Below are 56,541 nucleotides of genomic sequence, written 5' to 3'. Positions count from 1 at the left end.
AAGCTGTCCGCCGTCGATCTCGTCGTCGTCGAAGGTTTCAAGCGCGAGCCGCATCGCAAGATCGAGGTCCATCGCGCCGCCAATGCCAAGCCGCTGCTGTTTCCCGACGATCCCGGAATTGTGGGAATTGCGACCGACGTCGCGGTTGAAACCCGGCTGCCGACCGTCCATCTCGACGATATTGCGGCCGCCGCAGCATTGCTGCTGCGTTCGGCGATGCCGATCGAGGAAGCGGTCGCGAAAAGCGCCGCGATGCGCTGACGAGGCACCATGGCGCAACTGTCGGACGATTGCTTTGCTTTTGGTGGACCGATGATGTCGGTCGACGAGGCCGTCGGCCTGATCACGGCGCGCGTCAATGCGATTGCCGATCTCGAGACAGTGCCGTTGGTCGACGCCGACGGGCGCGTGCTGGCGCGCGATATTGCCGCGCCCCTGCCGCTGCCGCCGTTCACCAATTCCGCCGTCGACGGTTATGCCATACGCAATGCTGACCTTCCGCAAGAAGTGGAACAGGCGTTCCCGCTTGATGGCCGCATCCAGGCCGGCGGCCTCGTACACGCCGGGATCAAGCCCGGCCACACTGCGCGCATCTTTACGGGCGCGCCAATGCCGCCGGGTGCCGAAACCGTCTTCATGCAGGAAGATGTCCGCATCGATGAGGCCGGCAATATCGTGTTGCCGCCGGGGCTGAAGCCGGGCGCCAATGTCCGCCCTGCGGGCGAGGACATTCCCGAAGGGCACATCGCGCTGCGCGCCGGCCAGCGGCTGCGGCCGCAGCACGTTGCGCTTGCTGCGGCGTTCGGCCTGAGCCGGCTCGATGTCATGAGACGCATCCGCGTCGCGGTGTTCTCGACCGGCGACGAGCTGGCTTCGCCCGGCGAGCCGCGCGCGGCCTCCCAGCTGTTCGATTCGAACCGCTTCATGCTGATGGCGATGCTGCGCCGGCTCGGCTGCGAGGTCAGCGATCTCGGTATCTTGCGCGACGAGCGCAACTCGCTTGCGGACGGATTGAAGCAGGTCGCGGGCTCACATGACCTGATCCTCACCACTGGCGGTGTCTCGACCGGCGAGGAGGATCACGTCAAGGCGGCGGTGGAGAGTATTGGTTCGCTGGTGCTGTGGCGGATGGCGATCAAGCCCGGCCGGCCCGTGGCGATGGGCATCATCGACGGCACGCCGCTGATCGGATTGCCCGGCAATCCCGTCGCGAGTTTTGTCACCTTCGTCCATGTGGTGCGGCCGACCGTGCTGGCGCTCGCCGGCAGTCGGCCCGAGCCGCTGTTGCCGATCCCCGTCCGCGCGGCGTTCACCTACAAGAAGAAGATCGCCCGGCGCGAATATGTTCGCGCTTCGTTGCGGCGCGGAGAGGACGGCACGCTGGAGGCGGTCAAGTTTCCGCGCGAGGGCGCCGGGCTGTTGTCATCTTTGGTGGAGACTGACGGCTTGATTGAACTGGGCGAAGACATCACGCGTGTCCAGCCGGGGCAGTACGTAGGTTTCCTGTCCTATGCCGATCTGATCTGAGGCGACGCGTTGACGTTATCGACCCCTCCCGCCATGTTGCGCCCATGACAAGAACAACGACCAGAACGATGCTTGATCTCAAAGGGCTGAAATGCCCGCTGCCCGCCTTGAAGACGCGCAAGGCGTTGAAACCATTGCAGCTGGGCGATCAGCTCGAAGTGCACTGTACCGATCCACTGTCGGTGATTGACATTCCGAACCTGATCCGCGAGACCGGCGACAAGGTGGAGATCACCGAGCGCAACGATGCGCGCATCGTGTTCTTGATAGAAAAAACAAATGGTTCGATAGACACTGCCAATGCTGCGCTGCGTTCTTAGGCGCGTTACCGCGCGGATACCGACCTTTTGTCTATCGACATCGATCATGGCTTCTGTCCAAATTGACTTTCTCCGTGCGGGCGCGGAGGTTGAGTCTTGTCTGCGATACGCGGATCAATGGGCCACACACGAAGCCTCCAAATCGTATCGGGCATAGGACCCCGCTCGAGGGGTTAACTTTTCAGACGCGCGTGACGATCCTGGCGCGCGTCGGATGATTGTGCGGAGCAGCAGGGACAAAAGCTGCACCGCACCGGGCTGAGGACAGGATGTTAGCGGCAGGCTTGCTCAGAAGGGCGGCTGGCAGGGGAGGAATGCATGACGACAATTGAGAGCGCTGGAAGGATTTCGGGCGCTGGCGCGGGTTTGCTTGACCGCGAGCGGACCATCGCGACCGCCGGGTTCAATCGATGGCTGGTGCCGCCGGCGGCGCTGTGCATCCACCTCTGCATCGGCATGGCCTACGGCTTCTCGGTGTTCTGGCTGCCGCTGTCGCGCGCGATCGGATTGACCGCGCCAAAAGCCTGCCCGGACATCTCGCTGTGGCAGGAGCTTTTCTCCACGAGCTGCGACTGGAAGGTCGCGAGCTTGGGCTGGATGTACACCCTGTTCTTCGTCGTGCTCGGCGTCTCCGCCGCGCTGTGGGGCGGCTGGCTCGAGCGCGCCGGGCCGCGCAAGGCGGGCTTCGTCGCGGCCTGCTGCTGGTGCGGCGGCCTCCTGCTCGGCGCCGTCGGCATCTATGTCCACCAGCTCTGGGTCATGTGGCTCGGCTCCGGCGTGATCGGCGGCATCGGTCTTGGCCTCGGTTACATCTCCCCCGTGTCGACGCTGGTGAAATGGTTTCCGGACCGGCGCGGCATGGCGACCGGTATGGCCATCATGGGCTTTGGCGGCGGCGCCATGATCGGAGCGCCGCTGGCGAACTGGCTGATGGACCAGTTCAAGACCCCGACCTCGGTCGGAGTCTGGGAAACCTTCCTCACCATGGGCATCATCTATTTTGTCTTCATGATAATCGGCGCCTTCCGCTATCGCCTGCCGCCGACCGGCTGGAAGCCGGAGGGTTGGACGGCGCCGAGCGAGAAGAAGACGATGATCTCCGAGCATCACGTCCATCTCGACAACGCGCACAAGACGCCGCAATTCTGGCTGATCTGGTGGGTGCTGTGCTTGAACGTGTCGGCCGGCATCGGCGTGATCGGCATGGCTTCGCCGATGCTTCAGGAAATCTTCGCCGGCAAGCTGATCGGGCTTCCGGACGTCGGCTTCAACGCCTTGAACGCCGCGCAGAAGGGGCAGATCGCGGCGATCGCCGCCGGCTTTGCCGGCCTGCTGTCGCTGTTCAACATCGGCGGCCGTTTCTTCTGGGCGTCGCTGTCGGACTATATCGGCCGCAAGAACACGTATTACACGTTCTTCATCCTCGGGATCGTGCTGTACGCGCTGGCGCCGACCTTTGCGGCGATGGGCTCGAAGCTGCTGTTCGTGCTCGGCTTCGGCATCATCCTGTCGATGTATGGCGGCGGCTTCGCGACCGTGCCGGCCTATCTCGCCGACATGTTCGGAACCCAGTTCGTCGGCGCCATCCACGGCCGGCTGCTGACGGCGTGGTCCACCGCGGGCATCATCGGCCCCGTCGTGGTCAACTACATCCGCGAGTTCCAGCTCGCGGCCGGTGTGCCGCGCGACCAGCTCTACAACACCACAATGTACATTCTGTGCGCGATGCTGGTCGCGGGCCTGATCTGCAACTATTTGATCAAGCCGGTCGATTCGAAGTGGTACATGAGCGAAGCCGAGGTGACGAAGCTGCAGGCCTCGACTGCCGGCGCAAGCGCCGCGCAGCAGACCGGCTCGTTCGGAATCGGCACGGGCGGGCTCGACGGCAAGGCCGCACTGTTCTGGGCCTTCGTCGCTATTCCACTGGCCTATGGCGTGTACATGACGCTGCTCAGCGCCGTGAAGATCTTCTGATCGCAAACCCACATCGCCGCGGGAGGCTGCAAGCCGGCGTCCCGCGGTGCACGTCTGCCAAAACATTGAGAATGGGATCTAGGGGGATTCTTATGCTTCGTACTCGTATCTGCCTCGCCGCCATGCTGCTGGCCGCGAGCCTTCACACCGCGTCTGCGCAGACCGCGACGGCGCCCGCGACACCGGCACTTGCCGCGACGACCGACGCCAAGCCGCCGGGCAAGATCAAGCTCACCATGCAGAAGTTGAAGGACATGAAAGCGAAGTGGTCGGCCAACAGGCCGAAGCTGAAGGCCTGTCGCGCCGACGTGAAGGCCAAGGGCCTGGCTGGCGACGACCGCTGGTTCTACATCGAAGAGTGCATGAGCAAGACCTGAGGTCAGAGTTCCGCGACCGGTTTGCGTAAGGGGCATGGCAGGGCGGCTGCCTGCCCCTAAATCATTATAGAGACGTTCTAAATTTCCTTGCCTCTGGCATACCAGAGACTAGAGTTGCCGTGATCGATACGCTTTTGAGGAGAACGCGGCGTTTCCATGAGCAGCAACGACGACGTTCATAAGGTTCGTGAATTCGAGCATCCGGGCGAGGGGCGCAAGCGCGCCAAGTCCACGCCCAAGGGGCGGCAGGTCGATCCCACCGCCGCGCATGAGATCGAGCAATTGCTCGCCGACAGGCCGCGGCGGCGCGATCTCCTGATCGAATATCTGCACCTGATCCAGGACACATATCACCAGATCTCGGCCGCGCACCTCGCGGCGCTCGCCGACGAGATGAAGCTCGCCTTCGCCGAGGTGTTCGAGACCGCGACCTTCTACGCGCATTTCGACATCGTGAAGGAAGGCGAGCCGGAGATTGCGCCGTTGACGATCCGGGTCTGCGACTCGCTGACCTGCGCGATGCTCGGCGGTGAGAAGTTGCTCGAGGATTTGCAAAGTGCGTCCGGCCCGAGCATCCGCGTGGTGCGCGCGCCCTGCGTCGGCCGCTGCGACACCGCGCCTGCCGCGGAAGTCGGACACAACTTCGTCGACCATGCCACCGTCGGCAACGTGCTAGCGGCGGCGAAGGCCGGCGACACCCACGCCCATCTGCCCAAATATATCGACTACGACGCCTATGTCGCCGGCGGCGGCTATAAGCTGCTCAATCGCCTGCGCTCCGGCGAATTGCCGAAGGACGATCTGCTGAAGGCGCTCGACGACGCTTCGCTGCGCGGCCTCGGCGGCGCCGGCTTCCCAACGGGACGCAAATGGCGTGCGGTGCTCGGGGAGCCCGGCCCGCGGTTGATGGCGATCAACGGCGATGAGGGCGAGCCCGGCACGTTCAAGGATCGCGTCTATCTCGAAAGCGACCCGCACCGTTTCATCGAGGGCATGCTGATTGGCGCGCATGTGGTGCAGGCCCCCGACGTCTACATCTATCTGCGCGACGAATATCCGGCGGCGCGCGAAATCCTCGAACGCGAGCTTGCAAAGCTGCCCGCGGGCGGTCCGACACTGCACATGCGGCGCGGCGCCGGGGCTTACATCTGCGGCGAGGAATCCTCGCTGCTCGAAAGCATCGAGGGCAAGCGCGGCCTGCCCAGGCACAAGCCGCCCTATCCGTTCCAGGTCGGCCTGTTCGGCCTGCCGACGCTGATCAACAACATCGAGACGTTGTGGTGGGTGCGCGACATCGTCGAGAAGGGCGCCGACTGGTGGAAGGGCCATGGCCGCCACGAGCGTCACGGCCTGCGCAGCTTCTCGGTCTCCGGCCGCGTGAAAAACCCCGGCATGAAGCTCGCGCCCGCGGGCATCACCGTGCGCGAGCTGATCGACGAATATTGCGGCGGCATGGCCGACGGCCATCAGTTCTATGCGTACCTGCCGGGCGGCGCGTCCGGCGGCATCTTGCCGGCGGCGATGGACGACATCCCGCTCGACTTCGGCACGCTGGAGAAATACGGCTGCTTCATTGGCTCGGCCGCGATCGTGATCCTGTCGCAAAAGGACAGCGTGCGCGCGGCGGCGCTGAACCTGATGAAGTTCTTCGAGGACGAGAGCTGCGGCCAGTGCACGCCGTGCCGCGTCGGAACCCAGAAGGCGGCGCTCCTGATGCAGAAGCCGGTCTGGAACCGCGCATTGCTGGAAGAATTGAGCCAGGCGATGCGGGATGCCTCGATCTGCGGGCTCGGACAGGCGGCATCGAATCCGCTGTCCTCCGTGATCAAATATTTCCCTGACGAGTTCAAGGAAGCGGCCGAATGACCCAAATTACCTTCGAACTCGACGGCAAGCAGGTCGAGGCCACTCCCGGTGAGACGATCTGGCAGGTCGCAAAACGCCAGGGCCGCGAGATTCCGCACCTCTGTTACTCGCCGGCGCCTGACTATCGCCCCGACGGCAATTGCCGCGCCTGCATGGTCGAGATCGAGGGCGAGCGCGTGCTGGCGGCGTCCTGCAAGCGCACACCGTCGGTCGGCATGAAGGTGAAGACCGAATCCGCGCGGGCGGTGTCGGCGCAAAAAATGGTGATGGAGTTGCTCGTCGCCGACCAGCCGGCGCGCGCGACCTCGCACGATCCGGAGTCCAAATTCTGGCACTGGGCCGAGACCACCGGCGTTACCGAGAGCCGTTTCCCCGCCGCCGAGCGCTGGGAGACCGACGCCAGCCATCCTGCGATGCGCGTCAATCTCGATGCCTGCATCCAGTGCGGCCTGTGCGTGCGCGCCTGCCGCGAGGTCCAGGTCAACGACGTCATCGGCATGGCGTATCGTAACCATGGCTCAAAGATCGTATTCGACTTTGACGATCCCATGGGCGAGTCGACCTGTGTCGCCTGCGGCGAATGCGTGCAGGCCTGTCCAACCGGCGCCTTGATGCCGGCCGTGATGCTCGACGACAAGCAGACGCGCGTTACCTACGCAGACAAAAAGGTGGATTCGCTCTGCCCGTTCTGCGGCGTCGGTTGTCAGGTGACCTATGAGGTCAAGGACGACAAGGTGATCTACGCCGAAGGCCGTGACGGCCCCGCCAATCACAACCGTCTCTGCGTCAAGGGCCGCTTCGGCTTCGATTACATCCACCATCCGCATCGCCTGACCAAGCCGCTGGTGCGGTTTCCGAATGCGAAGAAGGATTCCAACGACCAGGTCGATCCCGCCAATCCCTTCACGCATTTCCGCGAAGCGAGTTGGGAGGAAGCGCTCGACATCGCCGCCAACGGTCTGGTCAAGATCCGCGACACCAACGGCGTGAAGGCGCTGGCCGGTTTCGGCTCGGCCAAGGGCTCGAACGAAGAGGCCTATCTGTTCCAGAAGCTGGTGCGCACCGGCTTCGGCTCCAACAATGTCGATCACTGCACGCGTCTGTGCCATGCCTCGTCGGTGGCGGCGCTGTTCGAGGGCCTGAGCTCGGGGGCGGTGTCGGCGCCGTTTGCGGCGGCGATGGACGCCGAGGTCATCATCGTGATCGGGGCCAATCCGACCGTGAACCACCCGGTCGCCGCGACCTTCATCAAGAACGCGGTCAAGCAGAACGGCGCGAAGCTGTTCGTGATGGATCCGCGCCGGCAGTCGCTGTCGCGTCATGCGACCAAGCATTTGCAGTTCAAGCCCGGCTCCGACGTCGCCATGCTGAACGCGATGATCAACACGATCATCACCGAAGGCCTGACCGACGACCAGTACATCGCCGGCTACACCGAGGGCTTTGACGACCTCAAGGAGAAGATCAAGGAGTTCACGCCGGAGAAGATGGAGCCGATCTGTGGCGTCCCGGCGCAAACCCTGCGCGAGGTGGCGCGAACCTATGCGCGGGCAAAGTCGTCGATCATCTTCTGGGGCATGGGCATCAGCCAGCATGTCCACGGCACCGACAATGCGCGTTGCCTGATTGCGCTGGCGCTGATCACCGGCCAGGTCGGCCGTCCCGGCACCGGCCTGCATCCGCTACGCGGCCAGAACAACGTGCAGGGCGCCTCCGACGCCGGCCTGATCCCGATGTTCCTGCCGGACTATCAGCCAGTCGGCCGCGACGATTTGCGCGGGGCTTTCGAGAAGCTGTGGGGGCAGGAGCTCGATCCCGTCCGCGGCCTGACTGTGGTCGAGATCATGAACGCGATCCATGCCGGCGAGATCAAGGGCATGTATATCGAGGGCGAGAACCCCGCGATGTCCGATCCCGATCTCCAACACGCGCGCCAGGCGCTCGCCATGCTCGATCATCTCGTGGTGCAGGATCTCTTCGTCACCGAGACCGCGTTCCACGCCGACGTCATCCTGCCGGCCTCGGCGTTCGCCGAGAAGGAAGGCTCGTTCACCAACACCGATCGCCGCGTGCAGCTCGCGCGCCAGGTGATCAAGCCGCCGGGCGATGCGCGGCAAGATCTCTGGATCATCCAGGAGATCGGCAAGCGCATGGGCTTGCCCTGGAACTATGCTGGTCCCGGTGAGGTCTTCACCGAGATGGCGCAGCTGATGCCGTCACTGAAGAACATCACATGGGAGCGGCTGGTGCGCGAGGGCGCTGTGACCTATCCGGTCGACGGTCCCGACGTGCCCGGCAACGAGATCATCTTCACCACGGGATTCCCGACCGCGAGCGGGCGGGGCAAGATCGTGCCGGCCCACGTCATCCCGCCGGATGAACTGCCCGACGCCGAATATCCGATGGTGCTGTCGACTGGCCGCGTGCTCGAGCACTGGCATACCGGCTCGATGACGCGCCGGGCCCAGGTGCTCGACCAGATCGAGCCGGAAGCTGTCGCCTTCATGTCGCCGAAGGACATGCACAGGAAGAAGCTCGCGCCCGGCGACTTCATTCGCCTCGAAACCCGCCGTGGCGCCGTCGAGGTCAAGGTCCGCTCCGACCGCGACGTCCCGGAAAACATGGTGTTCATGCCGTTCTGCTACGCAGAAGCGGCCGCGAACCTCCTGACCAACCCTGCGCTGGATCCGTTCGGCAAGATCCCGGAGTTCAAATTCTGCGCAGCCAGGGCAGAACGTGCGGAGATGCGGGACGCGGCGGAGTAGGGCGACGGTCTTTTGGCGGCGCGGCGCCGCCAATTCCTCGCCGTCGTCCCGGCGAAGGCCGGGACCCATACCGCGTGATTTATCGGTAGACGAAGGTGCAAGTACCGCAGGAAGGCTCTTCACCGCGAGTCTTCGCCAAACCGCTTCCTGGGATTATGGGTCCCGGCCTTCGCCGGGACGACGGTTGAGTGTGTGGTGCGCAGGCGTACCCGCACCGTCATTGCGAGCGAAGCGAAGCAATCCAGATTGTCTCCATGGAAAGACTCTGGATTGCTTCGTCGCTTCGCTCCTCGCAATGACGATGATAGACGTAGCCACATGTCCAGAGTCACCCCCGCCACCCGCGCGCTGACAGCGGCCGGTGTTGCCTTCACCGTCCACACCTACGACTACGATCCCGACGCCGAGAGCATCGGCCTTCAGGCAGCCTCTGCGCTAGGCGAAGACCCGGCGCGGGTGCTGAAGACGCTGATGACGCTGGTCGATGGCAAGCCGGTCTGCGTGATCGTTCCGTCCGACCAGGAGGTCTCGATGAAGAAGCTCGCCGCTGCTGTAAGCGGCAAGGCGGCGCAGATGATGAAGCAGCTAGAGGCCGAGCGTCTCACCGGCTTCAAGGTCGGGGGCATCAGCCCGTTCGGACAGCGCAAATCCGTGCGCGCCGTGATCGAGCAGAGCGCGCTCGCGCACGATCAGGTCTATATCAATGGCGGTCAGCGCGGCTTGCAGGTGCGGCTCAAGCCGGCTGATGCGCGGGATGTGTTGAAGGCGGTCGTCGCGGATGTGCTTGCGTGAACCTCTCGCCCTACTGCTTCTGCAACAGTTTCAGCCGGCAGCGCAGCGCCTCGCGGATATGTGCGCGCGCAAGCTGCTCGGCCTTGTCGCCGTCGCGGGCGGCGATGGCGTCGATGATGGCCTGGTGCTCGCTGTGGCTCGTCGTCGGGCGGCCCGACACCGTAAACGTGGTGGGGCCGAGCAGGGCGATCCAGTCCTGCAATTCGCCTGACGCGTTGTCGAGATAGCGATTGCGCGCGGCGCGGCAGATGGCTTCATGGAAGGCGCGGTTGAGCCTTGCCATCTCGGCTGCGTCGGTCTCGGCGGCCTCGACAAAAGCTTGCTCGATATCGTTGAGCGCATCGATCTCGGGCGCAGAGGCATGCTCGGCGGCAAGGCGAGCGGATGCGCCTTCCATGATCTCGCGCATGGCATAGAGCTCGAGCACCTCGGAAATATCGAGGTTGCGGACGATCAGTCCGCGGCCACCGGCGGGCTCGACGAACCCGCGCGCCGCGAGCCGGCCGAAGGCCTCTCGAACCGGCGTGCGGCTGACCTTCAGCCTCTGGGCGACTTCCTCCTCCCGCAGGCGATCACCGGCACGGTAGCTGCCGGCCTGGAGCGCCTCGCAAAGCGAGCGGAACACGGCTTCGCCGAGCGCAACCCCGGCGCCGCGGTCGATCGATCCGCCTGTCTTTACCGGGCGTCTGGCCATGTGTCCTCGGAACGCAAAACGCATCCTGCCCATGCAGAGATGCGGCTTGCGCCAAATCTGTATATCTTTGTATACAAAAGTACGCAATGACCTTGGATTGACCAGGGGCGCCGGCGGGCAGAATGTCTCTAACTTCGTCGCATCGGGCAGACGGCATGAGCAGCAAATACGATGTGCTGGTGGTCGGCGGCGGCAACGCGGCGCTGTGCGCGGCGATCGCGGCGCGGCGCGGCGGCGCGTCCGTGCTGGTGCTCGAAGGTGCGCCAAAGTTCTATCGCGGCGGCAACACCCGTCACACCCGCAACATGCGCTGCGCCCATGACGCCGCCACCGAAATCCTGACCGGCCCTTACACCGAGGAGGAGTTTTGGGAGGATCTGCTGCGCGTGACCGGCGGTCAGACCGACGAGGTGCTTGCGCGCCACATGATCCGCGAGTCCAAGGACATCCTGAACTGGATCGTGGAGCAAGGCGTGCGCTGGCAGCCCTCGCTCGGCGGCACGTTGAGCCTCGGCCGCACCAACTCCTTCTTCCTCGGCGGGGGCCGCGCAATGCTGAACGCGCTGTATCTGACCGCCGAGCGGCTCGGCGTCGACGTCGAATATGACGCCGAGGTCACCGATCTCGTGATCGAGGACGGCATGTTCCTCGCCGCCCGCCTCAAGCGGCCGATCAAGGGCGAGACCGAAATCCGCGCAACATCGCTGGTTGCCGCGGCTGGCGGGTTCGAAGCCAACATCGAATGGCTGAAGCAATATTGGGGCGAAGCCGCCGACAATTTCCTGATCCGCGGCACGCCCTATAACCGCGGCTCGATCCTGAAGATGCTGCTTGCCAAGGGCGTGCAGGAGGTCGGCGATCCCACCCAATGTCACGCGGTCGCGATCGACGCCCGTGCGCCGAAATTCGACGGCGGCATCATCACGCGTCATGACTCCGTCGTGTTCGGCATCGTCGTCAACAAGCATTCGCAGCGCTTCTACGACGAGGGCGAGGACCTCTGGCCGAAACGCTACGCGATCTGGGGCCGGCTGGTCGCCGCGCAGCCCGACCAAATCGCCTACATCATCTTCGATTCGACCGTCGTGACCTCGTTCATGCCAACGTTATTTCCGCCGATTGCCGGGCAGACGGTGGCTGAGCTCGCCGGCAAGCTGACGCTCGATCCGGCCGCACTGGAAAAGACCATCACCGAATTCAACGCCGCAGTGCAGCCCGGCACCTTCGACCACACCATTCTCGACGACTGCCGCACTGAGGGCATCACGCCGCAGAAGACCCATTGGGCGCGACGGATCGAGACGCCGCCTTATCTCGCTTATCCGGTGCGGCCCGGCATCACCTTCACCTATCTCGGCACGCGCGTAACCAAGGAGGCGCGCATGCTGATGGCGGACGGCAAGCCATCGGCCAACATGTTCGCGGCCGGCGAGATCATGGCGGGCAACGTGCTCGGCAAAGGCTATGCCGCCGGCATGGGCATGACCATCGGCAGCGTGTTCGGGCGGATCGCAGGACAGGAAGCGGCACGCCACGCGAAGAACTAGGATCAAGAAAAGACACAGGGAAGAGCCATGTTGCGCATTGCCATCGCTTCGATCACGGCGCTGCTGATCGTCGGCCACGCCAACGCTGCCGAGCCGATCGCCTTGCGCGATATGGGTTCGTTCCATGTCGGCGGGCGGCTGGTGGAGATTTCCGGCAAGCCGGTGAAAGAGGTCACCTTGACGTCCGGCGGGGTGCCCGTGAAGGTTGATCCTAACGGCACCTATCAAGTCGAGCAGATGTATGTGCAGTATTTTCTGCCCGCCAACGAGAAAGGCGCCTATCCGCTTCTGTTGTGGCACGGCGGCGGGCTGACCGGCGTCACCTACGAGACCACGCCGGACGGACGCGAGGGCTGGCTGAACTATTTCCTGCGTCAGGGTTGGGCCGTCTACAATTCGGATGCGGTCGAACGCGGCCGCGCCGGCTGGGCGCAATACCCCGATATCTTCAAGGGCGAGCCGGTATTCCTCACCACGGCCAACCCGTTCGAGCGCTTTCGCATCGGCGACGGCGCGGGCTCCTACGATCCCGATCCGGCCAAGCGCAAGCTGATGCCGGGTAGCCAGTTTCCGAATGAGGGCTACGAGAATTTCGTCAAGCAGAACGTGCCGCGCTGGACCACGACCGACGATGCCATTATCGCCGCCTATATCGCCGAGATCGACCGCGTCGGCCCCTCCATCATCCTGTTTCACAGCCAGGCCGGCAGCTTTGGTTTCAAGGTGGCGCAAGCGCGGCCCGACAAGGTCAAGGCGCTGATTGCGATCGAGCCGGCCGGGCTTGGTGATCCCGCCAAGGTCGATACCTTGAAGAACATTCCGACGCTGATCGTCTATGGCGACTATATCGACAGGGATTCGCGCTGGCCAACAATCCGCGCCAGGGGCATTGCCTTTGCGGACGCCATCAAGGCCGCCGGCGGCAGCGTCGATGTCGTTGACCTGCCGCAAGCCGGCATCAAGGGCAATTCGCACATGATCATGATGGACAAGAACAATGCCGAGGTCGCCGCCCTGATCCAGAAATGGCTCGTGGGCAAGGGGTTGACGAAGTAAGCGGCTCGGCACGAAGGCAGGAAGCAACGCATGCACGGAACGCGAATCCTGGACGAGGCCGACCGTCTGATGACGGTCTGCAATTCCTGCCGCTACTGCGAGGGTCTCTGCGCGGTGTTTCCCGCCATGGAGATGCGGCGCGCCTTCTCCGACGGCGATCTCAATTATCTGGCCAATCTCTGCCATTCCTGTGGCGCCTGCTACGTCGATTGTCAGTTCTCGCCGCCGCATGAATTCAACGTCAACGTTCCGCAGACGCTTGCGATAGCGCGGGCCGAATCCTATGCGGCTTATGCCTGGCCGCAGGCGCTATCCGCCGCCTTCGCGCGCAACGGCCTCGTCATCAGCATCGTCGCAGCGCTCAGCATGGCCGCCTTCATCCTCGGCTTCGCCGCCTTGAACGATCGTAGCGTACTGTTCGGCGTGCACACTGGCCCCGGCGCGTTCTACAAACTGATGCCGCATAACGCGATGGCTGCGCTGTTCAGCGCCGCGTTCCTCTATGCGATCCTCGCGCTGGTGATGAGCGTGCGCGCCTTCTGGCGCGACATCGGCACACCGATCGGCGGCCGCGCGGACGGAGGTTCGATCTTCCAGGCGATCCGCGATGCCGGTGAGCTGCGCTATCTCGATGGCGGCGGCGTCGGCTGCAACAATGAGGACGAGCGGCCTACCGACCGGCGCAAGCTCTATCATCACCTGACCTTCTACGGCTTCCTGCTGTGTTTTGCCGCAACGTCGGTGGCCACGCTTTATCATTATCTCTGGGGCCGCGAGGCGCCGTATCCCTGGTGGGATCTGCCCGTCGTGCTCGGAACGCTCGGTGGCATTGGCCTCATCGTGGGACCCGTCGGACTGTTCATCGCGAAATCACGACGCGCTCCTGAGCTGCTCGACGAGCAGCGCTACGGCATGGATGTGGGCTTCATCGCCATGCTGTTCCTGACCGGCTTTACCGGCCTCGCGCTTCTGGTCCTGCGTGAGACTGCCGCCATGGGGCCGCTGCTGGCATTGCATCTCGGCGCAGTGTTCGCGCTGTTCATCACTATGCCCTACGGCAAGTTCGTGCACGGCATCTATCGCTTCGCGGCGCTGGTGCGTTATGCGCAGGAGCGGCGGTCCGACGCATCGTGACCGGACGAGGGCTGCGTCGACGCTGACGGTGATCAGCCGCGTGCCGCGATGATCTCGCGTTGTCGCGACGGGACGACGACGACGTCCGGCCTCCCATTGTCGACCTGAACCCGGTTGCGCCCCTTCTCTTTGGCGCGATAGCAGGCGGCATCCGCGCGCCGCATCGCTTCCTCGAGTGTGGTGTTGCGGTCGGCGATGCAGGTAACGCCGATGCTGGCGGTGATAGCAAAGCAGCGATCGTCCCAGGCGAAGTTGAACAGCTCGAGCGAGCGGCGCAGCCGTTCGGCAATATCGAGGGCGTCGTAGGGCGCGCATTGCGGCAGGATCAGTCCAAATTCATCGCCGCCAAGCCGGGCGACCAGGTCGTGCGGCCGCCGATCCTGCTGCAATAGGCGCGAGATCTGACAGAGCAGGCGGTCGCCGGCGAGATGGCCGCAGCTGTCGTTGACACTCTTGAATTGGTCGAGGTCGAGCAGGATCAGGCTGAGCGGACCTTTGCCGGCGCCATCAAGCTCGCTTTGCAGGCGCGCTTCGAAGGCGCGCCGGTTGGCGAGGCCGGTCAGCCAGTCATGCGAGGCCTGAAAGGCGAGACGCTCCTTTTCGGCATGCAATGCATCCTCGAACGCCTGGCGTTGCAGCACCAGTCGGCGCGTGTGCCAGATCAGGAGCAGGATCAGCGTCGCGGCGGTGGCGATGTTCACGCCGGTCAGCACCAGCTTGATGGCGCGGGAACCTTCGCCCAGCACTGTCGAGAACCGGTTGGCATGTCCCGTGAACTGGCTGTTCAGGTCGGACAGCCGCGACGACAAAAAGTTCAGGCGGCCACCGTCCGCAATGGGACCATTCTTCAGCTCGGAACGGATGACCTCGCCGAAGACGCTCAGTTCCAGCAACATGGGATCGGTGGCAGCCCACTCCCGGATCGCCTCCTGGAGGAAGCTGACCTGGCTGAAATAACGGAACAGCCAGATCAGGCCGGGCACATCGTCGGGATGGTTGCCGCCTTGCAGGAAGCCGATCCGGGCGGCTTCGACGTCGACCGGCTCACGTTCGAGCGCCCAACGCGCGAACTCGTCGCCGATGGGGACAGCGAGCGAAGTCTGATATTGCGCGAACTGGCCCGCCTCGCCTGAACGCAGATAGAGGTTGAGGAAGTAGACGGCGTTCTTCTGCGACCGCGACCACATCGCTTCGCCCGCAACATAGGCGCGGACCGAGGACATCACCTCGAGGCTGAATCCGGCGATCGCCGCTTGCAGCACGACGACTGCGATGAACGGCGAGACGAGCTTGATGACATGAAGGAAGTTGCGTCCCTTCGTCGACGGCGCTGTTCTGCGAAACACGTTGCGTTCCCCAAATCGCTCAACGACCCCAGCCGAGCGTCCGCTCATAACGCGGATTACGTGCGAAGGGTGCTTAACTCGACTTGAAAATGCCGGGAGACTGCGTTGCAGGGTGAAGGCGCTGTGAAACGTATGCTCGCAGATCGTTGCAAATGCCGCCAAACCGGAACTGGCGCGCTGATGCCTCGAATTCGTCGCGTGCGGTTTACTCGATCGAGAGAATTTCGGGTTGGCGCTAGACCAGCACCGGCGTGCGCACGCGGCCGGCGTCGCCGAAGACGCGCAGGTAACGCTCGATCTCTGAGGGCAGACCGGTTGCCTTCTCCGGATTGTCAGAGAGCTTGACGGCCGGATGTCCGTCGACCGATGACACCTTGCACACGATCGAGATCGGATCGAGATTGATCGAGGCATCCGGCGGGCAGCCGACGAAATCATTGGTGAGGTTGGTGCCCCAGCCGAACGACAGCCGGACCCGGCCGCCGAAATGGTGATAGGTCTCCTCGATCGAGCCGACATCCATCGCGTCGGAGAAGACCAGCAGCTTGTCCCGGGGGTTGCGACCCTTCGATTCCCACCATTTGATGATCTCTTCGCCGGCCTGGATCGGCGGCGCGCTGTCGGGCCGGAAGCCGGTCCAGTCGGCGACCCATTCCGGTGCATCGCGCAGGAAAACTTTGGTGCCGAAGGCGTCAGGCAGTGCGATCAGCAAATTGCCGCCATAGGTCTGGCGCCACTGGTCGAGGATGCGATAGGGCGCCCAGCGCAATTCCTCGTCGTCCTTGGCGAGCGCGGCCGCGACCATCGGCAGCTCATGCGCGTTGGTGCCGATCGCTTCGAGATCGTTGTCCATCGCGAGCAGCACGTTGGAGGTGCCGATGAAGGACGGACCCAAGCCTTCCTTCACCGCCTCCACGCACCAGCGCTGCCAGAGGAAGCCGTGGCGGCGGCGCGTGCCGAAGTCGGACAGTCGCAAATTCTCGAGCTTGCGCAGCCGCTCCACTTTGGTCCACAGCTTGGCCTTGGCGCGGGCAAACAGCACGTCGAGCTCGAAGCGGCCGCGGCCCTTCATCGCCGAGCGCGAGCGCAATTCGTTGAGGATGGCGAGCGCCGGAATCTCCCACATCGTGGTGTGGGTCCACGGCCCATGGAAATGCAGCTCGTACTGGCCTTCGACCTTGCGCAATTCGTAATCGGGCAGTCGGAATTCGGCGAGCCAGCGGATGAAGTCCGCCGAGAACATGTGGGTCTTGCCGTAGAACGTGTTGCCGGCAAGCCAGATCAGCTCCTTCTTGGTGAAGCGGATGGTGCGGGCATGGTCGAGCTGGGCGCGTAGCTCGCCCTCGTCGATGATCTCGGCAAGCCGCACATGGCGTGAGCGGTTGATGACCGAGAAGGTCACCTGCTGAGTCGGGTACGATTCCCGAATCATCTGCAACATCAATAGTTTATAGAAGTCGGTATCAAGCAGGCTGCGGATGATGGGGTCCAGCCGCCAGCTATGATTGTACGTCCGGCTCGCAATATCGGTCACTGTCATGGGGGAATTCTAGCGTGGCCGCCCGCGCGCAACTAGTGGGTTTGGCGTGGGGCAGGGTAACGCCAGGCCTCGGCGGCGGCGGCGAGCCGGCGACCGCCTCAGCGGCGGGGAAGCCATTCCCTGGTCCAGCGCAGCGGTGCGGTCAGCCTCCAGGAGGTGGAGCTCCGAACCGCCGCCAGTTGCGCCCGCGCGTCGTCCCTCTCCGCCAGAAATCCGTGCCGTTCGGCCACAACGGACTGGAGCTCGGCCAGGGCCGAATCTCGCTCCGCCGTGACCCAGTCGCGCATCGCCGCGTCTTCCCGCCACAGGCTGAACTGGNGGCGGGCGAACGCCTGGCGCAAATGAGTGTCCTGCCGTTCGCGTAACGGCGCGGTCATGATATCCGCCTCGACCATCTTGAGCCGTGTCGATGGATTGCTGATCCCGGCATAGTGGTGAACGATCGGGTCGGGCATGGTGGCGAGGCCGGGAATCGAATTCCAGGCGGTGTCGAGACGCGCGACACCGGATCGGTTCGGCTCGTCGGGACGGTCCGGTCCAAGCCCCACGCATGCATCGTAACCGAGAAGGTGGAGCATGGTGGCCTGGTCGAACCAGGGATGCGGGAATTCGTCGATCTCCCAGACTCGCCTGAAAAATTCGCGTGACCAGTCGTGCACACGGATCAGCATGACGCCCGAATTGAAGTGCGGAACGAAATCCGCGGCCAGGATCTCGGATGTATCCGGACCGTGCCAGGCCATATGCAGATGAGCGTCGTCGACTGCCGCCGTCCTGACGTCGACATCGTTGCGAAGCACGATGGCGTCGACGTCCATCCAGAGCACGAAGTCGAAATTGTCTTCAAGCGCGGCCCGGATCACTTCGATCTTCAGCCATCCGCGCGGACGTTTCCAATTGTCTCCATGAATGATGCGCATTTGATAGCCATGCGCCTCGGCGAATGCTTGCATGCGGGGAACGGTGAGGGCGGCGAGCGGCTGTTGAACGGAGTCGTAGGCAGTCAGAAGGCACACGCTTGGCCGCATGAAAATTCTCCGAACGCCCGTCCTGGCGTTCCATCGATCTTGTGATCAGAGCCCGCTCGCAGATGCGGTTCGAGGATCGTGTGATCTCGCGACTTCGTGCCTCTATATCGCGTCGAACAGCCTGATGAGCGGAACCTTGGCGCGAAATCGCGGGCCTCGCATCAACCGTTCGGTTGAGCTCGGTCAGCCATCGCGTTTGATCATCATTTCCGGGCTTCGGGTGTGGCCGATCGGACGCAACCAGTTCGGAATCTTGGTCATCCCCCCGCGGCGGTCGCCGCCACGGCCTCGAGCTGACTTCTGATCCAGCGATGCGCCAAGTCCTTCTGATAACGCTGGTGCCAGACCATGAACATCGGCAGCTCCGCGAGCGTCCTGGTGCGCGAGGCCAGCGGAATCTGCGCATGTGCAAATCCGCGCATGACGCCGGCCGCCAGCAGGCTCGGCATGCTCGCCAGCATCTGCGAGCCACGCAGGAAGGGCGGCACGCCGGAGAAGCTCGGCACGGAGATGGCGATGTCCCGGTGGAAGCCGTTGGCCGCAAGCCGGCGATCGAAGTCGAGCCGCTCGTTGTCGGTATAGACTACGGTGATGTGGCGCGCCGCGAGATAGGCGCTGCGGCCGGCCGGAGCAGTGCGCGCCTTGGCGTCGTAATAGCAGACGTAATGATCCCGCAGCAGGCGCTTCTGCACGATGTCGACGCCGGACGGCGGCAGCGGCGTGATCAGGAGGTCGAAGCGGTTCTCGCGCAGCATCGCAGGCGAGGGCGATTGCGATGGGATCACGCGCAGGTTCAGGCTCTTCACTTGAGCTGCAACATGATCGAAGAAACGCGGCAGCAGCAAGTCGCGCTGCAAGTCGTTCGCGGCAACCGTCAGCGAAAGTTGCGCAAGCGCGGGCTCGAACGTGACCCCGCCGGCAAAGCTCCGCATCTCGTCGATCAGCGCACGCGCTTTCGCGGCCAGTGCCTGGGCATGGGCGGTCGCGACAATGCCGCGGCCGGATTTTGCGAACAGCGGATCGCTGGTGATCCGCCGCAGCTTGTTCAGGGCGTGGCTGACGGCCGATTGCGTCAGGCCGAGACGTGTCGCGGCCGCCGTCACCGAGCCTTCCTCCAGCACGGCCAGGAACAATTCGAGCGCGCGGCCGTCGAGCGCCAAATGATCGATTTTTTTCATGGGATTCATTATAATCGATCTATTTATCCGGGGAATAGACCGGCCCAGGATCTCCCGATAAGCCGCGCGCCCGGACCCCGGGACGCCACAGGGAGAGACAATTCCGATGAATGCCCAGGCGCCAGCCGTGCAGGATCCCCGCCTCAACCGCCCCGAGCCGTTCACGCCGCGCGACGGCGGCTTCTTCCAGCGCGACCATTCCATCCACCCGCCGGCGCATGCGCCCGGCTATAAATCCTCGGTGCTGCGCTCGCCGCGCCAGGCGCTGCTGTCGATCGAGAACTCGGTCTCGGAGATCACTGGGCCGGTGTTTGGCCACAACGATCTCGGGCCGCTCGACAACGATTTGATCCGCAACTACGCCAAGGACGGCGACCCCGTCGGCGAGCGCATCATCGTCCACGGCCGTGTGCTGGACGAAACCGGGCGCGGCGTGCCGAACACGCTGGTCGAGTTCTGGCAGGCCAACGCCGGGGGCCGCTACCGGCACAGGAAGGATACGTATCTCGCGCCGATCGATCCGAATTTCGGCGGCTGCGGCTGCGCGCTGACCGATGACGCCGGCTACTATTATTTCCGCACCGTAAAGCCCGGGCCCTATCCTTGGCGCAACTTCGTCAACAGCTGGCGTCCCGCCCACATCCACTTCTCGGTGTTCGGCTCTGGCTTTGCGCAGCGGCTGATCACGCAGATGTATTTCGAGGGCGATCCGCTGATCCCGGTCTGCCCGATCCTGACGACGATCCCGGACAAGGATGCCCTCGACCGCCTCGTGGCGCCGCTCGACCTCAATGCCTCGACGCCGTTCGACTCTCTCGCCTACCGCTTCGACATCGTGCTGCGCGGCCAGCGCTCCACCTATTTCGAAAATCGCACCGAGGGGAACTGAGCCCATGCCGCAGCCGCTCAACTATCTCAAGGAAACCGCCTCGCAGACTGCCGGGCCCTACGTCCATATCGGCCTGATCCCGGCCATGGCCGGCTTCGACATCTTTGACAAGAATTTTTCCAACGTGCTGGTGACGCCGAACACGCTTGGAGAACACATCACGCTGGAAGGCAAGGTGATCGACGGCAGCGGCACGGTGCTGCGCGACGTGCTGCTGGAGATCTGGCAGGCCAACGCGGCCGGCCGCTATAACCATCCGGCCGATCGCTCGGCCGGCGCGCTGGACGAAGATTTCCGCGGCTGGGGCCGCGCCGGCTCCGATTTCGAGAGCGGGCTGGTAACGTTCGAGACCATCAAGCCGGGCGCGATCATCGACAGAGCGGGCCGCAAATGCGCGCCGTACGTCAACATCTGGATCGTCGCGCGCGGTATCAATATCGGCCTCAACACGCGGCTCTATTTCTCCGATGAAGAGGCCGCGAATGCCGCCGATCCCGTGCTCAATCTCGTGGAGCCGCCGGTCCGCCGCAAGACGCTGATTGCCACCCGCAGCGAGCGGGCCGGCAAGATCGTGTATTCCTTCACGATCAATTTGCAGGGGCCCGACGAGACGGTGTTCTTCGACGTCTGATTGATCCCACCCAAAATGGATCGGCCCCATCCGAAGATGGGGCCGATCCCGTTGTCGCAACGCGCAAGCTAGAAGTCGGTCGGCCCCACGGCGCCGATCCAGTGCTTGACCTTGGTAGGATCCCTTTCGTCCATATAGAAGAAATGGACCATCGTTGGCCGCACGGCTGCGATGTTGGGATCGTCGAAGCGCATCGCGACCTTGCCGTGGAAGATCTTGAGCTCAGGGCTGTCCCAGAACTCGACAACGTCGTGCAGCGCGGTGAAGCCGCGGTCGATGAACTGCCGCAAATTATTGCGGATTGCTTCGCGGCCGTGCCAGTCGGCGACACCGAGATTGCAGATCGCATCTTCTGCGAAACAGTCGAACCCCTTGCCGAACGTCTTGTTGTCGATTTCCTTCCACATCGCGAGAAGCCATTCCGGCGGGGCGGTCTTCGTGAAGGTCTTCGTAATCATGCTCTCTCCTTTGATTGATCGAATGTGAGGTCTTGCGAATTAGCCATTGAACGGGGCGATCCCGAGCCTCGCGGCCACCCGCCGGGCGGTCGCCTCTCGTTGCGCCGTGATGTCGGCCACAGCACGTTTCGCCTGGTCGAGGATGGCGACGGGCGCACGCTCCGGCGTGCCGCTGTCGAACGGCGGTTCCGGCGCATACTGCATGTAGAGCTGGATCGCGCGCGCGACGTCGTCGCCGCGGAGTTCGGCCACGAGCCGCAGGGCCCCGTCGATGCCGGCGGTGACGCCGGCGGCAAAGATCCAGTTGCCGTCGATCACAACCCGTTCGTTGACGGGAATGGCACCGAACAATGGCAGCAGGTGAAATGAAGCCCAATGGGTCGTCGCCCGCCGTCCCCTGAGCAGTCCCGCCGCGCCGAGCAGCAGAGCGCCGGTGCAAACTGAAAATACGCTGCGCGCACCCGCAGCCTGCCGCTGGATCCAGGCGAGAACCTCGTCGTCCTCCATCACGCCTTCCTGGCCGAAGCCGCCCGGCACATGAAGCACATCGAGCCGGGGTGCGTCGGTAAACGTCGCATCCGGCGTCAGGTGCAAGCCCCTGACGTCGCGAACGGGGGCGGTCGTTTTGGCGTAGACGCGATAGGTCGCGTTAGGAATGCGCGACAGCACTTCGAAAGGGCCGGTGAGATCGATCTGATCGAGGCCGTCGAACAGCAGGGATCCGATTTGCAGGTGCGTCTCATGCGGGATCATGGGTTGCTCTCAATTCGAAGCTGGACAGCCGCAACCTAACGGGGCACGCTGTGGCTGAGATGCCAAAGTCCCCTCGTTTCCCGCCAAGTTCCATGTCTCGCGATGCACGCCTTTCTGGTCGGGGTAACGCCGCTCGCGTGATTGAAGTGCTGGCCTACCCGGCGGTGCAGTTGCTCGACGTCACCGGGCCGCTCCAGGTGTTCGCGACCACCAACGAGCAGGTCGTGGAGGCCGGCGGAACGCCGCCCTATACCCTTCGGGTGGTGGCGAAAGATCGTGTGCGGGTAGCGGCGTCGTCGGGACTGGAGATTGCAACAGAGCCGCTTCCGCGCGGCACAAGTGTGCTGGATACGCTGGTGGTCGCGGGTGGCCCGGGTGTCGACCTTGCCGCCTCCGATCCGGCGCTGCTGGATTGGCTGCGGCAGCGCGTGAAGAAGGCGCGGCGCGTAGCGTCGGTCTGCACCGGTGCATTTTTGCTCGGTGCATCCGGCGCGCTCGACGGGCGGCGCGCGGTGACGCATTGGTCCTACTGCGCGGAGCTCGCGCGACGCTTCCCTGCCATACGCGTCGAGTCCGATCCGATCTTCATACGCGATGGGACAATCTGGACGTCGGCAGGGGTGACGGCCGGCATCGACCTCGCGCTGGCGCTGGTGGAGGAGGATCTGGGCCGCACCACGGCCCTCGCCGTGGCGCGCTATCTCGTCGTCTTCCTCAAGCGGCCGGGCGGTCAGGCGCAGTTCAGCGAGGCGCTGTCGCTGCAATCGGCCGAGGACGAATTCGGCGGACTGCACGACTGGATCAACACGCATCTCGCCGGCGACCTGTCGCTGTCCAGACTGGCGCGCCAGGCCGGCATGAGCGAACGCAGTTTCAGCCGGCATTACGCCAGAGCCACCGGCCTGACGCCGCTGCGCGCCATCGAGCGATTGAGGGTAGAAGCTGCCCGGCGGATGCTTTCGGAGACGCGCCAGCCGGTGAAGCGGATATCCCAGCGCTGCGGCTTCGGGTCGGAGGAGACCATGCGCCGCAGCTTTTTGCGCGTGCTGGCCACCGCGCCACAGGACTATCGCCGTAGGTTCGGCTCCTGAATTGGACCAGGCTTGCTATTCGCCGCCATGGAGCTGAGCGCGGAAGTCGCGCGGTGACAGGCCTGTCGCAGCAGCGTAGACCCGGCTGAAATAAGCGGGGTCCTCGAAGCCGAGCGCATAGGCGATCGTCGAGATCGGCAGGTTGGTGTAGACGAGGTTGCGCCGCGCCTCGCGGATCAATCGATTGAGGATCAGATGCGAGGCGGTATCGCCGGTCGCTGCGCGCGTCACGCGGTTGAGATGGGTGGGCGTGATCGATAGCGCCTTGGCGTAGTCGACCACGCTCCAGCGTTCCAGATGATGCTGCTCCAGCAAGGCCTCGAAGCGACGGAACAGGCCGGATTCCGCAATGCCATTGCTGCCGCTCTCGCTTGTGAGCGCACGCGCCACTAGTCCGATCATGGCCGCCGACAATGCCCGCAGCACATGTGCGCGGCCGAAATGGCGTGCGGCGTGCTCGGCAAAGATCTGCTTCATGGTGGCGCGGATCTGCGGCGAGCCGCGCACCACGGCCGATTGCGACAGTGCGCCGCGCAGGCCTTCGGCTGCGAGCAGCGCTTCGTCCAGAATTTCCGCCGCGATGGTCAGCACCCAGCCCTGGGTGTCCGGCACGAAGCGGAAGCCGTGGACGTGGCCGACCGGCACGTTGACGATCTGCATAGGTTTCAGCGGCACCACGCGGCCATCGAGCGTCGCCTCGCCGCCGCCGCATTCGATCAGCAGCACCTGGTGCAGCCGGGCATGCCGGTGCACGGCCAGCGTCCAGTCGTGCAGCACCGAGCGGGACGCAATCGTCTCGCAGTGGACCACGTCCGGCAAATCGCCGGACTCTCCGAACAGGTTGTAGACCCGGATGGCCGGGGCGGGGGCTGCGGTTCTCATGTTCGAATTGTACAAGACAATAGCGAAACCCTCCATCGGTCCGGGCTACGGAATCTACAAAAAACGTGCAGACGGGAGGATGAAAAAATGAAAGTTCAGGTCTGCATCATCGGCGGCGGGCCGTCCGGGCTGCTGCTGTCCCAGCTCCTGCACCTGAAGGGCATCGACACCGTCGTGCTGGAGAAATACAGCCGCGACCACGTGCTGGCCCGCATCCGCGCTGGCGTGCTCGAGCACGGCTTCGCCAAGCTGATGCGCGAGGCGCGGTGCAGCGAGCGAATGGACCGCGAAGGCGAGATCCACGGAGGATTCGAGATCGCCCATGACGGCGTGCTCTCGCACATTGACCTGCACAAGCATTCCGGCGGCAATTCGGTGCTTGTCTACGGCCAGACCGAACTGACGCGTGACCTCTACGAGGCGCGTGATCGGCTCGGTGGCAGCGTCGTGCACAATGCCGAGGACGTGACGCCGCACGATCTGACGTCGGAACGGCCTTACGTGACGTATCGTTCGAACGGGCAGGTCATCCGGGTCGATTGCGACTACATCGTCGGCGCCGACGGCTTTCACGGCGTCAGCCGCAAGTCGATCCCGAACGACGTTCTGCGCGAATATGAGAAGGTCTATCCGTTCGGCTGGTTAGGGGTGCTGTCGCGGACCAAGCCGGTATCGCCGGAGCTGATCTATGTGAAGCACGATCGCGGCTTTGCGCTCTGTTCGCTGCGCTCACAGGTGTTGAGCCGCTACTACGTCCAGGTGCCGCTCACCGACAAGGTCGAGGACTGGTCCGACGATGCGTTCTGGGCCGAGCTGAAGCGCCGATTACCGGACGAAGTTGCCACGCGGCTGATCACCGGACCCTCGATCGAGAAGAGCATTGCGCCCCTGCGCAGCTTCGTTGCCGAGCCGATGAGCTATGGCCGCCTGTTCCTGGCCGGCGACGCCGCGCACATCGTGCCGCCGACGGGCGCGCGCGGGCTGAACAGCGCCGCCTCCGACATCTACTATCTCTACCACGCGATGCTCGCGCATTATCAGCACGGCGACGATTCCGGGCTCAAAGGCTATTCGGCCAAGGCGCTGGCGCGAATCTGGAAGGCACAGCGCTTTTCGTGGTGGATGACGATGCTGCTGCATCGTTTTCCGGATCGTTCCGACTATGAGGACCGGCTTCAGCAGACGGAGCTGGACTATCTGTTTTCGTCAGAGGCCGCGCAGCGCCTGCTTGCGGAGAATTATGTGGGACTGCCGTTTTAGGGCGACCTACTTCCCTTCCAGCGTATTCACTGGCGTCCAGTCCGCTGGTGGCGGTTTGGCCGCCAAAGCCCGGGCACGCATGGCAAAGTATCTGCACGGCGGATCGTCGACGGCCGCGCTTTCGAACACATCGGCGGCTTGCGCGAAGTCGCGCGCGCGCCAGCATGCAAGTCCCCTGGCGTAGGTCGCCGCGCGCAGGCCTTGCTCTTGCGTCTCCTGGTTCATGTCGGCCAGTGGCTCGTACACGCGGATCGGCTCGTCGCGTCCCTGCACCCTGACCGTGTCCAGCTCGCGCCATGTGTAAGCGCCACGACTTTGGTTCACGGTCATTTCCGAGGCCATGATCGTCGTGCCGAAATATTTGTTGGCGCCTTCGAGCCGCGAAGCGAGGTTCACGGTGTCGCTCATCACGGTGTAGTTGAAGCGGCGGCGCGAGCCGATATTGCCGACCACGGCCTCGCCGCTGTTCAGCCCGATACGGTGGGCGAGCCCGCGGCTCTTGAATGCCGGATGGTTGTCGTTGAGCTCCTCCAGCCGGTCGCGGCATTGCAGCGCGGCCGCAACTGCGTTGCGTGCATGATCGGGATCGTCGGCCGGGGCGCCGAACATGGCGACGATGGAATCGCCGATATATTTGTCGACATAGCCGCCATGGCTTTCGATGATGTCGGTCATCGCGGACAGATATTCGTTCATCAAGGCGACCAGCTCGCCCGGCGTCATCTTCTCGGCAATCGACGAGAAACCGCTGAGGTCGGAGAAGAACATGGTGATGTTGCGCATCTCGCCGCCGAGCACGGGCATCTTGCCGGAGGTGACCATGCTGTTGATCACCTCGGGCGCGAGATAGAACGCAAAGCTCTTGCGCAGAAAACGTTCCTCGCGATCAGCGATGATGAAGCGGAAGCCGATCATCATCGCGAGTGCGGCAAGGCCTGCCAGCGCAGGTTCGGTCAGGGGCAACGCGACTGCACGTTCGAACAGGGCAAGGGCGAGACCTGCATAGACGACGACAAGCGCGAGCCAGGCGACGGCGGCTCCCGTGGGCGCCAGCAGGCACGCCGCCAGTGCGGCGAGCGCCGCGAACACGATCGTCAGAATGGTTCGCAGGGGAAAGCCGAGCTCGGTCACGGCATCGCGTTCCATCAGATTTCGGACCGCCGTGGCATGCACGAGGACGCCGGCGATGTCGCTGCGCGCTTGCAGCGCCGCTTGTGCCGGGGCGGGCAGGGCACATCGTGCGCCCGGCGTCCCGTCATATCCGCCGGACAGCCGCACCGAGGTAAGCTTGCGGTCCTCGAAATTGAGGATGGTGCCGAGCAGAACGACCTTGCCGTCGAATGCGCGGCGGAAGAAATCGCGGTCGCCTTTGTCGACGCAGGCGCGCAGGTCGGCAAATGAATATGTCGGAACGTCGCGCCCTACGCCGCGGAAGTTGAGCGTGAGCGTATTCGGCACCGCGCTCGGGATGGCATAGCCGGACAGCTCCGTTGCGCCGGACGGCGCTGTCTCGGGCTGTGCGCCGAGCGCGCGTGCGGCCAGCTCGGCAGCCATCGCAGGGACCGGTTTGCCCTCGATCGAGAAGCTCAGCGGCATCCGCCGGATTACGTCGTCGATGTCCGTATACACGTTGAGGGCGCGGATGTTGTTCTTCACCGCCAGTTGTTGCGCGCGGTAGGGTCTGTCCGGATGGTCCTTGCTCTGGACTTCGCCGAGCACCAGCTTGCCGCTGTCGGACATCTGCCGCAGGGCAATCAGATAATCCCGGTCGAAGCCCTTCATGCGGGCGCCGAGCGACGCGTCGCCAAACGGAATCTCCGATTGCTCGATCGAGCTTGGAAAGATCACGTCGAAGCCAATGACCTTGGCGCCGCCCTCCGTGATGCTGCCGAGCACCCGGCCGATCTCGCGCGTCCAGGTCTGCGTCGGCGATCCCTTGAACGGCGGGGTGTTGTAGGTCTCCCCATCAATCGCTACCACGACGACCGGCGAGGACGCGGCATCGCGGCGGTCGCCGATCAGCTTCCAGCGCAAGGCCGTGAGGATGTCGAGGGAGAGTCCCTGGAGCGTCTGGAGCGGGGGGGACGTGAAGAGCGCGCCCGCAAGGAGCGCAATCAGGATCGCTGCAACAATGTCCCGCCTGCCGATCCGCCGCATCGCGGGTCGGCTATTCGAACCGCAGCAGACGGCCGACGATCGGCGTCGGCGACGAGGTTGCGCTCGCGTCGACCTGGAAGGCGTAGTGTTTGGTGCCGAGCGTTGCGAGATAGGTTCCGCCCGGGGTCAGTGACTTCCCGGTCTTGGTCAAGTCATAGAACTTGCCGCCGACCATGTTGTCACTTTTGAGCGGAACGCTGATCGTGGGCTCCTTGCCGTCGGTGCGTTCGATCACCAGCGTGCTGCCGCTCTTGGCCTGGATCAGCGGCGCTGTGCCGTAGATCGTCGGCAACTTGGTCGGCGCTGCCTTGCCGTCGGATCGCATGGTGCGGAACGTGGTCGCTGCACTCTGGTTCGCCTCGCGTTCGGAGAGCTGCGCCGCGCTGGCGTCGCAGGGCACCTTGACCCGCTGCACATTGCCGAGTTGGACCGTGCTCTGCTCGGCGCCGACCAGGACGACGCCTTCACTGATGGTCTCGCGCAGGCAGGATTTGAGATAGCTGAGCGTGATGCCTGCCTTGGGTCCGAGCTTGATGATCTTGCCGGGCGCCACATAGTCCATGAACTCGACGCCGTCGACTTTGCCTTGCACGTCCTCGACGATCGCGGCCGGCGTTTCCGCGATGGCGGGGGCGGCGAAACAAAACACGCCGACAATGGTGCCGATCAGGCTTCTCATGGGCTTTCCCATCCAATTCGAACGATATGCAATTGATCCCCGCCCTGGCCAGAAGCTTAGCAGCGGATGGCACAGGCAAGTGTGATCAGAATCACTCTTGTTATTGGTCCACTCTAGCAGGAAGAGGTTCAAACCCGTGATGGCAGAAAACGGAGCTTTGGCAAACCGTTACACGATGCGCGATGTCACACCGCCGCGGCGGCCTCGGGCGTGTGGTCCTGGTTCGGACGGCTTCCGGTCTCGCCTTGTATCGCGCCTTGTATAAAGGGTGAGAGGACGGCCTCGGATCTCTGCGACGGCGTCGCAGGCTGCCCGGCGGCAATTTCCACGACCTCCTCCCAGCGCGACAGAAAGGCCTCGACACAGGCCGGGTCGAACTGCCGTCCCTGGTTTTCGACCAGATAGTCGCGGGCGACCTCGAGCGGCATCGGCTCTTTATATGGTCGCCGCGTCGTCAGCGCGTCGAAGACGTCGGCAACCGCGACCACGCGCGCGGCGACCGGGATCTCGTCCGCCTTGAGCCCGTTCGGATAGCCAGCGCCGTCCCAGCGCTCATGATGGCCTGCGGCAATCTGCGCACCGAGCTGGATCAGCTCGCAGTTGGAGTCGGCCAAAATCTTCTCGCCGATCGTCGCGTGGGTGCGGATCACGGTCATCTCCTCGTCGGTCAGCCGGCCGGGCTTGAGGAGAATATGGTCGGGAATGGCGACCTTGCCGACGTCATGCAAGGGCGCGGCAAGATAGATGTCGCGGCAGAGCCGGGGCGGCAGGCCCAATTGTTCGGCGATGACCCGGCTGTACCGGGCGACCCGCAGCGTGTGCTCGCCGGTGTCGTTGTCGCGATATTCGACCGCGAGCGCGAGCCGCAGGATGATCTCCTCCTCGCGCTCGCCAAGCTTGCGTGTTGCGGCCGCGACTTCGCTGGCCAGATGCGCGGCGCGATCGTTGAGCTTGCGCACGGCTGCACCAAGCTGAATCAAATTCCGCAGGCGCACCGTCATCTCGACGCTTTGCGGCTGCTTAGGCAGGAAATCGGTTGCACCGGCCTGCAGCGCTTCCATCTTGATGTCATCGGTCTGTCGCGAGGTGATCATCGCAATCGGGATGTCGGCGCAGCCCGGCAGGGTGCGGAAGGTGCGGATGAAGCTGATGCCGTCCATATGCGGCATCTCGTAGTCGACCAGCACGAGATCGAACACGCGGTCGCGCGCGCAGGCTAGCGCCTCGACGGGGTCAAGGAAGGCCGTGGCCTCGACCAGGCCTTCCGCTTCGATATGCCGTTTCAGGAAATTGAGGACAGAGCGGCTGTCATCAACCAGAAGCGCTTGGGTCAGCATCGGCGGCCGGGCTCGTTCGGATAGCGAGGCATGACCTCAACGAATAGCGGGTGCAATTTAACGCGGAGCAAACATCCATGCCGCGGCGAGCAGCCTCAAGGTTGCGCGCAGCGCATGCGATTCGAGCGCGCTATGCACGTCTGCATGCAAACGGGAAGTTTTTCGGTTTGTGACCCGTAGTTGTACGGTGGGAGCCGTTAGGGGTTTGCACACTCTCCTTCGCGAATAGTTGTCGCGCGGGATTCTCGCCATGCGTGCAGCGAATCCCGGGGAATTTGGGGGACGGATGTCGTCTGATGTGACTGAGCCGAAGTGGTCCCTACGGCTGCCTGCAGATTGCAGCATCGCTGCGATCCGCAGCGTCTATGACCTCATTCGCGAGGCTTTCGGCCGGCAGGACCGACTGGAGATCGACTGCTCCAACGTCGACAAGGCCGACGTGACCTCGATCCAGCTTCTGCTGTCGACCGCCAAGACCGGTGAGGCCCAGGGCCGCCCGGTGGTGCTCACCTCATTCTCCCAATCTCTGCGCAATACCCTTCGCCGCGCTGGCTTCTCGAGCGACGCGATGATCGATCAGCATTTTCCGCAAAAGAAAGATGGCACCTAATGGCCACGATTCTGACCGTCGACGACTCCCCAAGTATCCGGCAGATGATCAAGGTCGTGCTCGAGCCGGCCGGTCACAGCGTGATCGAGGCCGGTGACGGCGCGCAGGGGCTTGCCAAGGCGCAGGCCGGCAAGCTCGATCTTGTGATCACCGACCTCAACATGCCCGTCATGAACGGGCTGGAGCTGATCCGGGCGCTGCGCAAGCTGCCGAGCGCGGTCGGCATGCCCATCGTGTTCCTGACGACTGAATCCAACGACACGGTAAAGCAGGAAGCCAAAAGCGCCGGCGCCACCGGCTGGATCACAAAGCCGTTCAAGCCGGAGCAATTGCTGGCCGTCGTCGCAAAACTGGTGCGCGCATGAACGTCATGGACCCGACCGAGGTCTTTCGCCAGGAAGCCAGCGAGCTGTTCGAAGTCCTGGAAGGGGCCTTGCTCGACCTCGGCCTGCGTCCCGACGACCGCGAACTGGTCGACTCCGCCTTCCGCGCCCTGCACACCATCAAGGGCTCGGGCGCCATGTTCGGCTTCGACAAGGTCGCCTCCTTCACCCACGAATTCGAGACCGCCTTTGACCGCGTCCGCAAGGGCGAGATCAAGCCGACCCAGGAGCTGATCTCGGTCGCGCTCGCCGCCAAGGACTATATCCGCGCGCTGATCGAGGATCCGCAGTCGACCGACGACGTCATCGGCGACGGCATTCTCGACGACCTCAAACGCTTCGTGTTGTCCGACCAGCCCGCCGCGCCGGTCGCCGAGATCGCGGAAGCGCCGCCGCTGGCTCCCGCCGAGAGCAAGCAGGCCGGCTGGCATCTCTTTCTGGAATTCGAATCCCATATCCTGCGCAACGGCTCGAACCCGCTCGATCTCTTGGAAGATCTCTGCAAGCTCGGCCCCTGCTTCGTCGTGCCGATCACCGACGGCATCCCGTTCCTCGATGAGATGGACCCGGAAGACTGCTATCTGAAGTGGGACGTCAAGCTGCACGCGGCCTGCGACAAGGACGCGATCGACGACGTCTTCATGTTCGTCCAGGACGAGATGAAGCTCACGCTCGCACCGCTGGAGCATGTCGAAGCGCCGCCGGCGCCACTGTTCCTTCTCCTCGACGAGGAATCGGCCGGGGTAGTGGAGACGCCTGCGCCGGTGGTTGAGGCTGTTGCTGCGCCCGTCGCCGTGCAGCCCGTCGCAAAGGCGGAGACCAAATCTGAATCCAAGCCTGAATCCAAGCCTGAGTCGAAGCCGGAGCCGAAGCCCGAGAGCAAGCGCGACATCGCCACCGTTCGCGTCCAGGCCGAGCGTCTCGACGAACTGATGGACCGGGTCGGCGAGCTCGTCATCGCACAGGCGCGGCTGACCCAGCTCGCTGCCTCCGGCTCCGATCTCTCGATCAAGATGATCGCCGAGGAAATCGAGCGCCTCGCCTCCTCCTTGCGCGACACCACGATAGGCGCGCGCATGGTGCCGATCGGCTCGCTGTTCGGCCGCTTCCGCCGCTTGATTCACGATCTTTCGCGCGATCTGTCGAAGCCGGTCGAGTTCGTCACCACGGGCGAGGACACCGAGCTCGACAAGACCATGATCGAGTGCCTGGCCGATCCGCTGGTGCATTTGATCCGTAACGCCATCGACCACGGCATCGAGGACACCGCAACGCGCGCCGCCAACGGTAAGACCGAGCAGGGTCGGATCGAGCTCGCCGCCGTCCATTCCGGCGCGCAGGTGCTCGTGACCGTCAAGGACAATGGCGGCGGTCTCAACACCGCGCGTATCCGTGCCAAGGCAGAAGAGCAGGGGCTGATCGCGGTCGGCGCCACGCTGTCCGATCACGAGATCCACCAGTTCCTGTTCCACCCGGGCTTCTCGACCGCGCAGACGATCTCGGCGCTGTCCGGCCGCGGCGTCGGCATGGACGTGGTCAAGCGCACCATCGAGAACATGCGCGGCTCGATCGACCTGACGACCAGGCCGGGCCAGGGCACGACCGTGACGCTGCGCCTGCCGCTGACGCTCGCGATCATCGAAGGCCTTCTCATCCGCGTCGGTGAAGGCCGCTACATCATTCCGCTGTCGGCGGTCGAGGAATGCGTCGAGCTGACGGCCGAGGACGAGCGCTCCCGTGGCCGCAACTTCCTCAATATACGCGGCAACCTCGTGCCTTTCCTCAGGCTGCGCGAGATCATGTCCTCGTCGGGATCGCCCGACCGGCACCAGAAGACGATCATCATCTCGACCGGCGAAAGCCGCGTCGGGCTGGTCGCCGACCAGATCATCGGCAACCACCAGACCGTGATCAAGTCGCTCTCCAAGCTGCATTCGGACGTCACGATCTTCTCCGGCGCGACCATTCTGGGTGACGGCACGGCCGCGCTGATCCTCGACGTCGCGCAGCTCGTCGCGCTGGCGCAGTCGAAGGTCGAAAAACACATCAGCGAGGCGGCGTAATGAACGATGGTTTGGCCGGCGAGCATCGGGCCGACGCGATGCAGGTCGTGATGATCGGCCTTGGCGAGGAGAAGTTCGCACTCGACGCAGGCCTCGTGCGCGAGATCATCGACCCCGTTCCAGTGACGAAGGTGGCCGGTGCGCGTTCCTTTGTTCCCAGCGTGATCAACGTGCGCGGCAACGTCATTCCGCTCGCTGATCTCCGCATCCGCTTCGGCATGCCGCAGACCGAGGATTCTGCCGATACGCGCATCGTCGTCATCGAGATCGAGATCGACAGCGAGCCGGTGCTGGTCGGCGTCACCGCCGACAAGGTCTATGAGGTCACCGAGATTTCGCAGACCGACGTGCAGCAGACGCCGCGCGTCGGCATGCATTGGAAGCCGGAGTTCATCCGCTTCATCACCAAGTGGCGTGAAGAGTTCGTCATCGTTCCAAACATGGAACGCATCCTGAATTGAAATGAGGTCCCTGGGGGGCCAAAAGGACTAGGGGCTCGATATGCGGTTCACCATCAAGGCGAAGCTCGCGTCTGCGTTTGGGGCGATCATCATACTTTCGGCGTTCACGGGCGGACTGGCCTACCTGAAGCTTGCCGACCAGGTTGAAACGTCTGCCGATCTTGTGCAGCGCGCGGCGCGGATCGACAAGTCGGGCGAGCTGCAAAATAACGTCCTTTACCAGACGAGAGCCGAGCGCGACATCATTCTCGCGTCCACCGATGCCGAAATGTTGAAGCTGGCCGAGGACATCAAGAAGTATCGCGCCGACGCAAATCGCCTTCTCAACGACGTCAAAGCCAGCGCTTCAGACGTTGGAAAACGCCTGCTGGACAAATTTTACGCCGCCTATGAAAAAATGAATGCCGACGAGGATGCGATCATCGGCCTCGCGTTGAAGAATTCGAATTATCGGGGAGCGCAGCTTTGGACGGCGGAAGGAGCGCCGATCTCGAAGCAGTGGAACGACTCGCTCGACGTGGCTCTCGCCGAACTGAACCGCATGCCGACCTCGCCCGAGAAGAGCAATGCCATTCTGGCCGCCCATGCCATCAGGCTTGAAGGCGTCCGTCTCCAGCGCCAGGTCGCATTGTCTTTTTCAGCCTCGAGCATGGAGGAACTGAACGCGACGATGAAGGCGATCGGCGAACAGGAGGAGGCGCTCAAGGCTTCGGCCAGACAGGGCGCTGCGGCGATTGCCGCGGCCGGCCTGCCGCCGACGGGTGCCATAGCCCAGACCGAGCGCCTTTCGGGCGTCGTTTCCCGTGTGTCCGATATCGTGAAGGAAGGCGGAAACATTCGCGCGAGCGCGCTCGCGGCTGCCGAAGGCAGGGTGAATGCCGCCGACGCCATCGCGACATCCAGCGATTATATCACGCTCGTGAAGAAGCAGATGGCGGAGCAGTCTGCCGAGTCCGCGCAGGACGCCTATCGTGCGAAGGTGCTGTTGATCGGCGTGCTCGCGCTGTCGCTCCTGATCGGCGCCGGCTCGGCAATCTGGATGGCCCTCAGCATCAGCCGTGCCGTCTTGCGCGCGGTCAACCTTGCCGGCGCGGTGGCCGGTGGCGATCTCAGCCAAACGATCGCAGTCACCAGCAATGATGAAATCGGCGACCTCGTCCGCTCGCTGAATGCAATGGTCGAGAAGCTCCGTCAGGTGGTGACCGAAGCACTCACCGCTGCCCAGAACGTTTCTGCCGGCAGCCAGGAACTCTCCGCCAGTGCCGAGCAATTGTCGCAAGGCGCGACCGAGCAGGCCTCTTCGGCCGAAGAAGCTTCTTCGTCGATGGAGGAAATGGCTTCAAACGTGAAGCAGAACGCCGACAACGCCGGCCAGACCGAGAAGATCGCCGGGCAGTCGGCCAAGGACGCCGAAGCCAGCGGCGTGGCTGTCGGCCGTGCGGTCGGTGCGATGCGGACGATTGCGGAAAAGATCACCATCGTGCAGGAGATCGCGCGCCAGACCGATCTGCTGGCTCTGAACGCCGCGGTCGAGGCCGCGCGCGCCGGCGAGCACGGCAAGGGATTTGCGGTGGTCGCCTCCGAGGTGCGCAAGCTCGCCGAACGCAGCCAGGCCGCCGCCGCCGAGATCGGCACGCTGTCCACGGAGACGGTGAAAGCCGCTCAGGAGGCCGGCGACATGCTCGCAAAGCTCGTGCCTGACATCAAGAGGACCGCCGAGCTCGTCGAGGAGATCACAGCGGCCTGCCGTGAGCAGGATGTCGGTTCCGCCCAGATCAACCAGGCGATCCAGCAGCTCGACAAGGTCGGCCAGCAGAACGCCAGTGCGTCCGAGCAGGTCTCTTCGACCTCCGAAGAGCTTGCCTCGCAGGCCGAGCAGTTGCAGTCGACGATCTCGTTCTTCCGGATTGAGCACGCGGCTCGCAGAGAGCAGGCGGCAGCCATGCCGATCGACCGTGCCGTCAAGCAGCTCCGCGCCAAGGCTGAGCATATGGCGGCGACGGACCGGGGTGCGAAGAAGCCCGCGCCGGTCCGCCAACCTGCGCGCGCGCTGAAGGTTGCGGGTGGGGGTGGATTTGCCTTCGACATGGACGGCGCCGCGGACGATCGCGACGCGGAGTTTCAACGCTGATCAGCCGGTCCGGTGGAAGCCGGACCAGCGCTCTTGGGAAATCTGACCGAGTGAATGCACCATGGCCGAATTCTCGCAATACTTGACGCTCGGTCTCGCCAACGAGACATTCGGCATCAGCATCCGCAACGTTCGTGAAATCCTGGACATGCGGACGATCTCGCGCCTGCCCCACGCGCCCGATTTTCTGCTCGGCATGATCGACGTGCGTGGAATCGGTTATCCGATCGTCGATCTCAGGATCAAACTCGGCTTGCCAAGCGTGACTGCGACCGAAGCAACCCGCATCATCATCCTCGATGTGCCGATGAATGACCGTTTGATCGGTGTCGGCTTTGTCGCCGATTGCGTGTTCGAGGTGACCGACATCGACGACGAGGCCATCGAGCCGATTCCGGACGTGGGAGGCAAGTGGCAATCCGACTATGCCACCGGCATCGGCCGCAAGGGCGAGAAGTTCATCGTCATCTTCGATCTCGCCAAGCTCATGACGAGGGACGAGATCCCGGAAGCGCGGGACGCGCTGATGGATGCGCCTCGCGCCGCCTGAATTCATCACAGTCATGCGTGCTCAAGCCCAGGCAACCCATTCGAGAACGAGAAAATCGAGGCTGACTATGAGATTCACGGTCAAAGCAAAGCTTGCGAGCGCGTTCGGCGTCGTCATCATGTTGTCCATGATCGCCAGTGCGGTCAGCTACATGAAGCTAGTCGACATGGTCAACACCGCCGAAGGTCTGCTGAGCCGCTCGGAGCGGGTCGAAAAGGCCGGAGAGATCGAGAAGGGCATCCTGCTACAGGTCCGGGCCGAGAAGAACACGATCCTGGTTTCCGAGCAGGACCCGGAGCGCTTCATTTCGGAGATCGGCAAGCTCCGCGAGCAGCTTCTGAAGACGAAGGACGAGATCTACGCCATCGCCACCGAGACCGGCAGGAAATACCTCGATAACTTCGCCGTCGCGTATACGGCGATGACCGCCGCGCAGGACCAGACCTTGCAATTGGCCAGGACGGACAGGGGCAAGGCCGCCGAGCACTCGATGGGTGAGGGCCGCAAAGCCGTTGCCGTCGCCATGGAGGCAGCGAACGCCTATGTCGCCTATGTGAAGAAGGCGATGGCCGAGCAGGCCGAACAGGCCAGGCAGGACGGCTCGCGTGCGGAAACCACACTTCTCGTCCTGGCTCTTGTATCGCTGTTGATCGCCGTGGGGGCCGCGACCTGGATCGCGCTCAGCATCAGCCGTGCCCTGACTCAGGCCGTCGGCCTTGCCGACGCCGTCGCGATCGGTGATCTCGGACGCAAGATCGATGTTTCCAGCAATGACGAGATCGGGGATCTCATCAAATCGCTGAACACGATGACGGCCAATCTGAACGAGACTGCCGCGGTTGCCGACGAGGTTGCCCAGGGCAATCTCGCGGTTCAGGCCAAGCGCCTGTCCGACAAGGACACCCTGGGTATCGCGCTGGAGCGCATGATCGCGAGCCTCAACACCACCGCCGAGGTCGCCAACGAGATTGCGCGGGGTAATCTCACGGTCGAAGCCAAGCGTATCTCCGACAAGGACAAGCTCGGCATCGCTCTCGAGACCATGGTCGAGAAGCTCCGGCAGATCGTGTCGGAGGCGCTGACCGCGGCGCAGAACGTTTCGGCCGGCAGCCAGGAGCTTTCCTCCAGCGCCGAGCAGTTGTCGCAGGGTGCGACCGAGCAGGCATCCTCGGCGGAAGAGGCGTCCTCCTCGATGGAGGAAATGGCGTCCAACGTGAAGCAGAATGCGGACAACGCCAACCAAACGGAAAAGATCGCCGCGCAATCGGCCAAGGATGCCGAAGCCAGCGGTGCCGCGGTCGGCCGCGCAGTCGAAGCCATGCAGACGATTGCCGCGAAGATCACCATCGTGCAGGAGATCGCGCGCCAGACCGATCTGCTCGCGCTCAACGCTGCGGTCGAGGCCGCACGCGCCGGCGAGCACGGCAAGGGGTTTGCGGTGGTCGCCTCCGAAGTGCGCAAGCTCGCTGAGCGCAGCCAGGCGGCTGCTGCCGAGATCGGCACGCTGTCGACGGAAAGCGTGAAGGTTGCGCAGGAAGCCGGCGGCATGCTGGCCAGGCTCGTGCCCGATATCAGGAAGACCGCGGAGCTTGTCCAGGAGATCACGGCGGCCTGCCGCGAACAGGACGTCGGCTCCTCGCAGATCAACCAGGCGATCCAGCAGCTCGACAAGGTCGGTCAGCAGAACGCCAGCGCGTCCGAGCAGGTGTCCTCGACGTCGGAAGAGCTCGCCTCGCAGGCCGAACAGTTGCAGTCGACGATTGCGTTCTTCCGCATCGATCAGAACGCGCGAGCCAACTCGGCAGTGCCGGTCGACCGAGCCGTCAGTCAGCTTCGCGCCAAGGCGGTCAGCATGGCGACGGCCAATCGCTTTGCGAAAAAGCCCACGGCGAGGCCGGCGCGGGCGCAGAAAGTGGCGGTCGGTGGCGGGTTTGCCTTCGACATGGACGGCACCGAGGACGAGCGCGACGCGGAGTTTCAACGCTAACCGGCTGGTCCGGCGTGCCGGACCCGCGCTCTTGGAATACCTGACCGAGTGGATGCACCATGGCCGAATTCTCGCAATACTTGACGCTCGGTCTCGCCAACGAGACATTCGGCATCAGCATCCGCAATGTTCGCGAGATCCTCGACATGCGGACGATCTCGCGCCTGCCCCATGCGCCCGACTTTCTGCTCGGCATGATCGACGTGCGCGGAAGCGGATATCCGATCGTTGATCTCAGGATCAAACTCGGCTTGCCAAGCGTGACTGCGACCGAAGCAACCCGCATCATCATCCTCGATGTGCCGATGAATGACCGTTTGGTCGGTGTCGGCTTTGTCGCCGATTGCGTGTTCGAGGTGACAGATATCGACGAGAGCACCATGGAGCCTGTTCCCTCGGTCGGTGGCCGTTGGCAGTCGGAATACATCGCTGGAATCGGACGGAAGGGCGAAAAGTTCGTGATCATCTTTGATCTGGCCCGCCTGATGGCCGGAACGGATATGCCGACGCAGCGCGAAGCCGATGCCGCATCCCCGGTCGCGGCGTAGGCGCGGCTCCTCTTAGTTTGCCCCAGTATTGCGTGAACTGCAAAAAGCAATAGCGACACCAAGGAATGCACGATGAGACTCACCGTTAAAGCGAAACTGGCTGGCGCCTTTGGCGTCGTGATCATCCTGTCGGCGATCACAGGAGGGCTGGCCTACACGAAGCTTACCCAGCTCGCCGATACGTCGGACCTTCTGGTCAATCGTTCCGCGCGCCTCGAGAAGGCCGGCGAGTTGCAGAACTTCATCCTGGAGCAGGCAAGGGCCGACCGGGACATCATCATAGCGTCAACCGACGCGGAGATGCAGAAGGTGGTCGACGAGATCAAGCAGCATCGGCAGGAGGCGACGCGCCTTCGAGAGGACATGTATGCCGGCGCCGTGGGCGAGACCGGCAAGCGAATGATCGAGAAGTTTGCGTCGGCCTATGAAAAGATGAACCTCGCAGAGGATTCGATCATCAAATTCGCGCTGATGAATTCGAACAACCGAGGCGCCCAGCTCTGGTCTTCCGATGGTCAACCGGTGTTGAAGGATTGGAACGACGCGATCGATGCCCTGTCTGCCGAAGTGAGCCACATGCCGATTTCGATCGAGCGCGCCAACGCGCTGATGGCGCTCCAGACCATCAGGCTCGAAGGCGTCCGAGCCCAACGGCAAGTCGTGCTGTCATTCTCAGTGTCCAGCATGGACGATCTGAGTGCTGGGATGAAGGTCATGGACGAGCGCCTGACGGCGCTTCGGAACGCCATGCAGCAGGCCAATGCTCCCCTGGCGGCGGCCGGGTTTACTCCGACGGCCCTCGCGACACAGACTGAACGGCTTGTGAAGATCACGAGCCAGGTCGCGGATATCGTCAAGGAAGGCGGCAATATCCGTGCTGGCGTTATCGCCGCGACCGAGGGCAGAGCCAATACGGTCGAGGCGATCAATACGTCCGCCGCCTATATCGGTTACTTGAAGAAGACGATGTCCGATCTGGCGGAGGAGTCCGCGAGCGACGCGGCTCGCGCAAAGCTCATATTGATCAGCATCATTATTGTATCGCTCCTGGCGGCTGTCGGCTCCGCGATCTGGATCGCGGTGAATATCAGCCGCGGTCTTTCCCGTGCCGTCGGCCTTGCCAACGCGGTCGGCATCGGCGACCTCAGCCAGAAGATAGATGTTTCCAGCAATGACGAGGTCGGCGATCTGGTCAGGGCGCTCAACGGTATGACGGTGAATCTGAATGCCACCGCCGCTCTCGCGAATGAGATCGCGCACGGTAATCTCATGGTCGAGGCCAAGCCGCTGTCGGACAAGGATACTCTGGGCCTCGCGCTCGAGCGCATGGTTGAAAAGCTTCGGCAGATCGTATCTGAAGCCCTGACCGCGGCGCAGAACGTTTCCGCCGGCAGCCAGGAGCTTTCAGCGAGCGCCGAGCAGCTCTCGCAGGGCGCGACCGAGCAGGCCTCGTCCGCGGAAGAAGCCTCCTCTTCGATGGAAGAAATGGCATCGAACGTGAAGCAGAACGCCGACAATGCCAACCAGACCGAGAAGATTGCCGCGCAGTCCGCCAAGGACGCTGAAGCCAGCGGTGCCGCGGTCGGGCGCGCCGTCAACGCGATGCAGACCATCGCCGAGAAGATCACCATCGTGCAGGAAATCGCGCGGCAGACCGACCTGCTTGCCCTCAACGCCGCGGTCGAGGCTGCGCGCGCCGGCGAGCACGGCAAGGGCTTTGCGGTGGTCGCATCCGAAGTGCGCAAGCTTGCCGAGCGCAGCCAGGCTGCCGCCGCCGAGATCGGCACGCTCTCGGTCGAAACCGTGAAGGTGGCGCAGGAAGCGGGTTCCATGCTTGGGAAACTCGTCCCGGACATCAAGAAGACCGCCGAACTGGTTGAGGAGATCACCGCGGCCTGCCGCGAGCAGGACGTCGGCTCGGCCCAGATCAACCAGGCGATCCAGCAGCTCGACAAGGTCGGCCAGCAGAACGCCAGCGCGTCTGAGCAGGTGTCCTCGACCTCGGAAGAGCTCGCCTCTCAGGCCGAGCAGTTGCAGTCGACGATCGCCTATTTCCGCATCGAATCCGGCGCGAAGGGCCACGCGGCCGCGCCGATCGATCGGGCAGTCAATCAGTTGCGCACCAAAGCCGCGCATATGGCAGCGGCCGAACGTCCAGTCAAAAGGCCCCAGGCGAGGCCAGCGCGCGCCATGAAGGCTGCCGGTGGTGGCGGTTTCGCATTCGAGATGAACGACGGCGAGGACGATCGGGATGCCGATTTCCAGCGCTAGGATTTTGAGGCGTCGGTTCGCCCTTTGTGGGCGGGCCGATGTGTCTTCGGTCGTTGTGTAGCAGAGTAGGAATCAGGATGGCCCGTCTGGCCCGATATGCGATGCAGGTGGCCGTTGCCGGCCGGGGCAGGCAGTCATGATGCCTGCCGTGCAGGATACAGCCGTGCATCTGTCGGACCGTCACTTCCGGACCATCGCCGAGCTGATCGAGGGCCAGGTCGGCATCAAGCTGCCGCAGGGCAAGCGGCTGATGCTGGAAGGACGGTTGCACAAGCGCATGCGTGCGCTGAATTTTTCCGACCTCAACGAGTATGTCGACAATCTGTTCGAGGCCGATCATTTCGACACCGAGCTGACCCATCTCATCGACGTGGTGACGACCAACAAGACCGATTTCTTCCGCGAGCCGCAACACTTCATCTTCATGCGGGACGTCGCGGTCCCGGCGCTGCTCAAGCTGCACGGACGCAGGAACGCGAACCTGAAAGTCTGGAGCTCGGCGAGCTCCACCGGCATGGAGGCCTATACGACAGCCATGGTGCTGGACGACATGACGCACAGCGGATCGCGGTTTCAGTTCCGGATCCTTGGGACCGACATCTCGACCGCGGTGCTGCGCCTCGCCAGGACCGCGATCTACACTCGCGATGTGCTGGCGCCGGTGCCGGAGCACTTCGTGAAGAGATATTTCCTGTCGTCGCGGGACAGGTCGCGCGGCGAGGTGCGGGTGACGCCGGAATTGCGGCGGATGACGCATTTCATGCGGATGAACCTCATGGACGCGTCCTATCCCGTCGACCGCGACGTCGACATCATCTTCTGCCGCAACGTGCTGATCTATTTCGAGCGCGAGACGCAGCGCAAGGTGATCGAGCAATTGTGCAGCCATTTGCGACCGGGCGGCTATCTGCTGGTCGGACATTCGGAATCGATGATTCACAGTGCCGTTCCGGGTTTGAAGCAAGTTCAACCAACCATTTTCCAAGTCTGATTGGAGCGCCACCCAAAATGCCGAAGGAGAAAGTTCGCGTGCTGATCGTGGACGATTCGGCGTCGGTGCGCCAAATCCTCCAGACCATCCTCAATGACGATCCCGACATCGAAGTGATGGGGACCGCGTCCGATCCGTTCGTGGCGGCGCGGCGTCTCCAGGACGAACTCCCCGACGTCATGATCCTCGACCTCGAGATGCCGCGCATGGACGGCATGACCTTCCTGCGCAAGATCATGGCGCAGCGCCCGATCCCCGTGATCATCTGCTCCTCGTTGACCGAGGAAGGCTCGAACGTGATGTTCGAGGCATTCGAGGCGGGCGCCGTCGATATCGTGCCCAAGCCGAAGATCGACACACGACAGGCGCTGCTCGAATGTTCGACACGGCTGCGCGAATCCGTGAAGTCGGCAGCGCGCGCGCGTGTGCGTCCGCGCACGGAGCGGCGGGTGATCGAGAAGAAGCTGACCGCCGACGCCATCATCCCGCCGCCGGTGCAGGGCAAGGTCCGGCCGACGACGGAACGCATCGTGTGCATCGGTGCATCGACGGGGGGAACGGAAGCGCTCAACGACGTCCTCGATATGCTGCCGGCGCATTGTCCTCCCATCCTGATCGTCCAGCACATGCCCGCAGGCTTTACCGCCGCCTTCGCCAGACGTCTCGACAGCGTCTGCCAGATCCGGGTCAAGGAGGCCGAGGACGGCGAGCCGGTGCTACCGGGCTGGGCCTATATCGCGCCGGGCGCCCGTCACATGCTGCTCCAGCGCATCGGTCTGCGCTATCAGATCGCGATCAAGGACGGCCCGCCGGTGTCGCGGCATCGTCCGTCGGTCGATGTGCTGTTCCGCTCGGCCGCCCAGCATGCCGGCGCCAACGCGCTCGGTGTCATCATGACCGGGATGGGCGATGACGGTGCACGTGGGATGCTGGAGATGCGCAAGCTCGGCGCCTCGACTCGGGCGCAGGACGAAGAAAGCTGCGTCGTGTTCGGCATGCCCAAGGAAGCCATCGCCCATGGCGGCGTCGAGAAGGTGGTTTCGCTGCAGCACATCCCGCGCGAGATCATGTTCTGGTATCAGGCCGGGCCCGCCGCGGTGGCGGGCTGATCGCAATGTCCGCGGTTCCAGCCAACACGTTCACTGATGCGATCGTCGCGATCGAGGACGTCTCGTCGCGTATCGAGGACGTCTTTGCGCGCGTCGGCAATCAGCTCGGTCGTGGCCACATCATCTTTAAGGAGCTGAATCAGGGTCTCGCTCATCTCTCCGAGGAACTCTCCGGCGCGGAGATCGAGGGAGCCGCGACCGCGTTGCAGGAGATCGCGGCGCGGTTGAGCGAGCTGGCGCGGGCATTGCCGGCCGAGAGCGCCTTGCTCACGACGATCGGCAAGAGCACGGCAGAAGCGTCCTCGCTGCTCAAGCCGCTGTTCAAGCATATCCAGATGATCACCATCATCGCGCGCAGCGCGCGAATCGAGGCAGCTTCGCTCGACGGTGATCGCGAGGGCTTTCTCGCCTTCACGCAGGAGGCTTACGATCTCGGTAAGGCCGTGCAGGGTTCGATCGAAGGCTGCGCGCGGGACCAGCAGCGCCTGTCCGAGGCGGTCGCCACCGCATCCGGCCGGCAAAAGGAGTTCGAGAGCCGCTACGGGAGTCAACTTGTTTCGGAGAGCGCCGAGCTCGGCGCTGCCTATTCCGGCCTGCGCGATCAGCGCGGCAAGAGCAGCCATCTCGCCGATCTCGCGAGCGGCAGCACGAAGAAGATCGCCGAGGCGGTCGGCAGCGCGATCATTTCCTTGCAGGCCGGCGACAGCACCCGTCAACGCCTCGAACATGTCTGTCATGGCCTGCGCCTGTCATCCGGATCGGCGCCGAGTCTCGTGCCCGAACCGGTCGCAAGCGATGATGGCGCGCGCGCGATCTGCCGGTTGCAGGCGGCCCAGCTCCGGGATGCCCAACGCGAGTTCGGTGGCGACATCGGTCAGATCATCCGGGTGTTGTCGGCCATCCTAAATGATGCAAGCAGTGTCGTGGGTCACGGCCGCTCGCTGTTCGGCGGCGATGAGGGCGGTTCGTCATCGTTCCTTGCCCGCATCAAGCATACGCTGGCGCAGGCCTCGACCCTGATCGCCACCTGCGAGAGCGCGGGCCGCGCGGTCGACGAGGCACTGGCGATCGTCGAGGATACGCTGGCGAAATTTCGTCAGGCCATCGCGGGTCTTGCCGAGGCCACGGTCGACATTACGCTGATCGGCATGAATGCCGGCCTCAAGGCCAGCCATCTCGGCAGTCGCGGCAGCGCCTTCGTCGTCATCGCCAACGAGCTCAAGGCGACCGCCGATCAGGTCTCGGCTGGCGCCGGGCGCTTGAGGCCCGTGCTTGACGGCATCGAGCGTTCGGCCAACAAGTTGAAGGAGCTCCGCGTCCAGGGTGATCCCACCCAGCTCGCCAATCTCGAGCCACAGATCCTCCAGGCGCTGCGCGAGGTCGAGGCCGGTAACGAACGGCTTGGCAGGCTGATGAGCCGGCTTGTCGATGAAGGCGCGGAGTTCGAAGGCCTGATGAATTCGGCGCAAGGCCTGATGAGCTCGCTCGGCGAGAGCTCTGCAACGCTGCCTACGGTTGCCGTGCGCCTTGAGACTGCAAGCGCGGGCGCGCATCGGCCGCAGTCGCAGGACGAGGCCATGCTCGACGCTCTCTTTGCGCGCTACACGATGGAGCGTGAGCGCGACGTCCACCGGGAATTCCTGCAAGCCCTCGGGCTGGTGTCGACTGCCGCCGCGCGCCGGGTCGAGGCGGTCGAGCCTGCGGACGACGGCATAGAACTGTTCTGACGTCGCCGCCGGCATCGCGCGTGCGACGAAGGCAATTTGACGAATTGGCTTTGCGAGGCGTTAACCGTGGCGGAACGCGCGCCATATCGGTCATTGTGGCGCCCCAGAGTTGGACGCAAATACGTTTGAATTTTGCGACGGATGTTTTTCATGCTGAGAGACGGCAAATACGCTGCCTGGTTCAGGACCCCGCGTGGTCAGGGCACCGGCCTCGTGGATTTAACCGAGGGGCGGATCTCGGGCCGCGATGGCTTCTTCACTTATGGCGGCTCCTACCAGGTCGATCAGCAGCGCTTCACGGCCGTCCTGACCGTGAAACGGCATGCCGAGGGCAATCCGAGCGTGTTCGGTCCAGACGAGGTCGAGGTCAATCTTACGGGTGTGTGCAGCGGCGCGGTGGCGACCTGCTCGGGGACGGCCAAGGAAGTGCCCGATATCAAGTTCGAGGCGACGCTGATCTACAGCCAGGAAGATGCGCCGGCAGCCGACGCCAAATGCGCGGTGGTGAAGCTCAATGCCGACAAATTGCCCAAGGGATTGGACAGCCGGTCGCGGCCGCACCATTCGTTCGCACCTCCCAAGCCGTCCGCCTAGCTTCTTAGCTTTGCATTGACGCTGTTGCAGCGAAGGCGGGCCGCGTCAGCATCGCACAAACAAAGCTTTTAGACATCAAAACTTAGTCTGCGGCCGAACAAGTGTGGTGGAAAGAAAATGCCTCAGATCTGGATGACATATGACGAACTCGGCACGCTCTGTGATTGCAGCAGCAGTGACGCAAGGTTGCGGGCCATTCATCTGTCGCTTGACCGTAAAAAAAGCCGCGACGGCGCAACGCGTGTCAAACTGGACCTCGCGCTGACGGCCAAATTTTTCGCGTCGGTCCGCGAGTCGGATTTCGACCTCGATAGCGCCATCGAGGCGCTCCAGGCCACCCACCGGCAGATGGCGGAGCTCCTGACGCCAAATGAGGTCCATGGCAGGCGTGGGGTGGCCTAAGCCGCCGCGAAGACCGTCACCCTCAAGGGTCTGTGTCGCGGGAGCCGAGATTCCCGCGATGATTGTCCCGAATCAGGCATAAATCTGCATCTGGAATTTCGGGCTCGCCCCGGGGTTCCAACCCGCACGGGCCTGAGAGCCTGCAGGAGGATGCGATGAGGAAAGCCAACTGTCTGGTTTGTGTAACATTGTGGGGGACGGCGCTGCTTGGCGGCCTGGTCATCGCGACCGCCGCACCGGCAAACGCAGAGGTCGTAAAGCTGCAGGCCGACCTCAAGGGCAGCAATGAGGTGCCCCCAAACAGCTCGTCCGGATCGGGCAAGGCAGAAGCGACCTTCGATACCGAGACAAAAACCCTGACCTACACGGTCACCTATGCGGGCCTGTCAGGTCCCGCGATGGGGGCACATTTCCACGGCCCCGTTGAAGCCGGCAAGAACGCCGGCATCGCACTGCCATTCAAGACCGTCCAAAGCCCGATCCAGGGCAATGCCACGCTCACGGACGCTCAGGCTGCGGATTTGCTCGCCGGAAAGTGGTACGCGAACATTCATACCGCGATGAATCCCGGCGGTGAACTTCGTGGGCAGATGATGAAGTAGAGGTGGGCGCTGGAAGCCAATTGAGGCGCCGCTATTTAGTCGCACTTTCCCCGAATAGATGCCGTCGAAATTGGCCTCGGAGCGCGGCATGAAGCAGTTTTTCCCCCTGGCGTTTGCCGCAGCTCTCTTTGTTCACACCGACGCCCGGGCCATGCTCCGAGACGCTTCGATCGAGCATGACCTTGGAGGGGTCAAGAAGTCATTCGAAGCCATAACGTTCTCCAAGAACGGTCAGGCGACCGATTTCAGAACAGCCCGCGCGGCCGCTCGTGATGCAGAAGCTCCACTGCGCTGACCGGTCGTCTGGTCGTTGAAATCACAGAGCGCAGTCAAGGCTGAAGCGCCAATAGGCGCTTATTGTTGACGACCAATTCCCAGCTCTTTCTGCAATTGCGGTGAGAGGCCCATCGCGCCCTCGGTTCGGCCCTGGCCAGTCCCCAAATTCCGAGATGATTGGGTCGAAGAGGGGGCCGTTGCAGCGGACGATCCTGTGGACGTGGTGGTCGAGCTGGACGAATTGGAGGTGGTCCCGGCGTAGCCGCTGCGCACACCGTTGGTGTAGGTGCCTTGAGCCGCTGCTGAGACGGTTGTGCCAACAAGTAGAGCGGTAGCCAAGAGCAGATGACGCTTGCCGGTCATGGTCCAAATCCTCGAGAAGCGGCACCTCGTGCGCGCCTATGATGATCTGGCCTATGATGGCGGTCTTGGCAAGAAGGCAAGAATGGTCTGAGCCAAAAGGACGCCCACGGTTCCGCCTGCCGCTTTTTCCAGCACATCCAGCAGAGCTGGATCCCGGTCGGGTGTTAGCGCTTGCAGGACCTCCAATCCTATTGCGACGGAAACCACAAGGCCGCATGCCAAGCCGAACCGCCCAGGCAGCAGAAAGGACAAGAGAAAGCCTAGCAATCCGTATGCGCTGAACCGTTCGACGACCACGATCCAGTAGGCTTCGGCGTGGCCCACAAGCACCGGTCTCCCCGTCAACTTCGCGACCGTGGCGTAGGTAATCAGGGCGAGGCAGAGGGTTGTGGCGGCTATGAGCGGGTTTCGAAGCATGTCCACACCCTACCCGAGACCACCGCGGGCTACCGAGAAACTTCTTGCTATCGTTAAAGAGCAATCGCGCCTTGGTTCAACATGGGCGCCGATTGACGCTTGATGAGAATGGACGCGCCGAATTTCTCCATAGTCCGCCTGCTGGAGTCGGAGCAGGAACTTCGTCCAGAATCAGCCGCTGCGACGGCCGCTTGATGCGACCTTCGGCAACTGTGCGACATTTCCGCCGCCGGAGCGGATCAGGAACTGGGGAGGCTGAGATGGCCGAGAGGAGCGGACGTAGGGCTCCCACTTCAGGTACCTCGTACGACGTCGATGCGAGACAGCCGACCGCGTCCAGTAGCCTGCAGCGAACGAAATTGCCACGATGCCAGCCAAAAATAGGAGTCCGAACATGCTGAAGTACCACCATCGCGACGATTGCCTCTGCGATACCGCGGCTGCTCAACATTGATAAGGCAGATTTGCGGACTTCCTATGACCCGGGATCACATGAATTTGCCTGCAGGCCCCGGAACTTTAGATCATTCACACAACAGGATTGCGCGAGATATCGTGTCGAGCCTGTTCAAAAGGCAACTCGCTTGAGTCTGCGTCGGCGGCGCCGTGAGCGCAGTTCGCGAATGCCGTAACCGACGGCAAATCCAGCCGCAAAAATAGTCAACAAGAGAAGCAGTGCCAACATGGCACCTATTGAAGCATTTGCCGTGCCATCTTCGGTTCAAGCGCCTGGCGCGTTCCCGCGCGTGAAGACCTCAGGTATTTTTCTAAGCGACGAGCTCTACGTCCTGTGCAGCGCACGCCGAAGCGGCCAAGTTGCGCTTCTCAAGAAGCTCGCTGAACTTCGCGAAGGGTAGCGGCGCGGCGACGAGATAGCCCTGGCCCTCTTCGACGCCGCACGAGATCAGCGCGCGGACCTGTTCCTCGGTCTCGACGCCTTCGGCGACGACCGTCATGTGAAAATCCCTGGCGAGCGCCACCAGCATCTCCACGATCGTGGTGGTCGAGGCGTCCATCGTGATGGTGTCGACGAAGAACTTGTCGATCTTGATCATGTTGGCACCGAGCCCTTTCAGCCGCGACAGCCCGCTGTGGCCGACGCCGACGTCATCGATGGCGACGCGGAAGCCGTAGTCGCGCAGCTCGCTCACCACGGCAGCAGCGCGCGCGAGATCATCGAGCTCGTCGCGCTCGGTCACCTCGACCACGATCTGCCGCGCGGAAACCCGTGCCGCGGCGACGGTGCTGCGGAGCGTTTCGACGAAGCCGGCGCTCAGGATGTGCTTGGGCACGACGTTGAACGAGAGCTTGAAATCCTTGTCGGCCTTGAGATGAGGCTGAAGGTCGGCCAGCGCGCGGCCGAGCAGCTGCCAGGTCATGGCTTCGATGCGTCCGCTGGATTCCGCCAGTGGAATGAAGTTCATCGGCGGGACCACCGAGCCGTCCTCGCGCAGCCAGCGCGCCAGAATCTCGCAGCCCCTGATCTCGCCGGTCCGAAGATCGAAGATCGGCTGGAAATAGGGCTTGAACTCGCCGCGCACGAGCGCACGATCGAGATCGGCGACGGGGCCCTCGATCCGCCGGGTCCGCGACAGGAGGAGACCGAACAGCGCGCCGAGCGCGAGCGAGACCGCCATTGCCGGCCAATAGGCCTCGCTGTTCCATGTCGACAGCACGGTCTTGTCGATGCGGATGACGGTGCGCAGCGGATAGCGCGCTGAGCTCTTTTCGAAATCGACCGGATGTGCAAGCGCCTTGTCGGCGTCGAGCATGAACTCGCCGAGCTGTGCGCCGTTTTTGAGCGCGAGCAGCACCTCGCCGTGGGCGCGCAACTCGGCCGGCATGATGTCGAACAGGCTGGAATTGATGCCGAGGATGGCAACCAGCGCCTTCTTGCCGTCGATGTCCCTGAGTACGCCGAGCGCGTCGCCGCCGAACTGCTCGACGCGAAACAGCATCAGCGTCGAATCGTGCGAGGCGAGCATGTCCGCGCGATCGACCCAGCCCTTGTCGAACTCGAGCGTTTCCGAATAGGCCGAGCAGATCACCGAGCCGTCCGAATTGACGAGACGGACGTCCTTTACGGCGGAGCGCTGATAGACGTGGAGGCGGATCGCCTGGAGCGAGGCCGGGTCGCATGTGGCAAGCCCGCGACCGGCCAACTCGTCGAGGCTCGCGGTCGCAAAATCGACGGCGAATTCGGATCGGCGCAGCACGACTTCGGTCAGCTCGTCGAGCTGGCGTGCCTGCTGATCGTGGATGAATCGCGTCGCAGCGAAGTGACCGGCAAGCGCAAACGCCGCCATGCCCGCAAGCACGAGCGCCGCCAATGAGAGTTTCGGCCGTGCTGCTTTCATCCGGCCCGCGGAGGTTAAGAGAGGGTTACCCGAACTCTAACCTCGGAGGCGCTAAGATAGGGTTTAGACCAGCCTCCGGCCTTACCAGCGGTGCGTGAGCCGGCGGACCGATTGCCTCCTATTCGGAGGTGCGGTTAGCGGCGCAGACCCCGCCGCACCCGGATTTCGCTCAGTTGATAGCCGCCTGCATAGGCTCGATGGCCGATTGGGCGGGTGACCCAAAGGCGTAATGCGACGAACGCAGCGTTAAGACCGAGCCAGATCGCTATTCCGAAAATGAAATAATGGGCCACGACGGAATCTCCGCCTTTTCAGCAAGCTCTCGCCGGAATAACGCCGAATACGGTCGGCGGTTCCGCTCCAGACGCCCGGCGGCGGTTCGCTATGGGGCTGGTTAACCCTTCTTGCCGACCTTCGTCTTGAGCGACAGCCCGAGACGCAATGCCATGCGCTTGATCGCGTCAGGCGAGCGCCCGAGCTGCTTCGCCGCTTCTTCCAGCGACGTCGAAGACTTGGCCAGCTCCATGAGCCGGCGGTCTTCCTTGAATGACCAGGGCTTCCGCGCCATAACCGAAAAATTCCTCTCGCATCGACACAACGACAAAGCCGCCAAGCGGACCCATGTCGCTCGACGGCTTTGCTTGGGTGGGGCCGGGCCTTGGGGAAGCCCGGTGCGGAGATGGATATGCGATCGGTGAGACTTCGCAACAAACAACGCGGATTAAGCTAACCGCTCAACCTTACCGCGATGAAATCGGCGCGTAACGCTCCGTATAACCACGGGAATTTTATTCGCCGAGGCTATTCCGCGCGCAGATCGTTGCGTGGAGAAGCTCTGGGTCGCTTTGAGAATCGAATAGCGAGGCGTCTCGTGCCTACCCTCTGGCCTCGCGGCCAGCAGACATAGTGGCCACCATGAATTACTATGCTTTCACAATGACCGGACAAGCGCGATGCCCCGCCTAGAGATCGATTTCGGCGCTATGGTTGTGTTGGTCGTGGTGCTCCAAGCTTGGAGCGGACAGGGGCGGGCCAGCGACGAGGCATCAACGATGCCTCCGATCACCGATGACCAAACCAGCGATCTTGGCCCTTCGCCCGATAGTCTCCTTTCCCGCGAGGATTGGAAGCGCAGGATCGAGGAGGCGCGCAAGCGCGCCGCGCTGGCGCGGCGGGATTGGCAGCTCAATGCCCCGCTGCGCATGCTCGCGCCGGATCCGCCGGAGAAGATAGCCACCCAGCGTGTGCTGAGCGACGATACGCTGCAGCCTGGGGACATCGTCTCGACAGATAAGGGTCTATTTCTGTTTCGCGGCCGCTCTGGCGCCGATGGGCAGACTGCGGTTTTCGTGCCGATAGCTCGGCGCTAGCTCGATTGCGCGACATTTATCTCTCCGTCGCGCTGATGCCTCGCAAATTCATGCCAGTCGATTCGAATCGAGTCGTCGCGCGCGAAATCGTGACTGTCGTATCAACGCTGGTTCAGAATTGATCCAATCATGATGCGTGGATGCAACATTGCCTCGGTGAATTGTCTTTCGATGAACTCCTTCGCCTCTCTCACGATGACGAGCGTCACGAGATCGTCGAATTCGTTCGGCTATGATCGTGCAAACAATCAACGCGAATACGCAGATGCTTCAAAAAGCCTGGGCAGCACTGCCTCTCACCAAGATCAGAGAACGGGCATTCGAAGCCGCTTTCTTCAGCGTTGCGCTGATTGCGATGGCAGGCTGGGTCTATTTCATCACGCTGTTGCTGGTGAGATTGATCCTGTGGTTCCTCAGCTGACTGCGAGCAGATGATCGATGCTCAAGCAGATTGCTGCCCAAGATTTCTCACGCGTGACAGCGAAATCAGCAGCATTCATCATCATGTCGACACAACTGCACGATGAGAATGCTGTGTGTCTGGGAGAAGGAAACGTTCCACAAATGAAAAGACTTCCCAATGACGCCAGTCCTGATCGTAATCTTGATCTTCTTCGCCGGCTTCGGTGTCGGCTACGCCGCGCGCGCGTGGCGATCGCGCAAGCGCAAGCAGATGCGCCAACTCTACGCACCCTATGGGCCCTCTGCATCCCGACCGGCCACGCGGCGGGCATTCTGAGGATATGCAACCGGAAGGGAGTCGATGTGCCTTGGTCGCGGCGCGTATGTGGACTGAGCGGATGGTGGAATGCCTCCGCGATGACCGAGGTAACCATGTCCGGTTAGGTTAAATCGGTGCCGCCGTTGTCCGCCGAGTTGATGGTGGCTACGTTGCGCACGGATTTTGCAGGTCAATGATTGCCGCCGTGTGCTATTGAGTTGGGATTAGAGTTGATGATGTGGCTCGTTGCTTTCGTCGTACCGGTTGTGGGTGTGCCGCTGTTCGTCTGGGCCTATGGCCGCCGCCTCGACGCGCTAAGTGGTCCGTGGATCTCGAGAGGGGCAACGCGCCATGACTGATCTCAGGAATATGACTGACCTCAGGAATAACGCCCCGCGGCGATATTTCGTTGATGCAGGCGGACGGCGCGTCTTGATCGGGCTGACGCTTGAAGAGACCTTCGAGTTCGAACGGCTGGACAGCCAGCCGGCCACCAATTTGGCAGATTGCCAGGTCGTGCCCGACGAGAGCGTCCTGTGGCCTGTTGAGCAGCGTTGGCAGGAGCTGTACGCCAAGCACGAAGGCGCCTGGAAGGCATGGATGGCGCAAAACCGTGGTGAGCAGCCCACAGGCTTCAGCCTTTATTAACTATCCCGGACCCATTTTCTGGTCTGGCGCTTCCAACCGGAAATTGAACGCATGTTCCAGCTGTTCTTGCGGGCCCGCACCCACAACTTTCTGAGAGGCCACAGCCGGGCCGAGCAGGAGTTCCGTGCCCGTTCACCCGAGCGCGACGCTGAAACCGATCGGTCCCGCGTCGAGGCCATCATGATCGCGATCGAGGATGCCCTGCATGCGGCCGAGCGCGAGCAATCGGGCCTGAACCGACGGGTCGAGGACGTGCTGGCGCGGGCCGCCGTGACGTTCGGCAACGGCGACGACGAATATCTCGAGCGCGAGGACCTGGACAATCATCACCAGGATCTGTTCGACAAAGAGATCCTGAACGGCCAGCGCAGGCTCAAGGAGCTGGGCTCCTCGATAGCTCACTTCAAGTTTCTGAAGGCGGCGATGCTGAGCCGGTTCCCGGAGTTTAGGCCGCCGGTTAGCACCAACTAGGCTGCACTGCAGCCATCAAATCCCTGCAGCAATGGACACCCTGACCAACGGGGGCAACTCGCGTCCAATCGCAGGCAGTATGCTTGCGCCTTAGTATTCAAGAACGCGCTCGGGAAATGCGGGATTCGCAAACCGGGCATATGTGCGAACCCGACCGTAGGAGTAATTAGGTTCGTCCCGGGTTCGGGGATCAAAAGCGTAGGAATATGACTGCTCGAGCGACCGATGTCGCACATGGGCCACGATGGGGCAGCCGCAGCGTGGACCGCAATAGGGATTGGGACCGCGATCGATATAGGGGATGCTCGTCGCGTGGCGAGCGGCGATTGGCGGGACGGCGTAGTCGGCCGCGAAAGATGGCGAGGCGACAGCCGTCAGGCTTGACGCAACGGCGAGAAGTGCAAGAAGAGATCGCATAGCTGTATTTCCCCAATTGGGACAATCTTAAACGTTCTTGCTGCAACGAGCAAGTTGGGTCTTGGACAGCCGGGCATCGTGCAACAAACAGACAAAGTTCTAGCTACGTAGCGCGCCCAGAAAGGAGGCGTCGACCGCCTGTACGGCTTCCTCCAGGAAGGATTTGCCCTGCTTGGAGGCTCGCCGGTAGGCCTGAACGAGCGTCGCCTTCAATTCCGGGCGTCGCGTCAAAATCAGCCGCACATCGCCTCGCGCGAGCTCTGCCAGCTCCAGGTCGAAAAGGGCATCAGCAGAGGTTGCGGTATAAAGCCGCAACGGCATCAGACGAGCGTCATTTGCCCCTGTAATGTAGGCCATCTTGAGCGCGCCGACCACGGCTGGACCATTGGGGTCACGCCGGGTTTCGAAAAGAGCCAACGTCAGCCATAACTCGGCGTCGTAGGGCTTGACGGATAGCGCCGATATGGCGCGCGATCGGGCATGATCGCTATCCGCAGACGCCTTCCCGTCCCGAATGGCATGGAGTGCTTCGATCAGGGCGTGGTTGTTTTCGAGGTCCGACCTGAAGAAGGGAATGCCGCCGGGCCAACTCGGAGCTTCGCCAAGCTGTGTCGGCGTCCTGGGATCGGCAGGTAAGGCTGGCCGTGTCGCGGCAGCCAATTCCGCGGCGCCAGAGAGCAAGCCGTAGCATCCTACAAGCAGTGCCAAGGTTATCAGACTGATCCGGAAGAGCATGGACGAACTCATCGTCGAGCAGAGTGTGCTCAAAGCGCCAAAAGACTATGCCCCTGAATAGTCAATAACGTCAAATTGCCTGTTGCATACGCGCCGGTGTCGATATTGACCCGGTTAGGACGGATGTCGGGCTCCTGAACCGGTGTGTGCCCGTGGACGACGTATTTGCCGAACTGAGCCTCGCTTCGCAGAAACTCATCCCGGATCCAAAGCAGGTCGTGCTCTTGCTGGCGCGCCAGTGGAACGCCTGGTCTGACGCCGGCATGGACGAAGAAGAAATCCCCGCAAACGAAGCGAGCACGTAAACCTTCAAAGAATCGATGCTGATGAAGCGGAATCCTTGCCGATAGCTCCTGGATAAGCTCGGCTTGTTCGGCGGCGCTAGGATTGAGCGAGGGTTTCAGGCCGTAGGATGTCAGAGTCTGCAGGCCGCCGAACTGCTTCCATTGATCGAACTGGGCAGGGTCTTTCAGGACATCCAGCAGGAATTCCTCATGGTTGCCCTTGAGAAACACCGACTCATGCTTGCGACCTCGCTCGATCAACAGCTCGACGGTGCGGCATGAGTCCGGGCCGCGATCGATGTAGTCGCCGAGAAAGACATGGATCGGACGCATCGACCCGATGGTCGTAAGATCCTTGTCGATGACCGTAAACATCTGCTGGAGAAGGTTGGCGCAACCATGGATGTCGCTGATCGCATAGATTCGGACGCCATCCGGCAACCTTGGCTTTGGCGTTTGCGCCTTCGAGCGGGGCCATTTGATCATAGCGACTTGGAGACCTGTAATCCCGGCAGGTAGTACGATTCGGATAAGCCGACCGTAGCCCCCATCGTAAACGGATTCAGTAAGCAATTATGTGCAAATGGTACAGACCATTGCAGTAATGGCGATACGGTCGGGGAGTTGGGATGGACGTCTTACCCGATCAAGCCTTCGTCGACGGGCCGAACTGGCGGTGTTCTCTGACAACCTGTGCCGAGCCGATTTGGCCAGGTGTTTGACGTGGTCGGCCCTGCGTTCTCGGACCGGCGGCGAGGAGGATACGCCGCCGGTTGCTGTTCGGTGGTCACCGAGCCTTCATTTGCGCTTACCGCCCCCTACACCATCACCAGGTGATCCCGGATCCAGGCGGCGTCGTGGTGCAGATCGGCTAGTTGCTGCGTGTTTGCCTCTTCAACCATGGCGATTGAGGCGGTGTGTGCGGCAGCGTCTACCACGTATCCTCCGTACTGCTGGTAGGCCCTCGCAACTGCTAGCCCCTCCGGCGTTAGACCGGCGTGCTCAATATCCAGGTTGCTCGGCAGGGCGAAGTGGGCTCCGACCGGGATTGTACCCTTGTATACGCTCACGCTACTACCGTCGGCCGATACGGCTGGGAAGACAAATTGGTCGAGTTGGTTGGTCCCCGCCTTTAATTGAGTCGGGTCCAGCTCGATGGCCATGGCGTGGTTGATCGAAAGGCTGTTCAACTCGTCGGTCGTAATGAGGCCGCCGAGAAGAGACGCGCCCGACGCCCGGATTCCGGCGCCGGCACCGGGTGCGGTCCCCCATCCGGTGCCGTTCAGGTCGCCCTCAACGAGGTAGCTTGCGTGCCAGGTCTGGCTCGCCGAATCGTAGCTGGCTTTCCACGCCTCCCAATAGTGGATGCCATCAGGATCGGTAAAGACGGCCCAACCATCGCTGCCATGCGTCGGCGTCAAATCAATCGGTGTCGAAAGCTGGAGCGTGCCGTGGGACGAAAAACCTCCGCCCACTGTCGCTTGGTTCAGGACGTCAAATGTCCACTTCATGTGGGGCGCGTCTGTCGGCGTGCTGAAGAAGAGATCCGCCGACTGGACCCACGTATTGGCGAGACTCGTGTTCTCGAATTGCAGGTTCTGAATCGAGTTCGGGTCGGAGTATTGGACGTTCAGTTCGCTGATCGGGGTATTCCAGAGACTATCCGCGGAGAAGAAGTGGTGCCCGGAAAGCTCGAAATCCTGCTGATGAGAGATCAGGTCAGCCTTGCTGCTTCCCGTAAAGGTCAGCGTGTTGCCGTTCCCGTCGTCGATGACGGCGCCGGCGGCGGTGTCGGTGGTGTGGTTCTGCAACATGTCAGACACGCTGGTGAACACGGTCGAGTCGATTTCGACATGATCGCTGCTGAAATTGAACGAGGAGATCGTGTCGTGACCAAAGTCGAACTTGAATACCAGCGTCTCGGAGCCGGTGCTGGTGAAGTTCTCGTTGGCGCCGCTTGAATAAAAGGTTTGGGTGTGCGTGCCGTCGAGAGCGATCTGGTCCTTGGACTTGAGAAAGCCGGTGGCGTCATACACGTCGTGCTCGGTTACATAGGGCGTTCCCGCGGCGTTCGTCAGGAAAACGTCCTTGCTGTTATCGGCGTGAAGCACGGTCTCCGTGGAAAGTGTGGCCTGGCCGTTCACCACCGTATACAGCTTGGTGTCGGAGATGTCGGCCGATCCGGCGGCATACTTCAAGACGTCGCTGCTCAGGACAGCGTGACCCGAGGCATTCGTATAGGTTCGCGTGTCCGTGCTGCCGTTCGTGCCGATGGTTACCTCTGATTTGAGAATGCCAGTCGTATCGAAATAGTCGTTCGTCTTGGTGCCGTCCCCACCCAGCGTGTAGGTCGAGTCGAGGGTGCCGTCGGCGTGCGTGCGTGCCGTGCTGATGAGCACGCTCGCGGCGTTGTAGACATCGTGCTCGGCGACGTAGGTCTTGCCGGCGATGTTGGACAGATACACGTCCTTGCTCTTGTCGGCGTGCACGACGGTCTCGTTGGTGAGAACGCCGTTGGTATAGGCGAGTGAGTCCGAGGAACCGTCCGCCTTCACGACGACGCTGGTCGTCAGCTGGCTGCCGTTAGCGTTGTATTGAAGGGACGTCTTGGTGCCGTCTGCGGCCAGCGTGTAGCTGTAGTCAGCGGATCCGTCGGCGTGGGTGCGTGCGGAGCTGGTGAGGACGCCCGCGGCATTGTAGACGTCGTGCTCGGCGACATAGGTCTTGCCGGTGATGTTGGACAGATAGACGTCCTTGCTCTTGTCGGCATGC

Annotated in this window: 52 protein-coding genes and 1 pseudogene (1 of these 53 only partly in view); 37 read left to right on the top strand and 16 right to left on the bottom strand. The window is 62.9% G+C overall.

The window, feature by feature from the left end; all coding sequences use genetic code 11:
- From mobB to ybaK, 8 genes are all read left to right on the top strand, one after another.
- A protein-coding gene (gene mobB / locus UP06_RS00270) for a molybdopterin-guanine dinucleotide biosynthesis protein B (RefSeq protein ID WP_044999639.1) crosses the window boundary here: on the top strand, positions 1–261 show its final stretch. 267 nt of this gene lie to the left of the window's left edge; only the last 261 of its 528 coding nucleotides appear in the window; its start codon lies off the left edge, out of view; the stop codon is at positions 259–261.
- A gap of 9 nt (positions 262–270) precedes the next feature.
- Entirely contained in the window at positions 271–1,527 is a 1,257-nt protein-coding gene (locus UP06_RS00265; RefSeq protein ID WP_044999638.1) for a molybdopterin molybdotransferase MoeA, read from the top strand.
- A 44-nt stretch (positions 1,528–1,571) separates the two neighbouring features.
- On the top strand, positions 1,572–1,847 hold the full coding sequence (locus tag UP06_RS00260) for a sulfurtransferase TusA family protein (protein ID WP_044999637.1): 276 nt from the start codon (positions 1,572–1,574) through the stop codon (positions 1,845–1,847).
- Positions 1,848–2,165: 318 nt separating this feature from the next.
- Positions 2,166–3,821 carry an OFA family MFS transporter gene (locus UP06_RS00255; RefSeq protein WP_044999636.1) on the top strand — a complete coding sequence of 552 codons (1,656 nt, stop codon included), beginning with the start codon at positions 2,166–2,168 and terminating at the stop codon, positions 3,819–3,821.
- 92 nt (positions 3,822–3,913) lie between these two features.
- Positions 3,914–4,198: a hypothetical protein gene (locus UP06_RS00250; RefSeq protein ID WP_044999635.1), complete on the top strand. Its 285-nt coding sequence runs from the start codon at positions 3,914–3,916 to the stop codon at positions 4,196–4,198.
- A gap of 156 nt (positions 4,199–4,354) precedes the next feature.
- The gene (locus UP06_RS00245; RefSeq protein ID WP_044999634.1) at positions 4,355–6,064 is read left to right on the top strand and encodes an NADH-ubiquinone oxidoreductase-F iron-sulfur binding region domain-containing protein; all 1,710 of its coding nucleotides are present in this window, start codon (positions 4,355–4,357) and stop codon (positions 6,062–6,064) included.
- Positions 6,061–8,829: a formate dehydrogenase subunit alpha gene (gene fdhF, locus UP06_RS00240; RefSeq protein WP_044999633.1), complete on the top strand. Its 2,769-nt coding sequence runs from the start codon at positions 6,061–6,063 to the stop codon at positions 8,827–8,829. The genes UP06_RS00245 and fdhF overlap by 4 nt, the downstream gene beginning before the upstream one ends.
- 318 nt (positions 8,830–9,147) lie before the next feature.
- On the top strand, positions 9,148–9,621 hold the full coding sequence (ybaK, locus tag UP06_RS00235; RefSeq protein ID WP_044999632.1) for a Cys-tRNA(Pro) deacylase: 474 nt from the start codon (positions 9,148–9,150) through the stop codon (positions 9,619–9,621).
- A gap of 10 nt (positions 9,622–9,631) precedes the next feature.
- Here the strand turns inward: ybaK and UP06_RS00230 are convergent, their stop codons facing one another.
- Entirely contained in the window at positions 9,632–10,315 is a 684-nt protein-coding gene (locus UP06_RS00230; RefSeq protein ID WP_044999631.1) for a GntR family transcriptional regulator, read from the bottom strand.
- A 155-nt stretch (positions 10,316–10,470) separates the two neighbouring features.
- On the opposite strand from UP06_RS00230, the gene tcuA reads away from it, so the two are divergent.
- From tcuA to tcuB, 3 genes are read left to right on the top strand one after another with little or no spacing between them, the layout of a single operon-like run.
- A complete protein-coding gene (tcuA, locus tag UP06_RS00225; protein ID WP_044999630.1) occupies positions 10,471–11,862 on the top strand; it encodes an FAD-dependent tricarballylate dehydrogenase TcuA in 1,392 nt (463 codons plus the stop codon).
- A 27-nt stretch (positions 11,863–11,889) separates the two neighbouring features.
- Positions 11,890–12,918, top strand: coding sequence for an alpha/beta hydrolase (locus UP06_RS00220; protein WP_044999628.1), 1,029 nt, complete (start codon positions 11,890–11,892; stop codon positions 12,916–12,918).
- A gap of 30 nt (positions 12,919–12,948) precedes the next feature.
- Positions 12,949–14,052, top strand: coding sequence for a tricarballylate utilization 4Fe-4S protein TcuB (tcuB, locus tag UP06_RS00215; protein ID WP_044999626.1), 1,104 nt, complete (start codon positions 12,949–12,951; stop codon positions 14,050–14,052).
- A gap of 32 nt (positions 14,053–14,084) precedes the next feature.
- On the opposite strand, the gene UP06_RS00210 is transcribed toward tcuB, so the two are convergent.
- From UP06_RS00210 to UP06_RS00195, 3 genes are all read right to left on the bottom strand, one after another.
- A complete protein-coding gene (locus tag UP06_RS00210) occupies positions 14,085–15,398 on the bottom strand; it encodes a GGDEF domain-containing protein (RefSeq protein ID WP_044999625.1) in 1,314 nt (437 codons plus the stop codon).
- Positions 15,399–15,633: 235 nt separating this feature from the next.
- A complete protein-coding gene (gene pncB / locus UP06_RS00205; protein ID WP_044999623.1) occupies positions 15,634–16,938 on the bottom strand; it encodes a nicotinate phosphoribosyltransferase in 1,305 nt (434 codons plus the stop codon).
- A gap of 1,285 nt (positions 16,939–18,223) precedes the next feature.
- Positions 18,224–19,153 (bottom strand): LysR family transcriptional regulator, encoded by a 930-nt coding sequence (locus tag UP06_RS00195; RefSeq protein WP_044999622.1) that lies wholly within the window; start codon positions 19,151–19,153, stop codon positions 18,224–18,226.
- A gap of 97 nt (positions 19,154–19,250) precedes the next feature.
- Between UP06_RS00195 and pcaH the strand changes: the two genes are divergently transcribed.
- Together pcaH and pcaG are read left to right on the top strand one after the other, a co-directional pair.
- Positions 19,251–20,033, top strand: a complete 783-nt coding sequence (gene pcaH / locus UP06_RS00190) for a protocatechuate 3,4-dioxygenase subunit beta (protein WP_044999621.1) — start codon at positions 19,251–19,253, stop codon at positions 20,031–20,033.
- A gap of 4 nt (positions 20,034–20,037) precedes the next feature.
- The gene (pcaG, locus tag UP06_RS00185; RefSeq protein ID WP_044999619.1) at positions 20,038–20,664 is read left to right on the top strand and encodes a protocatechuate 3,4-dioxygenase subunit alpha; all 627 of its coding nucleotides are present in this window, start codon (positions 20,038–20,040) and stop codon (positions 20,662–20,664) included.
- A 68-nt stretch (positions 20,665–20,732) separates the two neighbouring features.
- Here pcaG and UP06_RS00180 read toward each other — a convergent pair whose 3' ends face one another.
- Positions 20,733–21,122: a hypothetical protein gene (locus tag UP06_RS00180; protein WP_044999617.1), complete on the bottom strand. Its 390-nt coding sequence runs from the start codon at positions 21,120–21,122 to the stop codon at positions 20,733–20,735.
- 39 nt (positions 21,123–21,161) lie between these two features.
- The gene (locus UP06_RS00175; protein WP_044999616.1) at positions 21,162–21,875 is read right to left on the bottom strand and encodes a DJ-1/PfpI family protein; all 714 of its coding nucleotides are present in this window, start codon (positions 21,873–21,875) and stop codon (positions 21,162–21,164) included.
- A gap of 140 nt (positions 21,876–22,015) precedes the next feature.
- On the opposite strand from UP06_RS00175, the gene UP06_RS00170 reads away from it, so the two are divergent.
- Positions 22,016–22,966 carry a GlxA family transcriptional regulator gene (locus tag UP06_RS00170; protein ID WP_502691503.1) on the top strand — a complete coding sequence of 317 codons (951 nt, stop codon included), beginning with the start codon at positions 22,016–22,018 and terminating at the stop codon, positions 22,964–22,966.
- A 15-nt stretch (positions 22,967–22,981) separates the two neighbouring features.
- On the opposite strand, the gene UP06_RS00165 is transcribed toward UP06_RS00170, so the two are convergent.
- Positions 22,982–23,884, bottom strand: coding sequence for a helix-turn-helix domain-containing protein (locus tag UP06_RS00165; RefSeq protein ID WP_044999614.1), 903 nt, complete (start codon positions 23,882–23,884; stop codon positions 22,982–22,984).
- A gap of 51 nt (positions 23,885–23,935) precedes the next feature.
- Here UP06_RS00165 and pobA point away from each other — a divergent pair, with 51 nt between their 5' ends.
- Positions 23,936–25,108 carry a 4-hydroxybenzoate 3-monooxygenase gene (gene pobA, locus UP06_RS00160; protein ID WP_044999613.1) on the top strand — a complete coding sequence of 391 codons (1,173 nt, stop codon included), beginning with the start codon at positions 23,936–23,938 and terminating at the stop codon, positions 25,106–25,108.
- Between the two features lie 6 nt (positions 25,109–25,114).
- Here pobA and UP06_RS00155 read toward each other — a convergent pair whose 3' ends face one another.
- From UP06_RS00155 to UP06_RS00145, 3 genes are all read right to left on the bottom strand, one after another.
- Positions 25,115–27,265 (bottom strand): adenylate/guanylate cyclase domain-containing protein, encoded by a 2,151-nt coding sequence (locus tag UP06_RS00155; RefSeq protein ID WP_044999611.1) that lies wholly within the window; start codon positions 27,263–27,265, stop codon positions 25,115–25,117.
- Between the two features lie 10 nt (positions 27,266–27,275).
- On the bottom strand, positions 27,276–27,944 hold the full coding sequence (locus UP06_RS00150; RefSeq protein WP_044999609.1) for a hypothetical protein: 669 nt from the start codon (positions 27,942–27,944) through the stop codon (positions 27,276–27,278).
- A gap of 185 nt (positions 27,945–28,129) precedes the next feature.
- On the bottom strand, positions 28,130–29,281 hold the full coding sequence (locus UP06_RS00145) for an HD-GYP domain-containing protein (protein ID WP_044999608.1): 1,152 nt from the start codon (positions 29,279–29,281) through the stop codon (positions 28,130–28,132).
- A 286-nt stretch (positions 29,282–29,567) separates the two neighbouring features.
- Between UP06_RS00145 and UP06_RS00140 the strand changes: the two genes are divergently transcribed.
- From UP06_RS00140 to UP06_RS00065, 16 genes are all read left to right on the top strand, one after another.
- Positions 29,568–29,891 carry an STAS domain-containing protein gene (locus UP06_RS00140; protein ID WP_044999606.1) on the top strand — a complete coding sequence of 108 codons (324 nt, stop codon included), beginning with the start codon at positions 29,568–29,570 and terminating at the stop codon, positions 29,889–29,891.
- Complete coding sequence (locus UP06_RS00135; protein WP_044999604.1) at positions 29,891–30,256, top strand: response regulator; 366 nt, start codon at positions 29,891–29,893, stop codon at positions 30,254–30,256. The genes UP06_RS00140 and UP06_RS00135 overlap by 1 nt, the downstream gene beginning before the upstream one ends.
- Positions 30,253–32,337 carry a chemotaxis protein CheA gene (locus tag UP06_RS00130; RefSeq protein WP_044999603.1) on the top strand — a complete coding sequence of 695 codons (2,085 nt, stop codon included), beginning with the start codon at positions 30,253–30,255 and terminating at the stop codon, positions 32,335–32,337. Before UP06_RS00135 ends, UP06_RS00130 begins: the two co-directional genes overlap by 4 nt.
- The gene (locus UP06_RS00125; RefSeq protein WP_044999602.1) at positions 32,337–32,798 is read left to right on the top strand and encodes a chemotaxis protein CheW; all 462 of its coding nucleotides are present in this window, start codon (positions 32,337–32,339) and stop codon (positions 32,796–32,798) included. Before UP06_RS00130 ends, UP06_RS00125 begins: the two co-directional genes overlap by 1 nt.
- Positions 32,799–32,838: 40 nt before the next feature.
- Complete coding sequence (locus UP06_RS00120) at positions 32,839–34,929, top strand: HAMP domain-containing methyl-accepting chemotaxis protein (protein WP_044999600.1); 2,091 nt, start codon at positions 32,839–32,841, stop codon at positions 34,927–34,929.
- Positions 34,930–34,990: 61 nt separating this feature from the next.
- Entirely contained in the window at positions 34,991–35,479 is a 489-nt protein-coding gene (locus UP06_RS00115; RefSeq protein WP_044999598.1) for a chemotaxis protein CheW, read from the top strand.
- A 67-nt stretch (positions 35,480–35,546) separates the two neighbouring features.
- Positions 35,547–37,466 (top strand): methyl-accepting chemotaxis protein, encoded by a 1,920-nt coding sequence (locus UP06_RS00110; protein ID WP_044999596.1) that lies wholly within the window; start codon positions 35,547–35,549, stop codon positions 37,464–37,466.
- Positions 37,467–37,525: 59 nt separating this feature from the next.
- On the top strand, positions 37,526–38,014 hold the full coding sequence (locus UP06_RS00105; protein ID WP_044999594.1) for a chemotaxis protein CheW: 489 nt from the start codon (positions 37,526–37,528) through the stop codon (positions 38,012–38,014).
- 72 nt (positions 38,015–38,086) lie between these two features.
- Positions 38,087–40,285: a HAMP domain-containing methyl-accepting chemotaxis protein gene (locus tag UP06_RS00100; protein ID WP_044999592.1), complete on the top strand. Its 2,199-nt coding sequence runs from the start codon at positions 38,087–38,089 to the stop codon at positions 40,283–40,285.
- Between the two features lie 136 nt (positions 40,286–40,421).
- Positions 40,422–41,276, top strand: coding sequence for a CheR family methyltransferase (locus tag UP06_RS00095; RefSeq protein WP_044999591.1), 855 nt, complete (start codon positions 40,422–40,424; stop codon positions 41,274–41,276).
- Between the two features lie 17 nt (positions 41,277–41,293).
- On the top strand, positions 41,294–42,385 hold the full coding sequence (locus tag UP06_RS00090) for a protein-glutamate methylesterase/protein-glutamine glutaminase (RefSeq protein ID WP_044999590.1): 1,092 nt from the start codon (positions 41,294–41,296) through the stop codon (positions 42,383–42,385).
- A gap of 5 nt (positions 42,386–42,390) precedes the next feature.
- Positions 42,391–44,112, top strand: a complete 1,722-nt coding sequence (locus tag UP06_RS00085; protein WP_044999589.1) for a hypothetical protein — start codon at positions 42,391–42,393, stop codon at positions 44,110–44,112.
- Positions 44,113–44,262: 150 nt separating this feature from the next.
- Positions 44,263–44,706: a hypothetical protein gene (locus UP06_RS00080; RefSeq protein ID WP_044999655.1), complete on the top strand. Its 444-nt coding sequence runs from the start codon at positions 44,263–44,265 to the stop codon at positions 44,704–44,706.
- 117 nt (positions 44,707–44,823) lie between these two features.
- Entirely contained in the window at positions 44,824–45,108 is a 285-nt protein-coding gene (locus UP06_RS00075; protein WP_044999587.1) for a hypothetical protein, read from the top strand.
- Positions 45,109–45,263: 155 nt separating this feature from the next.
- Entirely contained in the window at positions 45,264–45,710 is a 447-nt protein-coding gene (locus UP06_RS00070; RefSeq protein ID WP_082078752.1) for a CHRD domain-containing protein, read from the top strand.
- Positions 45,711–45,798: 88 nt separating this feature from the next.
- Complete coding sequence (locus tag UP06_RS00065) at positions 45,799–46,005, top strand: hypothetical protein (RefSeq protein WP_044999583.1); 207 nt, start codon at positions 45,799–45,801, stop codon at positions 46,003–46,005.
- 395 nt (positions 46,006–46,400) lie between these two features.
- Here UP06_RS00065 and UP06_RS42495 read toward each other — a convergent pair whose 3' ends face one another.
- The 3 genes from UP06_RS42495 to UP06_RS41340 all read right to left on the bottom strand — a co-directional run bounded on the left by UP06_RS42495 (position 46,401) and on the right by UP06_RS41340 (position 49,691).
- Positions 46,401–46,766, bottom strand: coding sequence for a VanZ family protein (locus UP06_RS42495; protein ID WP_044999654.1), 366 nt, complete (start codon positions 46,764–46,766; stop codon positions 46,401–46,403).
- Positions 46,767–47,533: 767 nt separating this feature from the next.
- Positions 47,534–49,123 carry an EAL domain-containing protein gene (locus UP06_RS00055; protein WP_044999581.1) on the bottom strand — a complete coding sequence of 530 codons (1,590 nt, stop codon included), beginning with the start codon at positions 49,121–49,123 and terminating at the stop codon, positions 47,534–47,536.
- A 394-nt stretch (positions 49,124–49,517) separates the two neighbouring features.
- Positions 49,518–49,691, bottom strand: a complete 174-nt coding sequence (locus UP06_RS41340) for a hypothetical protein (RefSeq protein ID WP_197087084.1) — start codon at positions 49,689–49,691, stop codon at positions 49,518–49,520.
- Between the two features lie 484 nt (positions 49,692–50,175).
- Here UP06_RS41340 and UP06_RS00050 point away from each other — a divergent pair, with 484 nt between their 5' ends.
- From UP06_RS00050 to UP06_RS00035, 6 genes are all read left to right on the top strand, one after another.
- Entirely contained in the window at positions 50,176–50,493 is a 318-nt protein-coding gene (locus UP06_RS00050) for a hypothetical protein (RefSeq protein ID WP_044999653.1), read from the top strand.
- Positions 50,494–50,758: 265 nt separating this feature from the next.
- Positions 50,759–50,914, top strand: a complete 156-nt coding sequence (locus tag UP06_RS41335) for a hypothetical protein (protein WP_197087083.1) — start codon at positions 50,759–50,761, stop codon at positions 50,912–50,914.
- Positions 50,915–50,931: 17 nt separating this feature from the next.
- Entirely contained in the window at positions 50,932–51,339 is a 408-nt protein-coding gene (locus UP06_RS40510) for a hypothetical protein (protein ID WP_156162677.1), read from the top strand.
- A gap of 108 nt (positions 51,340–51,447) precedes the next feature.
- Positions 51,448–51,573: a hypothetical protein gene (locus tag UP06_RS42370; protein WP_283806006.1), complete on the top strand. Its 126-nt coding sequence runs from the start codon at positions 51,448–51,450 to the stop codon at positions 51,571–51,573.
- Positions 51,566–51,862 carry a hypothetical protein gene (locus UP06_RS00040; RefSeq protein WP_245305362.1) on the top strand — a complete coding sequence of 99 codons (297 nt, stop codon included), beginning with the start codon at positions 51,566–51,568 and terminating at the stop codon, positions 51,860–51,862. Before UP06_RS42370 ends, UP06_RS00040 begins: the two co-directional genes overlap by 8 nt.
- A 51-nt stretch (positions 51,863–51,913) precedes the next feature.
- The gene (locus tag UP06_RS00035; RefSeq protein ID WP_044999579.1) at positions 51,914–52,333 is read left to right on the top strand and encodes a hypothetical protein; all 420 of its coding nucleotides are present in this window, start codon (positions 51,914–51,916) and stop codon (positions 52,331–52,333) included.
- Between the two features lie 516 nt (positions 52,334–52,849).
- Here the strand turns inward: UP06_RS00035 and UP06_RS00030 are convergent.
- The 3 genes and pseudogenes from UP06_RS00030 to UP06_RS41330 all read right to left on the bottom strand — a co-directional run.
- Positions 52,850–53,485 carry a hypothetical protein gene (locus UP06_RS00030; RefSeq protein ID WP_044999577.1) on the bottom strand — a complete coding sequence of 212 codons (636 nt, stop codon included), beginning with the start codon at positions 53,483–53,485 and terminating at the stop codon, positions 52,850–52,852.
- Positions 53,486–53,514: 29 nt separating this feature from the next.
- Entirely contained in the window at positions 53,515–54,255 is a 741-nt protein-coding gene (locus tag UP06_RS00025) for a metallophosphoesterase family protein (RefSeq protein ID WP_044999575.1), read from the bottom strand.
- Positions 54,256–54,587: 332 nt separating this feature from the next.
- A pseudogene (locus UP06_RS41330) lies at positions 54,588–56,541 on the bottom strand (hypothetical protein); the annotation flags it as partial.

Source organism: Bradyrhizobium sp. LTSP857 (genome assembly GCF_000938285.1).
In the GTDB taxonomy this organism is placed as follows: Bacteria; Pseudomonadota; Alphaproteobacteria; order Rhizobiales; family Xanthobacteraceae; genus Bradyrhizobium.
This window is presented reverse-complemented; position numbering and strand designations above follow the sequence as displayed.

Excerpts from the sequence above, each read along its gene's own strand:
- UP06_RS00265 (WP_044999638.1), top strand. The coding sequence starts at position 271 with ATGGCGCAACTGTCGGACGATTGCTTTGCTTTTGGTGGACCGATGATG.
- UP06_RS00260 (WP_044999637.1), top strand. The coding sequence starts at position 1,572 with ATGACAAGAACAACGACCAGAACGATGCTTGATCTCAAAGGGCTGAAA.
- UP06_RS00255 (WP_044999636.1), top strand. The coding sequence starts at position 2,166 with ATGACGACAATTGAGAGCGCTGGAAGGATTTCGGGCGCTGGCGCGGGT.
- UP06_RS00250 (WP_044999635.1), top strand. The coding sequence starts at position 3,914 with ATGCTTCGTACTCGTATCTGCCTCGCCGCCATGCTGCTGGCCGCGAGC.
- UP06_RS00245 (WP_044999634.1), top strand. The coding sequence starts at position 4,355 with ATGAGCAGCAACGACGACGTTCATAAGGTTCGTGAATTCGAGCATCCG.
- fdhF (WP_044999633.1), top strand. The coding sequence starts at position 6,061 with ATGACCCAAATTACCTTCGAACTCGACGGCAAGCAGGTCGAGGCCACT.
- ybaK (WP_044999632.1), top strand. The coding sequence starts at position 9,148 with ATGTCCAGAGTCACCCCCGCCACCCGCGCGCTGACAGCGGCCGGTGTT.
- UP06_RS00230 (WP_044999631.1), bottom strand. The coding sequence starts at position 10,315 with ATGGCCAGACGCCCGGTAAAGACAGGCGGATCGATCGACCGCGGCGCC.
- tcuA (WP_044999630.1), top strand. The coding sequence starts at position 10,471 with ATGAGCAGCAAATACGATGTGCTGGTGGTCGGCGGCGGCAACGCGGCG.
- UP06_RS00220 (WP_044999628.1), top strand. The coding sequence starts at position 11,890 with ATGTTGCGCATTGCCATCGCTTCGATCACGGCGCTGCTGATCGTCGGC.
- tcuB (WP_044999626.1), top strand. The coding sequence starts at position 12,949 with ATGCACGGAACGCGAATCCTGGACGAGGCCGACCGTCTGATGACGGTC.
- pncB (WP_044999623.1), bottom strand. The coding sequence starts at position 16,938 with ATGACAGTGACCGATATTGCGAGCCGGACGTACAATCATAGCTGGCGG.
- UP06_RS00195 (WP_044999622.1), bottom strand. The coding sequence starts at position 19,153 with ATGAATCCCATGAAAAAAATCGATCATTTGGCGCTCGACGGCCGCGCG.
- pcaH (WP_044999621.1), top strand. The coding sequence starts at position 19,251 with ATGAATGCCCAGGCGCCAGCCGTGCAGGATCCCCGCCTCAACCGCCCC.
- pcaG (WP_044999619.1), top strand. The coding sequence starts at position 20,038 with ATGCCGCAGCCGCTCAACTATCTCAAGGAAACCGCCTCGCAGACTGCC.
- UP06_RS00180 (WP_044999617.1), bottom strand. The coding sequence starts at position 21,122 with ATGATTACGAAGACCTTCACGAAGACCGCCCCGCCGGAATGGCTTCTC.
- UP06_RS00175 (WP_044999616.1), bottom strand. The coding sequence starts at position 21,875 with ATGATCCCGCATGAGACGCACCTGCAAATCGGATCCCTGCTGTTCGAC.
- UP06_RS00165 (WP_044999614.1), bottom strand. The coding sequence starts at position 23,884 with ATGGAGGGTTTCGCTATTGTCTTGTACAATTCGAACATGAGAACCGCA.
- pobA (WP_044999613.1), top strand. The coding sequence starts at position 23,936 with ATGAAAGTTCAGGTCTGCATCATCGGCGGCGGGCCGTCCGGGCTGCTG.
- UP06_RS00155 (WP_044999611.1), bottom strand. The coding sequence starts at position 27,265 with ATGCGGCGGATCGGCAGGCGGGACATTGTTGCAGCGATCCTGATTGCG.
- UP06_RS00150 (WP_044999609.1), bottom strand. The coding sequence starts at position 27,944 with ATGAGAAGCCTGATCGGCACCATTGTCGGCGTGTTTTGTTTCGCCGCC.
- UP06_RS00145 (WP_044999608.1), bottom strand. The coding sequence starts at position 29,281 with ATGCTGACCCAAGCGCTTCTGGTTGATGACAGCCGCTCTGTCCTCAAT.
- UP06_RS00140 (WP_044999606.1), top strand. The coding sequence starts at position 29,568 with ATGTCGTCTGATGTGACTGAGCCGAAGTGGTCCCTACGGCTGCCTGCA.
- UP06_RS00135 (WP_044999604.1), top strand. The coding sequence starts at position 29,891 with ATGGCCACGATTCTGACCGTCGACGACTCCCCAAGTATCCGGCAGATG.
- UP06_RS00130 (WP_044999603.1), top strand. The coding sequence starts at position 30,253 with ATGAACGTCATGGACCCGACCGAGGTCTTTCGCCAGGAAGCCAGCGAG.
- UP06_RS00125 (WP_044999602.1), top strand. The coding sequence starts at position 32,337 with ATGAACGATGGTTTGGCCGGCGAGCATCGGGCCGACGCGATGCAGGTC.
- UP06_RS00120 (WP_044999600.1), top strand. The coding sequence starts at position 32,839 with ATGCGGTTCACCATCAAGGCGAAGCTCGCGTCTGCGTTTGGGGCGATC.
- UP06_RS00115 (WP_044999598.1), top strand. The coding sequence starts at position 34,991 with ATGGCCGAATTCTCGCAATACTTGACGCTCGGTCTCGCCAACGAGACA.
- UP06_RS00110 (WP_044999596.1), top strand. The coding sequence starts at position 35,547 with ATGAGATTCACGGTCAAAGCAAAGCTTGCGAGCGCGTTCGGCGTCGTC.
- UP06_RS00105 (WP_044999594.1), top strand. The coding sequence starts at position 37,526 with ATGGCCGAATTCTCGCAATACTTGACGCTCGGTCTCGCCAACGAGACA.
- UP06_RS00100 (WP_044999592.1), top strand. The coding sequence starts at position 38,087 with ATGAGACTCACCGTTAAAGCGAAACTGGCTGGCGCCTTTGGCGTCGTG.
- UP06_RS00095 (WP_044999591.1), top strand. The coding sequence starts at position 40,422 with ATGATGCCTGCCGTGCAGGATACAGCCGTGCATCTGTCGGACCGTCAC.
- UP06_RS00090 (WP_044999590.1), top strand. The coding sequence starts at position 41,294 with ATGCCGAAGGAGAAAGTTCGCGTGCTGATCGTGGACGATTCGGCGTCG.
- UP06_RS00085 (WP_044999589.1), top strand. The coding sequence starts at position 42,391 with ATGTCCGCGGTTCCAGCCAACACGTTCACTGATGCGATCGTCGCGATC.
- UP06_RS00080 (WP_044999655.1), top strand. The coding sequence starts at position 44,263 with ATGCTGAGAGACGGCAAATACGCTGCCTGGTTCAGGACCCCGCGTGGT.
- UP06_RS00075 (WP_044999587.1), top strand. The coding sequence starts at position 44,824 with ATGCCTCAGATCTGGATGACATATGACGAACTCGGCACGCTCTGTGAT.
- UP06_RS00070 (WP_082078752.1), top strand. The coding sequence starts at position 45,264 with ATGAGGAAAGCCAACTGTCTGGTTTGTGTAACATTGTGGGGGACGGCG.
- UP06_RS00065 (WP_044999583.1), top strand. The coding sequence starts at position 45,799 with ATGAAGCAGTTTTTCCCCCTGGCGTTTGCCGCAGCTCTCTTTGTTCAC.
- UP06_RS42495 (WP_044999654.1), bottom strand. The coding sequence starts at position 46,766 with ATGCTTCGAAACCCGCTCATAGCCGCCACAACCCTCTGCCTCGCCCTG.
- UP06_RS00055 (WP_044999581.1), bottom strand. The coding sequence starts at position 49,123 with ATGAAAGCAGCACGGCCGAAACTCTCATTGGCGGCGCTCGTGCTTGCG.
- UP06_RS41340 (WP_197087084.1), bottom strand. The coding sequence starts at position 49,691 with ATGGCGCGGAAGCCCTGGTCATTCAAGGAAGACCGCCGGCTCATGGAG.
- UP06_RS00050 (WP_044999653.1), top strand. The coding sequence starts at position 50,176 with ATGCCTCCGATCACCGATGACCAAACCAGCGATCTTGGCCCTTCGCCC.
- UP06_RS41335 (WP_197087083.1), top strand. The coding sequence starts at position 50,759 with ATGCTTCAAAAAGCCTGGGCAGCACTGCCTCTCACCAAGATCAGAGAA.
- UP06_RS40510 (WP_156162677.1), top strand. The coding sequence starts at position 50,932 with ATGCTCAAGCAGATTGCTGCCCAAGATTTCTCACGCGTGACAGCGAAA.
- UP06_RS42370 (WP_283806006.1), top strand. The coding sequence starts at position 51,448 with ATGATGTGGCTCGTTGCTTTCGTCGTACCGGTTGTGGGTGTGCCGCTG.
- UP06_RS00040 (WP_245305362.1), top strand. The coding sequence starts at position 51,566 with ATGACTGATCTCAGGAATATGACTGACCTCAGGAATAACGCCCCGCGG.
- UP06_RS00035 (WP_044999579.1), top strand. The coding sequence starts at position 51,914 with ATGTTCCAGCTGTTCTTGCGGGCCCGCACCCACAACTTTCTGAGAGGC.
- UP06_RS00030 (WP_044999577.1), bottom strand. The coding sequence starts at position 53,485 with ATGCTCTTCCGGATCAGTCTGATAACCTTGGCACTGCTTGTAGGATGC.
- UP06_RS00025 (WP_044999575.1), bottom strand. The coding sequence starts at position 54,255 with ATGATCAAATGGCCCCGCTCGAAGGCGCAAACGCCAAAGCCAAGGTTG.